Here is a 55,210-nt window from a genome sequence, read left to right on the forward strand (position 1 = left end):
GGGCGGCGAGCCGCCCGGCTCTCGGGCGGCGCGGGCCGTTCTGGACCGGATCTGAACCTTGGGCGCCTTTCTGGCCTTCGGGACGCTCTTCATGACCGTCCTTCTGACCTCGCTCGGCAACCTGGCCGTGGCCATCGGCATGAGCCTGGGCCCCGACCGGCGGGCCGTGGTGGCTTCCTACACGCTGTCGCTGCTGCTGGTGCTGGGCCTGTCGCTCGTGCTGGGGATCGGGGCCGACCGGGTGCTGGCCTCGGAAGGCTGGCTGGGCTGGCCGGTGCTGGTCTTTGGCCTGGTCGACCTGGCCCGGATGCTGCGTGGGCGGGAGACGGGCGGCGAGGAACGCCATGTCTCGCTGGCCTCGACGATGGTGCTGTTCTGTGCGCTGTCGGTCGACACGCTGGCCGTGCTGACGCCGTTCTTCGCCGAGGAACATTCCGACCTGCGGCTGCCGGCCGTTCTGGGCGGGCTGACGGCCATTGCCCTCACCGCGCTGGCGCTGGATGTGCTGGCCCTGCGCCTGCGGCCCTGGCTGCAGGATCAGCGCTGGCTGGATTTCTCCGGGCCGGTGGCGATGATCCTGGCCGGGCTCTACATCCTTCTCGACACGCCGACCGACGCGATCTGAGCGCTCAGCCCTTCCAGATCCAGCCACCGCCAAAGATGCGGCTGCCCCCGGTTTCGTAGAACACGCAGGCCTGGCCCGGGCTGACGCCATCCTCGGGCGACAGCAGCTCGACCTCGGCCGTGGTGTCGGTCAGCGGGCGCAGGATGGCTTCGCGCGGGGGGCGGGTCGAGCGGACCTTGACCGACACATGCCATTCCTCGCGCGAGGTGAAGGGCGCGTTGCCCAGCCAGTTGATCTCGCGCACGGGGACGACGCGGGTGGCCAGCAGGTCGCGCGGGCCGACAACGACCTGGCGCGCGTCGACATCCAGCCGGACCACGTAAAGCGGTTCGGTCAGCCCGCCGATGCCCAGGCCGCGGCGCTGGCCGATGGTGTAATGGATGACCCCGGTGTGCTGGCCCAGCACCCGGCCGTCGACATGCACGATCTGGCCCGGTTCCGCCGCGCCGGGGCGCAGTTTCTCGATGACCGAGGCATAATCGCCGTTGGGCACGAAACAGATGTCCTGGCTGTCGGGCTTGTCGGCCACGCTCAGCCCGTATTCGGCGGCCATCGTGCGGGTGGCATCCTTGGACGGCAGGTGGCCCAGGGGGAATCGCAGAAAGTCGAGCTGTTCCGGCGTGGTCGAGAACAGAAAGTAGGATTGGTCGCGGGTGGCATCTTCGGCGCAATGCAGTTCGGGGCCGTCGGGGCCCATCTTGCGCTGGATGTAATGGCCGGTGGCCATGCAATCGGCATCGAGGTCGCGCGCGGTTTCCAGCAGGTCCTTGAACTTGACCCGTTCATTGCAGCGGATGCACGGCACGGGGGTGGCCCCGGCCAGGTAGCTGTCGGCGAATTCGTCGATCACCGCATCCTTGAAGATGTTTTCATAATCAAGGACATAGTGGGGAAAGCCGCGCTCTTCGGCGACCCGCCGGGCATCATGGATGTCGATGCCCGCACAGCAGGCGCCCTTCTTGGCCAGGGCCGCGCCATGGTCGTAAAGCTGCAGCGTCACGCCCACCACGTCATAGCCCTGGTCGGCCAGGTAGGCCGCCACGACCGAGCTGTCCACGCCGCCGGACATGGCCACGACCACGCGGGTGTCGGCGGGGGCCTTGGCAAAGCCCAATGAATTCGTCTGAGGCGTGTCGAGAGCCATGGATGCCGTCCTGTGAGGGGGGTGAATGCGGTGAATATAGGAAAATCCGACACACTCGCAAGGCACGCCTTCACGGCACGTTAAGTCCGTTCACGGAAAGTCCCTGCATGGACACGCGAAGGTAAAGACCATGTTTCTCAAGAAAGTCGACGGCCCCCGGGCCGTGACCTTGCCGGATGGCACGATCATGACACGGGCGGATCTTCCGCCGGAGAACACCACGCGTTGGGTGGCGTCGCGCAAGGCGGCGGTTGTCCGGGGGGTCCTCTACGGACTGATTTCGCAAAAGGACGCATTGGACAGATATGCATTGTCGGAAGAGGAATTCCTCTCCTGGGTCAGTGCGGTCGCAAACCACGGGGAAGAGGCGCTGAAAGCCACGGCCCTGAAAAAGTATAGACAACCTTAAGTTGTTTTGCGACAATGTTGACAATGGTAACGTGCGATTAACCTTTATTGGTCAGTCTTCCATGCGACAGAAACAGAACCCTTGCGGAGACCCATGATGCGTGTGCTCTTGGTTGAAGACGATCCAACAACTTCGAAAAGCATCGAGCTGATGCTGACCCATGCCAACCTGAACGTCTATGCGACGGACCTGGGGGAGGAAGGGATCGACCTGGCCAAGCTTTACGATTACGACCTGATCCTGCTGGATTTGAACCTGCCCGACATGAACGGCCACGAGGTGTTGCGCCAGCTGCGCATGTCGCGGATCGACACGCCGATCCTGATCCTGTCGGGCGAGGACGATACCGAGAACAAGATCAAGGGTTTCGGCTTTGGCGCCGACGATTACCTGACCAAGCCGTTCCACCGCGAGGAACTGGTCGCGCGCATCCATGCGATCATCCGGCGGTCGAAGGGTCATTCGCAATCTGTCATCCGCACCGGCAAGATTTCTGTCAATCTCGATGCCAAGACGGTCGAGGCCGATGGCCAGCCGGTTCACCTGACCGGCAAGGAATACCAGATGTTGGAATTGCTGAGCCTGCGCAAGGGCACGACCCTGACGAAAGAGATGTTCCTCAATCATCTGTACGGCGGAATGGACGAGCCGGAATTGAAGATCATCGATGTCTTCATCTGCAAATTGCGCAAGAAGCTCAGCCGCGCGACGGAAGGCGAGAACTATATCGAGACAGTCTGGGGCCGCGGCTACGTGCTGCGCGACCCGCAGGAGGACCCGCTGAACGGTCCGCAGATCGCCATCGGCGCCTGACGCCAGCTGCCCGGCGGCAGCAATCGGCCGCACAAGCCGTCACGTGAGGCCGCCGGACATCTGGACCCCGGAAGGAGGGCGCACTAAACCTTGTGCCGATCCTAGACCGGGGGCGCTGGTATGAACGATGGGGTAACGGTCGACACGCTGACCGAAGCTGAGGCAAGGGCCGAACTGGCGCGGCTGGCCGCGATATTGAACCGGGCCAACACGGCCTATCACCAGGACGACGCGCCCGAGATCGCGGATGCGGAATATGATGCGCTGAAGATCCGCAATGCGGACATCGAGGCGCGGTTTCCCGGGCTGAAGCGCGATGACAGCCCGTCCGACCAGGTCGGCGCAGCGCCGGCCGAAGGCTTTGCCAAGATCGCGCACAGCGTTCGGATGATGTCGCTGGCCAATGCCTTTGCCGATGACGACATTGCCGATTTCGACACGTCGATCCGCAAGTATCTGGGCCTCGGGGCGGAGGCGCCGCTGGCCTATACGGCCGAGCCCAAGATCGACGGGCTGTCGCTGTCACTGCGCTATGAACGGGGCAAACTGGTCCAGGCCGCGACACGGGGTGACGGCGAGGTTGGCGAGAACGTCACCGCAAATGCCCGCACCATCGACGATATTCCCGTCGCGCTGACCGACGCGCCCGAGGTGCTCGAAGTGCGCGGCGAGGTCTACATGTCGCACGAGGATTTCGCGGCGCTGAACGCCCGCCAGGCCGAGGCCGGGCAAAAGACCTTTGCCAACCCGCGCAATGCAGCCGCCGGTTCGTTGCGCCAGCTGGATGCGGCGATCACCCGGGCCCGACCGCTGCGGTTCTTTGCCTATGCCTGGGGGGAGCTGTCCGCGCCGCTGGCAGATACGCAATCCGGTGCCATCGACCGCCTGCAAGCCCTTGGGTTTTCGACCAATCCCCTGACGCGTCGCTGTGACGGGCCGGCCGAGATGCTGGCCCATTACCGGGCGATCGAGGAACAGCGTGCCACGCTTGGCTATGATATCGACGGCGTGGTCTACAAGGTCGATGACTTGGCCTTGCAATCCCGGCTCGGGTTCCGCTCCACCACGCCCCGCTGGGCGATTGCCCACAAGTTCCCGGCCGAGCTGGCCTGGACCTGGCTCGAAGCCATCGACATCCAGGTCGGCCGGACCGGTGCGCTGAGCCCGGTGGCCCGGCTGACGCCGGTGACCGTCGGCGGGGTGGTCGTGTCCAACGCCACGCTGCACAACGAAGACTACATTGCCGGCCGCGACGCGTCGGGCAACGAGATCCGCGGTGGCAAGGATATCCGCGCCGGCGACTGGGTGCAGGTCTATCGCGCGGGGGATGTCATTCCGAAGGTCGCCGATGTCGACCTGTCGCGCCGCCTGGCCGAGGCGGTGCCTTACGTCTTCCCCGAATGTTGCCCGATCTGCGGCAGCCCGGCGGTCCGCGAGGAAGGTGATGCCATCCGCCGTTGCACCGGGGGGCTGATATGTGCCGCTCAAGCCGTTGAAAAACTGAAGCATTTCGTGTCGCGCCAGGCGTTTGACATCGAAGGCCTTGGCGCCAGGCAGGTCGAGGCCTTTTACGGCGACGACCAATTGCCAGTGAAGGAACCGGCTGACATCTTCACCCTGCAGAGCCGCGACAAGGCCAACCTGACCAAGCTGGCCAACCGCGATGGCTGGGGTGAGACAAGTGCGAAGAACCTGTTTCAGGCTATTGAAGAAAAAAGGGAAATTCCCCTCGCGCGGTTGATCTTCGGCCTTGGTATCCGTCATGTCGGCGAAGTGGCGGCTCAGGACCTGGCCCGGCATTTCCTGACGTGGGAGTCCATGGCCCAGGCGCTGGATATTGCGCGGCCGGCGGCGCTGGCCCATCGCGCGGCCGACAAGGCCGCCGAGGCCGAGCGCGCCACGGCCGCCGCCGAAGGGCGCCGCGCCAAGCTGGCGGAGGCCCGGTCGCGCGCCGAGGCCGACTGTGATGTTCCGACCGAGGCGACCGAGGTCTGGGCCGACCTGATCGGCGCCGACGGCATCGGCCCGACCATGGCCCTGTCGCTGTCCGACGCCTTTGCCAACCCCGACGAACGCGCCGCGATGGATCGCCTGCTGGACCACCTCACGCCCATCGCGCCCGAGACCCGCGACGCCGGCAGCCCGGTCGCGGGCAAGACGGTTGTCTTCACCGGCACCCTGGAAAAGATGACCCGCGCCGAGGCCAAGGCCCGCGCCGAGGCGCTTGGCGCCAAGGTCACCGGATCGGTCAGCGCCAAGACCGACATCCTGGTCGCGGGCCCGGGCGCCGGTTCAAAGGCCAAGAAAGCGGCCGACCTGGGCATTCAGACGCTGGACGAAGACGGCTGGCTGGCCCTGATCGGCGCGTCATGACCGGCCGGCCAGAGCCGCTCTTCCCGCTGTTCGCCGAGCTGGAAACGCTGGACGGGGTCGGGCCGAAAATCGCCAAGCACCTCGGCCAGATGCGGATCGAACGGCCGCGTGATCTGTTGTTTACCTTGCCATACAACCTGGTCGACCGGCGCCGGCGCGCGTCGATCAAGGATGCCGAACTGCCCATGGTGCTGACGGTGCAGGTCACCGTCGGCGCGCATCGGCCCTCGCGCAGCCGCGGCGGGGCCTATCGCATCCATGTCAGCGATGCCGAAACGGAATTCCAGCTGGTGTTCTTTCATGCCCGCGCCGAATATCTCAAGCGCATCCTGCCCGAAGGCGCGGTGCGCCTGGTGTCGGGCAAGGTCGAACTGTTCGACGGCATGGCGCAGATGGTGCATCCCGATCATGCCGTCGCGCTCGATGAGGCCAGCGACATCCCCGAGACAGAGCCGGTCTATCCGTTGACGGCCGGCGTCACGCAAAAGGTGATGTTTCGGGCGACCCGTTCCGTGCTGGCCCGGGTGCCGAGCCTGCCGGAATGGATCGATGCGGGCCAGAAATCCACGGCTGGCTGGCCCGATTGGGAGGTCGCGGCCCGCACATCCCATGCGCCGGAACACCCGGCCGACCTGGCGTTGGAAGCCCCGGCGCGCCAGCGGCTGGCCTATGACGAGTTGATGGCGCATCAATTGACCCTTGCCCTGGCGCGGCAGCGCGATCGCCGGCGCAAGGGATTGATTACCCAAGGAAACGGCGCACTTCAGGCGCGTGTTCTGGCCGCTTTGCCCTACAGCCCGACAAGTGCCCAGGCGCGCGCGGTCGAGGAAATCGCCGCCGACATGGCCCGCCCGCAGCGGATGAACCGGTTGCTGCAGGGGGACGTGGGTGCGGGCAAGACGCTGGTGGCCTTCATGGCGCTGCTGGTCGCGGTCGAGGCCGGCGGCCAGGGTGTGTTGATGGCGCCGACGGAAATCCTTGCGCGCCAACATCTTGAAGGGTTGCAGCCCCTGGCCGAAAGCGCCGGTGTCCGGCTGGAGATCCTGACCGGCCGCGACAAGGGCGCAGATCGGCGCGCCAAGCTCGACGCGCTGGCCTCGGGCGAGATTGCCATTCTTGTGGGCACCCATGCGGTGTTCCAGGCCGATGTGGCCTTTGCCGATTTGCGGCTGGCCATCGTCGACGAACAGCACCGGTTCGGCGTGCGCCAGCGGCTGGAACTGTCCAAAAAAGGACAGGCGGCGGATGTTCTGGTGATGACCGCCACCCCGATCCCGCGCTCGCTGGCCCTGGCCCAATATGGCGACATGGAGGTCAGCCTGCTGGACGAAAAACCGCCGGGGCGCAAACCGGTGCGCACGGCGGTCATCGGCGACAGTCGGATGGAAGAGGTCATCGACCATCTGCGCCGGGCCATCGCGGAAGGCCGGCAATGTTATTGGGTCTGCCCGCTGGTCGAGGAAAGCGAGGTCATGGACCTCACCGCCGCCGAGGAACGGTTCAAGCTGCTGCGCGCGGCGCTTGGCGAAGGCGTCGTCGGGCTGGTTCACGGTCAGATGCCTCCGGCGGACAAGGACGCCGCCATGGCCGATTTCCAGGCCGGGCAGACGCAGGTTCTGGTTGCGACCACGGTGATCGAGGTCGGGGTGAACGTGCCCAACGCCACGATCATGGTCATCGAGCGGGCCGAGACATTCGGCCTGGCGCAATTGCACCAGCTGCGCGGCCGCGTGGGCCGGGGCGAGGCGGCTTCGACCTGCCTGCTGATGTACCGCGCTCCATTGAACGAGGCCGGGCGCAAGCGGCTCGAAGTCCTGCGCGAATCCGAGGACGGGTTTCGCATTGCCGAGACCGATCTGCAGATGCGCGGCGCCGGTGACCTGATCGGGACCGCGCAATCGGGCCTGCCGGTCTTTCAGGTGGCTGATATCGAACGGCAGGCCGGGCTGATGGCCGTGGCCCAATCCGATGCGCGCAAGCTGTTGGCCGAAGATCCGACGCTGGAAACACCCCGGGGCAAGGCCGCGCGGCTGTTGCTTTGGCTGATGCGGCAGGACGAGGCCATCCGCCTGATCACCGTCGGGTGACCGCGCCCGGGCGACTCGCGCCAATGGGTCGCATGCATACCCCTACGTCACTTTTTCCGCGCCCTGCGGCGGCGGCGTGTTCTCGTTCAACTCATTGATTTCCCTTTCAAGTTCCGCCGAGGACATCCCGCATGTTCCAACGGTGTTCCTATATGTTCTCCGATGTTCTCATTTAGTTCTTGCTTTGCGCCACCCAATATGAGAACAAAGGGTCAACAAAACCTTAACCAGCACCTCACAGGGACCACCGACATGCTCAAGGATCTCAAGGACACGCTTCTGCGCTCTCATGCCACGCTGGCCCAGGATGTGGCCGGATTGTCGGCCCTGGTGGTAATCCTGCTTGTCGGTCTGCACCTGCCGCTGATCGCCTGACCAGAACCGTTTCTGCCTGCGAGCTCGTGCCGGCGCCCATCCGCATCCTGTCCCAAACCGATGCCGAGGGTGACTTGCCTGTCGACCCTCTCAGGGCGTGCCTCTGTCCCTGACCGGCGCCACCCGCATGAGACCCGCACACTTGACCGCCGCCATCCCGCCCGGATGAGCGGCGGTTTTTTCATTTCTGATCAATGGGGTAGGGCGCAGATCCGTCAGGCGCAATTGGCCTGTTCGGCCTGTTCCATCGCCTCGGCCGTGGCCTCCAGCGTCAGCAGGATCGAGGCATGGCGGTTCTTGTAATCGCGTGCGGGCAGCAGGACATCCAGCCCGTCAAAGGGCGCCTCGGGCGCGGGGCCTTCGGATTTCAGCATGGCCTTGAGCTGGTCACGCGCGGTTTCGATCTGCTCGCGGGTACAGCCGATCGCCGCGTCGCCGACAACCGAGGCGGCGGCCTGGCCCAGGGCACAGGCCTTCACGTCCTGGGCGAACTCGGCGATCTTGCCGTCCGCGACCCGCAGATCGACCGTCACGGTCGACCCGCACAACGGCGAGCGGCGCTTGACGCTGGCATCCGGCGCATCGAGACGCCCCAGGTGCGGGATCTCGGCGGCCAGATCCAGGATCCGCGCGGAATAAAGCTTGATCAGGTCCGTATCGCCAGACATGGCTTCCCCTCTGGTAGCGTTCCCCATAGATAGGGCGCGCCTCCCATGCAACACAAGGGTCTTGCCATGAGCTTCTCCGCCGCCTCGCTGGTCTATAACGACGCCGGGCTGATCCCCGCCATTGCCCAGGACGCGACCAGCGGCGAGGTCCTGATGATGGCCTGGATGAACGCCGAAGCCGTCGAAAAGACGTTGCAGACCGGGCGGGTGACCTATTGGTCGCGCTCGCGCCAGTCGTTCTGGATCAAGGGCGAAAGTTCGGGCCACGTGCAGGAACTTGTTGATTTCAGGGTGGATTGTGATCGCGATTGCCTGCTGGTGCTGGTCAACCAGACCGGGCCGGCCTGCCACACGAACCGGCGCAGCTGTTTCTATACCTCCGTGAAGGACGGTGCGGAAATCGAGCTGATGGCGCCGATGACCGACATCTGAGAACGCTCTGTTAACCGGCGAGGGCTACAGTCCGACCATCCGGCGGATGTCTTCGGGTGTCAGACCTTCGTCGCGGTATCTTGAAATCGCCCTGGCGTCATCGCGCTTGGCCAGGCGTTTGCCGGCGTCGTCGCGGATCAGCCGGTGGTGGTGATAGCTGGGCACGGGCAGGCCCAGCAGCATCTGCAGGGCAACATGCAGGGCGGTGGCCTCGAAGAGGTCAGCGCCCCGGATGACATGGGTGACGCTCTGTGCGGCATCATCGACAACCACCGACAGGTGGTACGATCCGGCCATGTCGCGCCGGGCCAGGATCGGGTCGCCGATGCTGCGTGTCAGGGCCATCGGGTCTATGTCATGGGTGCCTGCATGCTCGGGCCCGGTTTCGACAAAGCGCGGCGCGGGCAGGCGGTCGGCTGCGCGACGCATGTTCAGGCGGATGACATCTGACGGTCCACGCTCGGCCATGGGCCTGTGGCGACAGGTGCCGGAATAGATGCGCCCGTCGGGGCCGAATTGCGGCACGCCTTCCTGCGGCGCCCCAGCTGCGGCCTCGATATCGGCCCGCCGACAGCGGCAGGGATAGGTCAGCCCCATGTCGCCCAGCCGCTCCAGCGCCGCGTCATAGGCTGGCCCCCGGTCTGACTGCCGCATGACCGGCTCGGGCCAGTCCAGGCCCAGCCAGCGCAGGTCGTCGTGGATCCGTGTTTCCCATTCCGGGCGCGCGCGCGAGCGGTCGATATCCTCGATGCGCAGCAAGAATACACCGCCCGCAGCCCGGGCCATGTCATGGGCCAGACAGGCGGAATAGGCATGGCCCAGGTGCAGAGGCCCGGTGGGCGACGGGGCAAATCGTGTGGTGAACATGGCTGCTCATCGCATGGGCCAGGAGATTCGTGTAGGGCGGGGTTTACCCCGCCGCGCCAGCTCTCAAGGCTCGCGCCGCACCTTGGCCTGGTGGATCATCAACCAGGCCAGGATGATGAACATCGGATGGGTCAGCCCGCCCGACAGGATGATCGCCGGCACCCAGATGATCAGGACGATGATGCCGGTGATCACCCAACCCGACAGCAGGATCGCCAGCGGCGGAAGGAGGATGGCAAGAAGATAAAGCAAGAGGTGTCCTCGTTACGGGTCGTGATGGTCGGCCTGCACCGGCCGGGTCCTGCCGCGCCCGGGCCGAAATGATCCGGCACCGGCCGTTGAAATACCGGCCTCCGTGCAGCGCCCGGCCGGCAACACGTCAGGCGTGTGTCTCTTGAAACGACAACCAGCGCGCCCAGTCAAGCTTGGCCCGGTCGGTATAGGCCTTGTACCGATCCTTGCGCCCGCGCCGCCCGCCGCGCAGCCCTTCGACCGGCGGAAACAGGCCGAAGTTCACGTTCATCGGCTGGAACGTCTTGGCCTCGGCCCCGCCGGTGATGTGGGTGATCAACGCACCCGAGGCCGTGGTCGGTGGCGGTGGCGGCAGCGATCCGCCGTGCAGCTCGGCCGCGGCCATGCGCCCGGCCAGCAACCCCATCGCCGCGCTTTCGACATAACCTTCGACCCCGGTGACCTGGCCGGCAAACCGGATGTTCGGCCGCGACCGCAGCCGCATCTGGTCGTCCAGCAAGGTCGGGCTGTTCAGGAAGGTATTGCGGTGAATACCCCCCAGCCGGGCGAAACTGGCGTTTTCCAGCCCCGGGATCATGCGGAACACGTCGGTCTGGGCGCCATATTTCATCTTGGTCTGAAAGCCCACGATGTTGAACAGCGTGCCCAGCTTGTTGTCGCGGCGCAGCTGCACGATGGCATGGGCCTTGACGTCGGGCTGATGCGGATTGGTCAGGCCCACGGGCTTCATCGGCCCGTGGCGCAGGGTCTCGCGACCGCGTTCGGCCATCACCTCGATCGGCAGGCAACCGTCGAAATAGCCGGCCGTCTCACCGTCGTGGAACTCGGTCTTGTCGGCCGTAAGCAGCGCGTCGATGAAAGCCTCATAGGTTTCACGATCCATCGGGCAATTCAGGTAAGCCGTGCGCTCTTCCTCGGTCTCGCCCTTGTCATAGCGCGATTGCATCCAGGCTTTCGACATGTCGATGCTCTCGGCATAGACGATCGGCGCGATGGCATCGAAAAAGGCCAGCGCATCGGCCCCGGTCTCGGTCGCAATGGCCTGGCCCAGGGTGGGCGAGGTCAGAGGGCCGGTGGCAAAAATCCAATGGCCCTGGTCGGGCAGTTCGGACACTTCTTCATAAGACACATCGACATTGTCGAGCGCGGTCAGCCGGGCGGTAACCGTCTCGGCAAAGGGATCGCGATCGACCGCCAGCGCGCCACCGGCAGGCAGCCGATGGGTATCTGCGGTGGACATGATCAGCCCGCCACCCTCGCGCATTTCCCAGTGCAACAGGCCGACGGCGTTCTGTTCGTCATCATCCGAGCGGAAGGAATTGGAACAGACCATCTCGCCCAGGTGCCCGGTGCGATGGGCAAAGGTTTCAACCTTGGGCCGCATTTCGTGCAGGACCACGCGAATGCCCTGGTGCGCGGCCTGCCAGGCCGCCTCGGAACCGGCCATGCCGCCGCCGACGATATGAAGGATCTCTGTCATGGACGGCATGTAGAATGCGCCGCGCGCCTTTGCAACGTGCGCCGCGACGCCAGGCTAACATGCCAATCGCAAACAGGACGTTAACGTGGAAGAGGAGGGTCCGGGTCGCCGTGGCAGTGCTGTCGACCGGGAGAGAGTCCGGCTGGAGGGACATTGGGGCCACGGCGACCCCGAGACAGTACCGGGTGCCCCAGGCGCCCTTGGCCATCTTTTGCCATAAACTTGCCAGATTCGACAGCGCCGAAATGGAAACAATCCATTTCCGGCTGGGTCATTGTGATGTCATTGCTGCCAGTCGGGCGGACGTTTCTCGATGAAGGCCGCGATGCCTTCGGCCGTGTCCTTCAACAGCATGTTCTCGGCCATCACCTGTCCAGTATAGGCATAGGCCTCATCCAGGGGCATAAGCGCCTGTTTGTAAAAGGCTTCCTTGCCAATTGACACGGCTGCACCCAGCTTGGCCGCCAGGGTTTCAGCCAGGGCCCGGGTGGCATCGTCCAGCCCGTCGACCGGCGCCACGCGGTTGATCAGCCCCAGGCGCTCGGCCTCGGCAGCTTCGACAAACCCGCCGGTGGTCAGCATTTCGAAAGCTTTCTTGGGTGTAATGTTACGCGACAGGGCAACCATGGGAGTCGAACAGAACAGCCCGATGTTGACGCCATTGACCCCGAACCGCGTGCCCTCGGCCGCAACGGCCAGGTCGCATGTCGCAACCAGCTGGCAGCCAGCGGCCGTGGCGATGCCATGCACCTGGGCGATGACCGGCTGGGGCAGGGCGCGGATCGATTGCATCATCCGCGCGCACCGGTCGAACAGGTCCTGGAAATAGGCCCGCCCGCCATCCTCGGCCTGGCGTCCGGCCTGCATCTGTTTCAGGTCATGCCCGGCGCAAAAGGCCTTGCCCGCGCCCGACAGGACCACAACGCGGATCGATCGGTCGGCCTTCAGGTCGTCCAGCGTGGCCTGCAAGGCGTCCAGCATCTCCTCGCTCAGCGCATTCAGCCGCTCGGGCGCGTTCATCCGCAGATATGCGATGGCCCCGGCGTCACGGCGTTCCAGAATTGTCATGCTCACCCTCCCGTGCGATGCCTGCACCCTAAGGCCAAGCGAGGGAGAGGAAAAGCATGGGGCTTGCATTGGACCGCGAGGCGCTTGGCGCCTACCTGGACGAGGTGTTTCCGCAGGTGCGCGGGCAGTTTTCGGTGGATGAGCTAGCGCCGATGGATATCACCATGCGCCTGCATGTCGGCGACGGCCACCTTAGGCCGGGCGGTACGGTGTCGGGCCCGTCGATGTTCGCCCTGGCCGATGTCACGGTCTACGCGCTGGTCCTGTCGATGGTCGGCCGGCGCGCGCTGGCCGTGACGACCAATTGTTCGATTGACTTCATGCGCAAGCCGGCTTCGGGCTGCGATCTGCTGGCCCGGGGGCGGTTGCTGAAACTCGGCCGGGTGCTGGCCGTGGGTGACGTGCTGATGATGTCCGAAGGCAGCACCACGCCCGTCGCCCGGGCCAGCCTGACGTATTCCATTCCGCCCGACGGCTCGGCCGCAGCGCGCGCCGGCTAGATCAGCTCGCGGAATTCCGGCGGAAGGGTAAAGGCCTGCTCGGGCCGTTTGCCGTCCACAGTGCGGATGCCATAGGCTGCGGGTTTCTCGTTGCGGCGGACCAGCTCGACCTTTCCGTCGATGATATCAGCGGGCCGGGCCTGTCCCAGGTGCGGATTGCGGCGCAGGCGGGCGACGAAATCGCTGTAGACGTCGTCGGCATCCTTCCAATGCTGCTGGTTCTTGGTGTCCGGGTGCTGTTCGCGCACGGCGTCCAGATCAGCGGTCAAGGCTTTGTAACGGCTATCATAATCGACGATGTACTTCAGGTGGAACTGGACCAGGTTCGGGTCCAGCAGCATGTCGGCCTCCTGGTTGGGGCCATATCGCACGGTGCCGTGAAAGCCGTGGATATAAGAGGTGCGCTTGTAGGTCACCATCGGTTTGCACATGTGCGGTGCAAAGACCACATCGTGGTTGATGCGCAGCGGATGCGACAGCGGGGCTTCGGCATCGTCCTTCGGTGCTTCGGGGTCAAATACCTCGGCGGGCACGACGTTCAGCCCGATCGGCGCGCGGGCCATCGTCGGGTCCTGCGCGCGTAGGTAATCGGCAAAACTCATGTCGACGGCCGGGTCGAGGGCGATGAATTCGTCGACATCGGTGAAAACCACGGCGTGATAGGCCGACAGGAAGGCGTCGACCATGTTGGTCACCATCTTGGTGCGCAGCAGCGAGAATGTCTTGTCGAAGGCGCGCGGCAGGACGATGTGGTTCAGCCCCTGGCAGATTTCGCGGTGAACGGGATTGTCGCCGTGGCTGATGACGCAAAGATGCTCGTGGCCGACCAGCCGCCCGTAATGTTCGACCCAGAGTTTCAGCAGCCTCTCGGAGCCGTAAACCATTGTCATGGCCGCGATCTTGTCGGTTTTCATGCCGTTCCCTCGTTCCAGGCGTCGAATCCTGTTCGGGTATATGCGAGGGTGGAAAGCGGGGCAACGTGGCCCGATCCGGCCGGCCGGGCATTGCGTAAAGCGCGGTTGGCGCGTCGGATTACACGTGCGCCGCGACGCATTCGGCAGGGCACGTGGTCCATGGTCGATGTTTGCCGGTGACCCCGGTGATGCGATTTTGAACGATGCACAGTCTGGCCCGGGTGAGCGACGTCATGGTTGGCTTGGGTGAACGGTGCGCTTTTGGGCCCAGGCCTTTGGCGGCAGGCGCCTGGACAACCGGGCGATGACAACCGGGCGATGGCTCGCCCGGTCGATCTCGGGTCAGGGCAGCAGCCTGCGGACGTAGCCGGGCAGGGCAAAGGCCGCCTTGTGGACCTCGGGCGTATAATAATCGGTCTGCAGCCCCGCCTGGATAAAGCGGGTCTCCAGAACGGCCAGGTCGACGGCGCGGGCGTCGCCGTCGGTGGCCCAGCCAAAGGCCATCGGTCCGCCCGCATAGGTCGGAACGGTGGCCAGATAGCAGCCCCAATCGGCAAAGAGCGCCTTGAAGGCGCGCAGCGTGTTGGTCAGCTCTTCTCCTTGCTGGAAGGGCACGCCGTTTTGGGTGACAAGGATGCCGCCGGGAGCCAAGGCCTGTTGCGCGTGACCATAGAAGGTATCCGTGAACAAAACCTCACCGGGACCGATGGGATCGGTGCTGTCGACGATGATCACGTCGAACGTGCCGCCGGGCGCCTTCATGAAATCCGCACCATCGGCAATGACCAGGTTCAGGCGGGGATCGTCAAAGGCGCCCTGGCTGAGCATGGGCAGATAAGTCTTTGAAAACTCAACCACACCGGCGTCGATTTCCACCATGGTCACATGTTCGACGGACGCGTGCCGCAAAACCTCGCGGGCCATGCCGCCATCACCACCGCCGATGATCAGCACGCGCTTGGCGGCGCCATGCGCCAGGATCGGCACATGGGTCAGCATCTCGTGGTAGATGAAATTATCGCCTTCGGTCGTCTGCACGACGTCATCCAGCGTCAGGACACGGCCGAAGCGATTGTTCTGAAACACTTTCAGTCGCTGATGCTCGGTCTCGCTGTCATACAGCAACTCGTCGATCGAAAGCGCCTGGGCATATTCGGGATAGAGCGTTTCCTTCATCCACTCGGTCATGCCGCGACCTCCGGTGCCTCGACGAGGCCTTCGCCGCGCCGCAGCTCCTTGACCCGCACATCCGCGGTGCCGAAGGCCGCTTTCAGCACATCGACGGCCTTCCAGGGCTGGGCATCGCCGCACATGAAGACGTCGAAGGCGCCATAGCCAATTTCGGGCCAGGTGTGGACCGAGATATGGCTTTCGGCCAGCACGGCCACGCCGCTCACGCCCTGGGGGCTGAACTTGTGCGTATGAATGTGCAGCAGCGTCGCGCCACATGTATCGACACAATCGCGGAAGGCCTGCTGGATGCGATCTTCGTCGTCCAGCCCGTGGCCATCGACCACTTCGATGATCAGATGAGTTCCGGCAAAGACCGCGCCGTCACGCCGGATGAAGTGATCCTCGCGGTCACTGTCCAGCGGGCTGAGCGGTGTTTGCAGGCCGGCATCATTCGCCGGCACGGCAATGTCGCCGTCAAAGACGACATTCGAATCAATGGTTTGCATGCAAGCGGTCACACCGCGTGCGGTATCTTCCTCATGGGCGCCTGTCTCCAGACCGATCCCCAGTTGGAAGAGGTTGGCGTCCTTCATGGCGCTCCCCTTCGTTCCAGCAGATAACAATCCGGCGGTCCCTTAGCGCCCCCCCTTGCGGGGTTGGGATCGGTTCCGCAACGAGGGCGGACCTAGGGCCTGTCTCCGACTCGATCAAGGATTTTTTCGCTGCACCGGCAAAAAAGCGCGTTGGCGTTGGCGGGCGGATGTCAGGCGTGTTGGGTGGGCTTGCTACAATGTTGGATAGGGGGGCATTGTATCGTTTGTTCGGGTGGCCCGTGGTACAATTGTGCAGGGATCATGGTGTAAACGCGGAGTTGGCCCATCGCGTCGATCCGCGGGTTCAGGGCGCAAGAGGTCGCATGAAACAAAAAAGGCCGGGCAATGCCCGGCCAGGAAGAGGTCCTGTAAAATCAGTGGCCTCGGGGAGATGTGTTCAGGCCATCCAGAAGGGCCGGCGGGCTTCCTTCTGGGCCTCGCTCCGGGTCACGCCAATATCGGCGAGCATGTGATCCTCGAGCCGCGCCAGGTCGTTTCGGGTGCGTTTTCGGGTATCCCAGAGCGTAATGACCGCAGCCACCTTCACAGCGAACAGAGCGGTCAGCGGCAGGCGAGGGGCTGCGGCGAGCGGCGACAAGGTCCGTGTGGTCAGGGTGCGTGTCATTGGAACATCCTTTCGATTGTATTGACACAAAGGGTCATTATTCGGTACATTATCTTGATACGCTCGCAGATGTACCAAAGCCAGAGAAACATTGTGATGGATACAATTTGGTCGGCTCCTCTGAAAAACGTCAAAGGGCCGAAATACGAACTGGTCGCGGAAAAGATCCGGAAACGCATCGCGTCGGGTGTCCTGGTGCCGGGCGCCAAGCTGCCGCCGGTGCGCGAGCTGGCCTATCGGCTGGGCATCACGCCGGGCACCGTGGCCCGGGCCTATGGGGTACTGACCGATGAGGGGCTGTTGCAGGGCGAGGTGGGCCGGGGCACATTCGTGGCACATCCGCCGCCCGAGCCTGACCCGGAATACATCGCCGCCGGGCCGCTGGAGGTTGACGTCATCGCCCATGGCACCGGCCTGTTCGACAATGATGACGTCAATCTCTTTTCGCCGCATCTGCCCAGTGTCGGCCAGGCCCGGCTGATCCGCGAATTGCTGGCCCGCGTGGCCGAAGACCCGCCTTCGGGCCTGATGCATTACCCCAGCCGTGCCAATTCGCGCCCGGCGCGCGAGGCCGTGGCCCGCTGGCTGGCCGATGCGCCGATCGGAACAGTGGGGGCCGATGACATCGTGCTGACCAATGGCGGCCAGAACGGCATTTCGCTGGTGCTGCAGGCCACGTTGCGCGGGCGGCGGCCGGCGATCCTGGTCGAAGACCTGTCCTATCCGGGCTTCCGTCGGGCGGCCGAACTGCTGCGCGCCGATGTCATCCCCGTGGCCATGGATGGCGAAGGGCTGATCCCCGAAGCGGTGGAAGCCGCGGCCCGGGGCTGTGACGCGCAGGTGCTGTGTACCTCGCCGGAAATCCACAATCCGACATTGATCACCACGCCGCTGCATCGCCGCAAGGCGCTGGCCGAGGTGGCGCGCAAGCTGGACCTGCAGATCCTGGAAGACGATTGTTACCAGATGCGCCGGGCGGTCACGCCGTCCTATCGCGTACTGGCGCCGGAACGCGCGTGGTATGTCGCCTCGCTGTCCAAGAGCCTGACCCCCGCCTTGCGCGTGGGGTTCGGCGTGGCCCCCGAAGGCGCGGCCGCCGCTCTGCGCCGGGCGGCGGAACACGGGTTCTTTGGCCTGGCCACGCCGATGACCGACCTGACCGAGATGCTGCTGAGCGACCCGCGCGTGCAGGGCCTGGCCGATCACGTGGCCGGAGTTGTCGGCCGCTACGTGCAAAGCGCGGTCAACATCCTGGGCCGCTACGATCTGAAATGGCGGGAAGAAGCCGCGTTTCTCTGGCTGGAACTGCCGCAGGGCTGGCGGGCCGGAGCCTTTTGCCGGGCCGCCGAGGCGCGCGGCGTGCAACTGCGCTCGGCCGAGGATTTCGCCCCGCGCAACGCCAACACGCCCCATGCGGTGCGCTTTGCCGTCAATGCCGGCATCCCGCTGACCCGGTTCGAAGACGCGTTGCACCGCCTGCGCGACCTGCTGGACAACCCGCCGGAGCGGATCGAGGTGTAGAAATGTGGGGTATATAGATACCTAAATTGCAAGCCATTGTTTTGGAGTGATTAAATCTGGTTTGTGCGTATTGACGGGCGACGCGCTTGTCTTGTACATCGCCCCATCCAATATCGGACCGGCCCGCAAGGTGCCGGTCTTTCCAATCAAAACCAGGGCTGACCTGTTATGAAAACCTTTTCTGCAAAACACGCAGACATCGACAAGAAATGGATCCTGATCGACGCCGAGGGCGTGGTTCTGGGCCGTCTTGCCTCGATCGTCGCGATGCGCCTGCGCGGCAAGCACAAGGCGACCTTCACCCCGCACATGGACATGGGCGACAATGTCATCGTCATCAACGCCGACAAGGTGCAGATGACCGGCAAGAAGCGTGAAGAACACTTCTACTGGCACACCGGCCACCCCGGCGGGATCAAGAGCCGCACCAAGCAGCAGATCCTCGAAGGGGCCCACCCCGAGCGCGTGGTCTTCCAGGCCGTGAAACGCATGCTGCCGGGCAATCGCCTGTCCCGCCAGCAGATGACCAACCTGCGCATCTATGCCGGCGCCGAGCATCCCCACGAGGCGCAAAGCCCCGAAGTGCTCGACGTCAAGGCGATGAACAAGAAGAACACCCGGAGCTGAGACGGATGGCTGAGGAAATCAAATCGCTCGAAGGCCTCGAAGCGGCCGTGACCGAGACCGGCGCCGTTGCTGCTGCCGAAGAAGAAATCAACCGCGAACCCGTGCGTGACAGCCTGGGCCGCTCCTATGCCACCGGCAAGCGGAAGGACGCCGTCGCACGCGTCTGGATCAAGCCGGGTTCGGGCAAGGTGACCGTGAACGGCAAGGAAATCCAGGTGTACTTCGGTCGCCCGGTGCTGCAGATGATCCTGCGCCAGCCCTTCACCGTGGCCGGTGTCGAAGGCCAGTTCGATGTGATGGCAACCGTCAAGGGCGGTGGTCTGTCGGGCCAGGCCGGTGCGGTCAAGCACGGCATCTCGAAGGCGCTGCAGCTCTATGATCCGTCGCTGCGCCCCGCGCTGAAAGCCGCCGGCTTCCTGACGCGCGACAGCCGCGTCGTCGAACGGAAGAAATACGGCCGGGCCAAGGCTCGCAGGAGCTTCCAGTTCTCGAAGCGCTGATCCTGTCGGATTGGACAAGAATTTGGGGGTCGCCTTTGGGCGGCCCCTTTGCTTTTGCACCCATGCCGCTGGCCCTTGGCGGCCGGTCGGGCTATGTGGGCGGCAAGGAAACGGGCGGCAGGCAGGGGCAGCGCCATGGGCAGCAATCTGGTCGAGCGGGTGAAACGGCTGATGGCCCCCTGGCCGGAGGTGCGGCCCGACACGTTCATCCTGTGGGAACCCTGTTCCAAAAGCCATGGCGAGATCGTGCCGGGCTATGCGCGTTACCTGCGCGACCTGGGCTTCGACGTGCTGGTGCTGATGACCCCGGCGCGGCTGGACGAAGGGCTGTTCGCGCGGTTCGATCCCACGGGCATCCGCCATGGCGGGCTGAGCCAGCGCCAGATCCGGCGGTTCGTGCAGCGGCCCGAGATCCGGCAGGCGGCCGGCATCCTGGTGACCACGGCCGGCAAGCTGCCCGACGGGCCCGACGGGGCGGTCGACCTGGCCCGGGTGTTCGGCCAGACACGGCCCGATCGCGTGCTTCTGGTCGAGCATGACGCCCGGCCGCGCATCGATTGCGGCGCCTGGGACCCGCAAACGATCACCCTGCGCACACTCGATTACAAGGGCGCCCGGTCGGTCGTGGTCAACCCGCATGATTTCGGCACGGTCCGCCACGGGCCGCGCAATGGCGACCGGACGGTCTTTGTCATGGTCGGCGCGCTGCGGGCCAAGCGGGGCAATGCGCCGCTGGTCTACCAGACGGCCGAAAGGCTGATCGCCGGCGGGCGGCGCAATTTCGAGATACGGGTCATTGGCAAGCCCGGGCGCGATCCGGTGCCCGACGCCCTGCGCGACCATGTCGTGCCCTTGGGCCGGCTGCCATTTGACCGGCTCTACGACGAGGTCGAGGCGGCCGATTTCCTGCTGACCTCGTTCCAGGCCGACAATCCCGACCATGATTTCTATCGCACCGGCGGCACGTCGGGCGCGTTCCAGCTGGCCTATGGTTTTGCCAAGCCGATCCTGTTGCAAGAGGCCTTTGCCCGGCTGACCCGGTTCAACGCGACCAATGCGCTGGTCTATGGCGATGACGATGGGCTGATGGGGGCCATGGCCCGGGCCACCGACATGGATGCCGGGACCTATGCCGCGCTGCAGGCGGGGATGGAGGCCACGGCCACGGCGATCTATGAAAGCTCGCTGGTCAACCTGAGAGGGCTGGCCTGTGACGGATGACCGCCGCGAGATGCAGGAGGGCAGGGTGAAGAGCCCCGAGGAACAGACTGAAATTCCAGTCATTTTCTGTTTTGATGATCGTATCCTTCTGGGCGCCGGGGTCAGCATGCTGTCGATGCTTGATGCCGCCGCGCCGGGCACGACCTATGACATCCATATCTTTCACCCGGGGTTCGGCCCGGCAATCCGCGGCGGGTTTGACAGCCTGGTTGCCGGCACGCGCCACAAGATCGCCTATCACGAGATCGCGCCCGAACGGTTCGAAGGCGTGCCGAAGAACAAGGGCAGCTGGACCGAGATCGTCTATTACCGGCTGCTGGCGCCCGAGGTGCTCGACGGGCTGGACAAGGCGATCTATTCCGATGTCGACGTGTTCTTTACCCGCGACATGGGCGCGGCCTTTGCCACCGACCTGGCATGCGATGGCGGCGCCGATTGGGCGGGCGTGGCGGCCGAGGGCAATGGGCCGCAAAACGTGACGCATCGGCATTTCCCGGAAAACCCAAAGGATACCATATATTTCTCGGGTTTCATGGTGATGAACCTTGAACGCATGCGCCAGCGCGGGGCGGTGGGGCGCTATTTCGACGTGATCGAGGAGATGGGCGATCGGCTGAAGTTCTTCGACCTGGACATTCTCAACATCGCGACCGACCGCATCCGCCGGCTGCCCTTTGATTACGTCGTGCTGGAAGACGTCTACGAGACCGAGGACATCACCGCCTCGCGCGATTGGGCCTACCTGCAATCGGTCTATACGCTGGCCGACCTGGAGGCCGCGCGGGAGGATCCGGCGATCCTGCATTACGCCGGGCGGCGGGGCAAACCCTGGCAACGGCGGGTGGTGCCGGCCTATTACCGGGCGGTGGTGGCGCGGCTGCCCCGGGTGTTGCGGCGGACGACCTTTCGCGACTGGCGCAAGCGCTGGATCGGGGCCAAGGGCCGGCGGCGTTATCCCTGGCGCTCGGCGCTCTAGGGCGGGCGTGGCTCCCCCGGGCGGACGCGGCGCGTCCCCCCGGTGTCGCGGTTTTCAGGTGTCGCGGGTGTCAGGCGTCGGGGGGGATCAGGCCGAGCCCGCGCAGGTAGATGCCGATGCCGGTTTCCAGAAGATCCTCGGGCGGAAAGGGCGATTGCGCGCCCGGACCGCGGGCATAAAGCTCGACCACGCCATGGCTCATCGCCCAGATATGGGCCGAGAACATCGACGGTGGGGGCCGGCGTTCGGGCGGGATATGTTGCGACAGATCGGCCGCGGCCTGTTCCAGAACGGCCCGTGCCCGGGCCGCCGCAGCGGCCAGGCCCGGCACGCGGTTGGCCGAAATACCGCTTTCGAACATGGCGATGTAATGGCCCGGATACTTGCGCGCAAAGGCCAGGTAGGCCCGGCCGGTCGCCTCGAAGGCGGCCAGGGCCGAAGGCTGGCCGGTGTCATAGGCATATTGGATCACGTCGGCGAAAATCTCGTAGCCCTGCCGGGCCACCTCGGCGATCAGGTCCTCGCGGCCTTCGAAATGGCGGTAGACGGCGGCCGGCGTGACCCCGGCTTCCTTGGCGGCCTGGCTCAGCGTGAACCCGGTGGGGCCCTTTTCCTCGATCAGGCCAAGCGCGGCCTCGACCAGCGCCTGGCGCAGGTTGCCGTGGTGATAGCCGCGTTTCTTAGGCATCCCAGATGTCCGGGCCCCCGCAGATGGCCGGATCGGGCGGGCCGAGGGCCTTGGCGTCCTTGCCGTCGTAATCCAGCGCGGCCAGCACGTGGCGGATGGCCGCCAGCCGGGCGCGGCGCTTGTCGTCGCTGCGCACCACGGTCCAGGGCGAGCGGCTGTCATGCGACCGGGTCAGGGTTTCGAGGATGGCGGCCGAATATTCATCCCATTTGCCCAGCCCCTCGACATCGATCTGGCTGAGTTTCCAGTGTTTCAGCGGGTCCTGTTCGCGGGCCAGGAACCGGCGCAGCTGTTCGGCCCGGCCGACATTGAGCCAGAGCTTGAACAGCCGGATGCCATCCCCGACCAGGGCCTGTTCAAAGGGCATCACCTGGCGGAAGAACCGTTCGCGCTCCTCTTCGCCGCAAAAGCCGAAGACATGTTCGACCACGCCGCGATTGTACCAGGACCGGTCAAAGAACACGATCTCGCCGGCCGAGGGCAAGTGGCTGATATAGCGCTGGAAATACCATTGCGACGCCTCGGCATCCGAGGGTTTCGACAACGCCACGACCCGGGCGCCGCGCGGGTTGAGGTTCTCGCGGAAGCGCTTGATCGTGCCGCCCTTGCCGGCGGCGTCGCGGCCTTCGAAGAGGATGGCAATGCGCTGGCCCGTGGCCTTGGCCCAGGCCTGCATCTTGACCAATTCGACCTGCAGCGCGTCATGGGCGGCGTCATAGGCTTTGGCATCGAGGCGGGCGTCGTAGGGATAGCCCGGATCGATGATGTCCTTGGATTTCGCCCCCTTGATCCGTTCGCGGATCTCGTCGGGGGCGGAGGCGGCGTAAAAGGCGCTGATGGCACCGTCGAAGGGCAAGGCCATGGGGCGGATCCTCGGGCTGGTCGTTGACCCTATATGGAATGTTAATCGGGTTTACGCAAATCCGCGCGCAGGGCGGCGCGGTCGATGGCGGCGATGGTGGCGGCGGGATCGGCATGATGGACCATGTGGCCGATCCCGGGCAGCAGGGTCAGCCGGGCGCCGTCGATCTGTCCGGGCAGCGGGCGGGCGTGCAGGTCGGGCGAAACGGTGGTGTCGGCCTGGCCATGCAGGATTTCGACGGGCACGGCAATGCGGTCATAGGCCGGCACCAGCGCGGTGATCTGGTCGAGCAGGCCGGCGCGCTGGCGGGCGGTGGCGCGCAGGGACGCGCGGCGCAGGGTCAGGCCCGGCGCCACGGCACGGGCATAGCCCGGCGGCGGATCCTGGGGCGCGAAGATGCCGGCGATGGTGCGGCTGACGTAATCCTCGGAGACAAAGGCCGTCATCAGCGGCACGACCACGGCCTTGCCCAGCGGGTGGGACGTGATGGCATAAAGCCGGGGCAGGTCGCGCGGCCAGGGGTTGGACGGCGCGGCCACGGTCACCAGCGCGGACAGTCGGTCGGGCAGGTGGGCCGCCCAGGCCAAGGCCACCGCCCCGCCATAGGATTGCCCCATGACGATCGGCCGCTCGGCGCCCAGCAACCGCGCGGCCCCGGCCAGGATGCGCGCCTGGTCGACGATGGTGGCGCCGGTTTCGGGCGCGGTGGAATAGCCCATGCCCGGCCGGTCAAAGACAATGACCCGATAGCGACTGGCCAGCCGTGGCGCCAGGTCCAGCGTCATGTCGCGGGTGTTGCCCCCGGTGCCATGGATCAGCACGACATCCGGCCCCTGGCCCATGACAACCGCGTGGACCTGCTGGCCTTCGACCTGCAGCAAACGGCCTTCGGGCGGCCAGGTCGCCTCGGCCCGGGCTTCGTTGCGCGCGGCCCGCCACAGCACCAGGGCCGTGGCCAGCAATAGGACGATCACCAGCGCGATCAGCCCGAGGCCCAGGGCCTTTGCCATCATTCCTCCGCTCAGATGCGCAGGTCGACCGAACTGACGCCGATCTGCGAAATGTCGTATGGCGTGGTCAGATAGATCTCGGACAGCCAGTTTCCATAGAGCAGGTGGGCATGGCTGCGCCAGCGGTTGAGCGGCGGGCGGGTCGGGTCGTCGTCGGGGTAATAGTTGCGCGGCACGTTGATCGGCTCGCCGGCGGCAACATCGCGGTCATATTCCTGTTTCAGCGTGTCGCTGTCATATTCCAGGTGGTTGAAGATATAGAGCGCGCGCCGGCCCGGGTCCTGCACCAGGCAGGGCCCGACCTCGTCCGAGCCCAGGAGCGTGATCAGCCCTTCGCCCCGGTCGATCTCGTCCTGGCGCATCTCGGTCCAGCGGCTGACCGGCACGACGAAATCATCGGCAAAGCCGCGCAGGTAGGGCGAGGCCGGGGCCAGGTTCTGGTGGCGGAAACAGCCAAAGGCCTTGGCATCCAGCATGTGCTTGTCGATGCCGTGGAAGTGCCGGATCATCGCCATGGCGCCCCAGCAGACCCCGAAGGTCGAATGCACATGGGTCTGGGTCCAGTCGAAGATCCGCGCGAGTTCGTCCCAATAGGTCACGTCCTCGTAATCGAGATGCTCGATCGGCGCGCCGGTGATGATCATGCCGTCGAACTTCTCGCCGCTGGCCTCGACCTCGGCGAAATCGGTGTAAAAGCTGTCCATGTGCTCGGCCGAGACATTGCGCGACAGATGGTCGGTCATCTTCATCAGCGTCAGCTCGACCTGCAACGGCGTCGCGCCCAGCAGCCGCGAGAACTGCGTCTCGGTCTGGATCTTCTTGGGCATCAGGTTGAGCAGGCCGATGCGCATCGGCCGGATGTCCTGCTGCGCCGCCCGGTCCTCCGGCATGACCATCACGCCCTCGCTCTGCAGGATGCGATAGGCGGGCAGGTCGGAGGGCAGTTTGATGGGCATCGGGCAGGGTCCTTGGACGTTTGCGGAAGTCCGGCTTATCCCTCGCGTGCGCGCTTCTCAAGGGCGTCGGCGATCAACTCTGTGAATTCGGCCTCGGTGCCCACGTCGCGCACGTCGTCGGCCGAGACGGTCACACCCCAACGGGCCATGGCCCGATAGCGCGGCTGGCGATGGGCGAGGGCCTGGGCATAGGTCCAGCGGATGAAGGTATCGGGATCGACCCGGCCGGCGGGCAGGCCGGTTTCGGCCAGATAGCTGTCCCACATGCGGGCCAGAAATTGCGGCTGATAGGCCATGGGCTTGGGCGCCCGGTCGAACCGGCGCACCAGCTCTTCGGTATGGGCGTCCGAACCTTCGATCCAGATCATCAGGCAATGCTGGGCCAGTTCGCTCAGCAGCGGATCGTCGGGGTTGTCGGGATCGGCCCATTCGCAGATCGACCCGCCGGTGTCGCAGATGAAATGCGGATAGCCATACAGCCGCTCGGCCCGTTCGATGAAATAACCGGTATCCATCAGGGCCTTGATCTCGGCCTGTTCGAACTGGTCCTGGCGGCGGCGGTATTCGTCGATCTCGACCCCGCCCTTGTCGGGGTCGCCGGGCTTGCCCAGGTAGGCCGACACGGGCTGGAGGTTCTGAAAGGTGATGTTGGATCCGATATAGATCGAATCCGTCAGCAGCAGCTCGCGCAGGAACGGCACCTTCATCGCCTCGGCCTTGGCGTTGTCGGCGATGTATTCGCCCATGTAGCGCGTGCCGATGCGGTAATCGATGGAATAGTGGAACCAGCTGCCCTGGTCGCGCAGCATCTGCGACAGGTAGGTCTTGCCCAGCCCGGACATGCCGAAGAAGAGGATCCGCTTGCGGTCGGCCGCCCGCCATGCCGCGGCACTGTCGTAGATCATCGAAGCCCTTCTTTGCCCTGCGTCTTTCCGTTCGGGCTTCCTTAATACGGCGCGGCCGCCGTGGAAACCGGTCAGTTGCGGCGAGGCGGAAAGACCTGTTGCAGGATGCCCGCCAGGATCAGGTAGACCGAGGTCAGCACCAGCCCCCAATGAGCCCAGCTCTGGGGATGGAAATCGACCCAGGCCGCCCAGCCGGCAAAAAAGGTCCAGGCCAGGGCCATTGGCAGCGACAGCGCCCGCCAGCGTCGGGTGCGCACGGGGTGGATGAATTTCAGCGGCAGGAACATGGCCAGCGCCAGCAGCACGACCAGCGTCAGGATGACCCAGAAATCGGGCTTGAGCGCAAACAGGACGATGACCAGCATGTTCCAGCAACCGGGGAATCCCTGGAAGGAATTATCATCTGTTTTCATACGCGTATCGGCGAAATACATGGCCGAGGCAAAGGTCACGACAATGATCGCCACCCAGCCCGTCCAGCCCGGCAGCAAGCCCGATTTGAACAGCGCGAAGGCCGGGATGAAGACATAGGTCAGGTAATCGATGATCAGGTCCAGCAGCACGCCGTCAAAGCGCGGGGCATTGGATTTCACATCGTACTTGCGCGCCAGCGGGCCGTCGATGCCGTCGACGGCAAAGGCCACGACCAGCCAAAGGAACATGATGGACCATTGCGACTGGACGGCGGCCAGCATGGCCAGCATGGCAAAGACCGCGCCGGTGGCGGTCAGCAGGTGGACGCAGAGCGCGCGCCTGCGCGGCGCTTCGGGATGATCGGCGATTGTCATTGAACCGTCATGCTCGATTCGGCCGGCAAGCGCAAATGCCAGTCGTTCACTCTGGCGCGTTCAACGCATCCGTCGCGCGACGCGGCCGGGTGGCGCGGGGCCACAGGCGGGGCCGGCGCCCGTTGATGACCAGCAGCCCCAGTGCCAGCAGGCCAAAGCCCGCAAACGAGGTCGGCTGCAACGTCTCGCCCAGGACCAGCGCGCCCAGCACGATGGCGATCGGCGGAATGATCAGCGTGACGATCAGCAGGTTGCCGGCTCCGACCATCGCCAGCACGCGGTAATAGAGCAGGTAGGCCGCCGCCGTGCCCAGGATCGAGGCATAGCCGATGGCGCCCCAGGTCCGCGGCTGCAGGTCGAACCGCGGCATGCCGTCGATCAGCAGCGTGGCGGGCAAGAGCAGCAGGCTGGCCCCGGTCAACATGCCCGCGGCGGCGACCTCGGGGCGCAGCCCGCCCAGCGTGCGCCGGGCCCAGGCCCCGGCCAGCGCATAGGACAGCGTGCCGGTCAGCACGGCCAGCTGGGCCAGCGAGCGGGGATCGAACCCGCGCAGCGCCTCGGGCCCGATGGCCAGCGCCACGCCGCCCAGTCCCAGCGCCACCCCGGCCAGCTTGCGCGCGCTCAGCCGTTCATCGGGAAAGACCAGCGCCGCGACCAGCACGCCAAACAGCGCCGTCGCCCCGTTCAGGATCGCCGTCAGCCCGCTCTCGATCGTCAGCTGGCCCCAGGCGAACAGCCCGAAAGGTATGATATTGTTGAGCAATCCCATGACCAGAAAGGCGCCCCAGGTGCCAAGATCACGCGGCACATGCAGCCTTTTGACCGCCACCCAGAGCCACAGCGCAAGGGCGGCCCAGAAGGTGCGATGCAACACGTTGGTCAGGACGGGGACTTCGTCCAGCGCCAGCCGGACAGCAAGGAACGTGGCCCCCCAGATCAGCGCCAGCAGGCCAAGTTCGGTCCAGGCGCGGGGGGTGAAAGAGATCTGGTCGCGTGTCATCATGCGCCCAGCTAGCCCGGGCCGCCGCTCGTGGGCGACCCGGTTGTTGCGCTATCGCCCGGGGACAGGATCCGGGCGATGGCAGGCGTCGGGCAGGATCAGAAGTTGTAGCCGATCTTGATGCCCGCGCCGATCGCGGTGTTGTTGTCAAAGGACGAGGTCGCGAAGGGCGTGCGCGACACGACGGTTTCCGCGTCGCCGATCCAGGCCAGGTTGACCCCGCCGGACACGCTGAACCGGTCGCGGGTGTATTTCACGCCGACCGTCACGCCGAACAGCCCGTCATGGGGGCCGAGGTTCGTCGTGTAGCCACCGACGGCCGGCTCATAAGTCAGCGCCACCGAGCCCGACCAGGTGTCGTTGAATTTCCGTCCCACACCAACGGTATAGGTGGTGTAATTGCCGTTGTAATAGACGATCGGCGTGCCCAGCAGGTTCTCGTAGACCGGCGGCGTGATCGTGAAATCGGCCCAGTTCACCCAGCGCACGCCACCAAACAGCAGCGTGTCGGCGGCGATGCCGGTCTGGAAATCAAAGTTGATCGCCTCGGGCGTCTCCAGCGAGGTCGGGCTGGTCGATGTGCCGGTCAGGGCGGTGTATTCGGTGACCTCGGTGTCATGTTTGACCTTCGAGAAATAGGTCAACGCCACGCGCAGGGCGATTTCCGGTTTCTCGTAGGCCGCGCCGACCAGGTAGCCAAAGGACGTGTCGGTCGGGCTGCTGGCGGTGTAGCCGGCGAAATAGGGGATCGCCACGTCGGCCGAAATGGCCTGGGCGCGCAGGCCGGCATGCACGCTGAACCCACCGTCGAACTTGTAGCGCAGGATACCTGTGATGGCGTTGCTTTCGAATTCCGCCGTCGAGCCGCCAAAGACATAGCCCGTGCCGGTCGGATAGCTGACATCCGCGCCATAGGGCTGGTCAAAGATCAGCGCCAGGCTGATGCGGTCGTTGATGTCGGTCTTGTAGGCCGCGCCGAAGCGCAGGTAATTTTCGGTCAGATTGCCCGAATCGGCGCCCAGTGCCGAGCCGGTGACATCCGGATAGACCGAGCCGAAGGACAATTCGGCATAAGACCCACTTTCGCCGCCGGTTTCGAACAGCGGGGCGATGCTTTGCCCGGACCGGTCGATCCCGCCGGCATGCGACATCGATGCGACAAGGCATCCCGCCGAAGCAAGTGTCAGATAACGCTGCATGATTTCCTCCCAATTGACGTAGAAGGATACTAGGTCACCCTTGGTTTAGGCAAGCATGACCACACGGAATAACAAAAATGACGTGCGGGAAGGACACACGCAACATTGTTGCGCCCCAGACGTCATGCCCCGGCGGTGGCGGCATCCCGGCGCTTGCGGTTTTCTGCCAGCAAATTGATGTAATTGCCCGCGAAAATGACGATGGCCCCGACAAAGACCCAGATATCCAAGGGTTCCTGGTACAGCAGCATGCCGACGATGGCGATGGTCGGCACCCGGGCAAAATCGATGGGGATGACAAAGGTGGCCGGGGCGATGGCCAGGGCGTTGGCAACGCAGAAATGCGCGAGCAGGCCGGCCAGCGCGACCAGGATGACCCAGGGCAGGGCGCGGGCGTCGGGCAGGGTGATGTCGAAATCGAACCCGGCGGCGATCAGGCCCAGGACCAGTTGCATCAGGGTCAGCCAGAACAGGATGCAGCCGATCGATGCCGTGCGCGTCAGGCGCTTGGTAAAGATCGTGGTAAAGGCAAAGCAGATCGCGGCCGATGCGGCGCAGAGCACGCCCAAGTTCAGCTGTTCGGCGCCCGGGCGCACGACGATCAGGATGCCGGCAAAGCCCAACGCCGCGGCCAGGCTGCGCACGGCGGTCAGCCGTTCGCCTAGCAACAGCGGTGACAGCAGCAGAACCCAGATCGGCTGGGTGAATTCCAGCGCAAAGACCTGGGCCAGGGGAATCATGGTGATGGCGAAGAACCAGAGGTTCTGGCCGGTGAAATGAGCCGCGTTGCGGGCCAGGTGCAGGCCCAGACGGTCGGTCGTGACCGAAGCCCATTTGCCGGTGACGGTCAGCACCGCGGCGACGATCATCAGGCCGAACAGCGAGCGGTACATCATCAGCTCGAACGTATCGAGCTGAACGCTGACTTCGCGCCCGGCCACCGCCATTGATGAAAACGACGCGATGGCGCCGATCATCCAGGCGGCCGCGCGCCCGGGTCTGTCTTCGCTCTGGTTCATCCGCTCCTCCGGCCCGGTCGGCCCGGATCCCTGCGCTACATCATCGGTCGGGGATCACTCCCACTCGATGGTGCCCGGAGGTTTGGAGGTGATGTCATAGGTCACGCGGTTGATGCCCTGCACCTCGTTGATGATCCGCGTGGCGGTTTCGCCCAGGAATTCATGGGTGAACGGATAATAGTCCGCCGTCATGCCATCGACCGAGGTCACCGCGCGCAAGGCGCAGGCGTAATCATAGGTGCGCCCGTCGCCCATCACGCCAACGGTGCGCACGGGCAGCAGCGCCGCAAAGGCCTGCCAGATTTCGTCGTAAAGGCCATGTTTGCGGATCTGGTCGATGTAAACCGCATCGGCCTTGCGCAGGATTTCCAGCTTGTCGCGGGTGATCTCGCCCGGGCAGCGGATGGCCAGGCCGGGCCCCGGGAAGGGATGGCGACCGATGAAATGGGCGGGCAGGCCCAGCTCGCGACCCAGCGCGCGGACCTCGTCCTTGAACAATTCGCGCAGCGGCTCGACCAGCTTCAACCCCATCTTCTCGGGCAGGCCGCCAACATTGTGGTGCGACTTGATCGTGACCGAGGGGCCGCCCGAAAAGGACACCGATTCGATGACATCGGGATAGAGCGTGCCCTGCGCCAGGAACGAGACATTGCCGATCTGATTCGCTTTTTGCTCGAAAACTTCGATGAAAAGCCGGCCGATTGTCTTCCGCTTTGTTTCCGGGTCGGAAACATTCTCCAGCGCGCCGATGAAGAGATCCTGCTCCTGGGCGTGGATCAGCTCCATGTTGTAATGGTCGCGGAACATGGTCACGACCTCGTCGGCCTCGCCCTGGCGCAGCAGGCCGTGATCGACGAAAACGCAGGTCAGCTGGTCGCCGATGGCCTCGTGGATCAGCACCGCCGCGACCGAGCTGTCGACCCCGCCGGACAGGGCGCAGATGACCTTGGCGTCGCCCACCTGGTCGCGGATCTTCTGCACCGCTTCCTCGCGATAGGCACCCATGGTCCAGTCGCCGGAAAAACCGGCCAGGCGGACGAAATTGGCGTAAAGCCCGGCGCCGCGCGGGGTGTGGTGCACCTCGGGGTGGAACTGCACGGCAAAGAAGTTGCGCGACAGGTCGGCGGTGACGGCAAAGGGCGCGTTGGGCGAGGTGCCAAAGACTTCGAAGCCCGGGGCGATGCGGCTGACATGGTCGCCGTGGCTCATCCAGACCTGTTCCGGACCTTCGTCGAACCAGCCTTCCAGGATTGACAGCGGCGCATCCGAGGGCGTGACGAAGGCACGGCCGAATTCGGCGGTGCCATGACCGCGCTCGACCAGGCCGCCCAGCATCTGCATCATCACCTGCTGGCCATAACAGATGCCAAGGACCGGAACACCGAGGCCAAAGACCTCTTCCGGCGGGCGCGGCGAACCGGCGTCGATGACCGAGGCCGGGCCACCCGAAAGGATCACGGCCTTGGGCGCAAAGTCGGTCAGAAAGGCGGCATCCACGCTCTGAAACGGGTGGATCTCGCAATAGACATTCAGCTCGCGCAGGCGTCGCGCGATGAGCTGCGTGACCTGGCTGCCGAAGTCGATGATGAGAAGGCGGTCGTGGGAGATCTGGCTCATGGCCTGCCTTTAGGGCCATTGGCGCATCCGGGCAAGAGCACCGTTTCCTTTGCGCGCCCTTCGAAGCGATTTTCCCGCGGCATGCGCGACCAGCGGCGCCGGGCACAGGGGCGGAATGGCCTGCATGCGTCAATCGATCGGGGCCAGCAATTCGGGCGCGGTGACCAATTGGCGCACACCATGGCTGTGGGTTTCCTCGAAAATGTTCCCGCTCATCGCCCATTCATCCAGCGTCGTGATATCCAGCCGGGCGCAGCGCGGGCGCACCGACCAGGTGACCTGGAGCGGCGAACAGGTGTCTTCGCTGTAACTCGGCCCGGTGGTCGAACCGCGAAAGACCACCGGATTGCCGGTGCCGGTGGGCAGGGAACGCGGCTGGTGCAGGCCCGAGCGCATCGTGCCGCGATAGACAAAATCCATGAAATCCAGAGCGTTGGGGTCATTCACGACCAAGAACACCTGAGATTCGACACGCAGTTGCGGATTGGCGCAGCCTTCGGACAGGCATGCCCCCAGGCCGGGCCCGGGATCGACCGGGCACGTGGAATAGACCCAATGCACCTCGATCGTGTCGCCGGGCTGAACCCCATGAAACCCTCCCGATCGGGGCAATTCCACGCCATGCCCGCCGCTGGTCCGGGTGACATGGCCGGCATCTTGATCCGCGTCGTGGCCTGCATGGTCTGTGCCCGCATTGTCATCGCCGTGGGTCGCGGGCATCTCCTCGCCTGGGCGTGTCAGCTCGGCGACGGACAGGCGATTCGACCCGGTACATCGAAACCCGCCCGACTCACCCGGGCCGGCATAGACAGAAAATCCGGGCCCCATGTGTTCGGCATTTGTATGGGTATGGATGTTGCACAGGTTCATCTCGGCCGCCGGCGGGGCAAAATCGAAACGCACGCCGTTTCGGCCATAAGTGTTTGAAATATCGCGTGGTGTTTGCGGTCCGTAATCCTGGCACAGGGCCAGCGCGGCGCCGGCCATCAGCGACAGGCACAGGGCCAGGCCCGACAGGCGGGCCAGGGCGGATGTAAGCGACATCACGGGCGGTGACGGAAACCGGGGCATGTGGCGCGACCTCGTGTTCTTGCCTTGCCCGCGCAAGCTTGGGCCACCGGCGTTGACATCGCGTTAATCCCGCCATGACAGGATAGGATGTCGTTTTCGGTCCGGACATGACGCAATCGCATGGCGCGGCGCTTGCGGTTCTGGCTAGACAACCGACAGAAGGGCGCGGTGCGGTCAGGCCGCGGCCGGCAGAAGTGAGGTGTGGCATCATGGCGGATCAACCCAGGGCAACGGGGCGGCGCAGGGGCGGCGGCGGCGCGGCGCGGCGCGCGGAACGTACGGCCGTGCGCATCGAAACGGCCCGCTACATCGAGCGAAACATCCCCAATTTCGAGATCCTGACCGAAGAGGCGTTGGAGATCATCGAGGCCAATGCCGAAACGGTGCTGGCCGAGATCGGCGTCAATTTCGTCAACAATCCCGGGGCGCTGGAGCTGTGGCGCGACGCCGGGGCCGAGATTGTCGGCGAGCGCGTGCGCATCCCGCGCGGCCTCGCGCGCAAGCTCTGCGCCACCGCCCCGTCGTCTTTCACCCAGCACGCCCGAAATCCCGAGCGCAACGTGGTGATCGGCGGAAAATCCCTTGTCTGTGCACCGGTTTACGGCCCTCCCTTCGTGCGCGATGCCAAGGGCGGACGGCGTTACGCCACGATGGAAGATTTCCGCAATTTCGTGAAACTTGGCTATATGTCCAAGTGGTTGCACCATTCGGGGGGCACGGTCTGCGAGCCCACGGATGTGCCCGTCAACAAGCGCCATCTCGACATGCTGCTGGCGCATATGACCCTGTCGGACAAGCCGTTCATGGGCTCGGTGACCGAACCCAGCCGGGCGCAGGACAGCGTCGAGATGTGCGAGATTCTCTTCGGCAAGGATTTCGTGCAGCAGAACACGGTGATGACCTCGCTCATCAACATCAATTCGCCGCTGACGTTTGATGACGTGATGATGGGCGCGCTTGAGGTCTATGCCCGCAACAACCAGGCCTGCATCGTGTCGCCCTTCATCGTCGGCGGGGCGATGGCGCCGGTTTCCGTCGCCGGCACGCTGACCCAGGTTCTGGCCGAAGTGCTTGCCGGCATTGCCTATTCCCAGCTTGTTCGGCCCGGCGCGCCGGTGATCTTCGGGGCCTTTGTCACCTCGATCGACATGAATTCCGGGGCGCCCACCTTTGGCACGCCCGAGGCCAGCCAGATCCTCTACGGCGCCGGTCAGCTGGCGCGGCGGATGAAGCTGCCGTTCCGCTCGGGCGGCGCGCTTTGCGCGTCGAAACTGCCGGATGCCCAGGCCGCCTATGAAACCTCGAACACGCTGAACACGGCGCTGATGGGCGGCGTGAATTTCATGCTGCATGCCTGTGGCTGGCTCGAAGGCGGTCTGGTCAGTTCCTACGAGAAATTCGTGATGGATGCCGACCAGTTGGGCGTTCTGCACAAGATGGCCGAAGGCGTGCCCGTCGACGTCAATGCTCAGGCCATGGATGCCATTGCCGAGGTCGGGCCGGGCGGCCATTACTTGGGTTGCGCCCATACACAGGCCAATTTCCAGTCGGCGTTCTGGCGCAGCCAGGTGCTGGATTACAAACCGTTCGAGACCTGGGATGAGGAAGGCGCCCGCGATACCCAGGCGCTTGCGGCCGAGCGGGTGGCGAAGCTGCTGGAAACCTATCGTCAACCGGATCTGGATCCGGCGATTGCCCAGGCGCTGGACAGCTACGTCGCCGAGAAGAAGGCCTCGATGCCCGACGCCTTCATGTAAGTGAAGATTTCAGGGGCGAGGCGCGGGCGCGCCTCAGCCCAACTCGTCCAGAGCCACCGCGGCCTGGGCCGAGCGGATCAATTGGGCTTCGCCCATCATCGCGATCAGCACGTCGATGTGGCACACCAGCGAATAGGCCGTGTCGCCTTCGCGGCGCTGGCTGTCCAGCTCGCTTTCGATATCCATCAACCGCATCAGCGCCGGCGCCGGGCGCGGCAGGCTGCCATATCCCAGCAGCCGTTGCAGATGCCGGTCGCGCCGGTAATCGGCCGCGCCGCAGCGTGCGGCACGAACCAGAAGCCGGGGGCGGCGAAGGGCGGTCACCATGCTGAGTAGGTCTTGCATGTCTGGTCTCCTGAGTGTCGGCCGACAGGCGGCCCTGTGGAAAAACCATACACAACTTAAGCGGGTGTTGCGCGAAGCGGCGACAGCCCGCGCGGTGGTTTCATTTCTGTTTATCGTTTAGATACAATGTTAAAGCTGCAGGGGTTCATTAACTTCCGCGTAAGAAATTCTCCTCAAGGTTGTAGATAACATTGAGGATAAGTTTGGGACAACTGATCGCATGGTTATGATGAACGGAACGCAGATGCGCGGCGAAGGCGCGGTAGTGCTGCCCGGTTGGGTGTCGTCCAGCGTGCGGCATTACCTGGCCCATACCGAGGCCGGCCAACCCATCCGTGACCTGGCCCGGCGCTGCGGCTGTCATGCCTCGACGGTGATGCGCCAGATCCGCAAGGTCGAACAACGCCGCGACGATCCGCTGATCGATGCGGCGCTTCAGGCGCTGGCCCTGGTCGCCCGGCCCGACCGGCGCAAGGGCGCGCCGCTGCCCGGGGTGGCCGATCCGGGGCGGCTGCACGACGAGGCGCGGCGGGTGCTGGGGCGGCTGTGTGAAAGCGGCGCGGTACTGGCGGTGGCCGATGACATGGAAAAGGCCGTCGTGGTGCGCGATGCCCATGCCGGATCGGGGATGCGTACGGCGGTGGTCGATCGCGAGATCGCCGGCGCGCTGGCGCTGAACGACTGGATCGCGGGTACGGGCAGCGGGCGGGTGCGGCGCTACATGATCACGGCGGCCGGCCGCGGGGCGCTGAACAAGCTGCTGGCCGAGAATGCCAATGCCGCGCGGTCTCATGCCGAACACGGATTTTCCGAGGCGCCCCAGGCCTTTGCCGGCCAGCGCATGGCCGATCCCGACGAGTTCGAGGGACGCAGCCGGCGGGTGCGCTATGGTGCCGTCGAAAGCCCGCTGGTGGCGCTGGCGCGGCGGCGCGACAAGGACGGCAAGCCGTTTCTCGCCGATGATCTGGTGCGCGCGGGCGAACGGCTGCGCGAGGATTTCGAGCTGGCGCAGGTTGGCCCGCAGGTGACACAGGATTGGGACAGTTTCCTGGTCGGCGGCATCGACGTGCCGCAGGCCGGACCGGTCACGGGCAATGGTCCGGGCGCCGCGCTGGCGCGGGTCCAGGGCGCGCTGGCCGAGCTGGGACCGGGGCTGAGCGACGTGGCGCTGCGCTGCTGCTGCATGCTGGAAGGCCTTGAAACGGCTGAGAAACGCATGGGCTGGTCGGCGCGGTCGGGCAAGATCGTGCTGCGGATCGCCCTGCAACGGCTCAAGCGCTATTATCAGGGGCCGAGCACGCGCGATTACCTGATCGGCTGATCGGCGCGCGTCAACGGTTTCGCAAGGAGTTTCGGGCAAAAGGAATTTACCGCGCGGGGATGCATGGCGGGCATGCAGCTCTGGCGGTACAACGTCAGGGCGTTTATGATAGGTCTGATCGCCACACAGGCGGAGGAGACAGACCCGTGCGAGACCTCAAGATTCCCGGCCAGCGCCATCCCGAGAAGGCGCATCGCCCGGACAATGCCCAGCCCCGCAAACCGGCCTGGATCCGGGTCAAGGCGCCGGTCGGGCAGGGGTATCGCGAGACGGCCAAGATCATGCGCGAGCACCGTCTGACCACGGTCTGCGAAGAAGCCGGCTGTCCCAATGTGGGCGAATGCTGGAACCAGGGTCACGCGACCATGATGATCATGGGCGAAATCTGTACGCGCGGTTGCACCTTTTGCAACGTGGCCACCGGCCGGCCGGATGCGCTGGACGTGTTCGAACCGGGCCGCGTGGCCCATGCCGTCGAAAAGCTGGGGCTGAACCACGTGGTCATCACCTCGGTCGACCGTGACGACCTCGAAGACGGTGGGGCCGAGCATTTCGCCCAGACCATCCGCGCCGTGCGCCACCGCGCCCCGGCCACCACGATCGAGATCCTCACCCCTGATTTCCTCAAATGCGCGCCCTCGGTTCTGGAAACCGTGGTCGAAGCGCGGCCCGACGTGTTCAACCACAATCTCGAAACCGTGCCCGGGCTTTACCCGTCGGTGCGGCCCGGCGCGCGGTATTTTCATTCGCTGCGGCTGCTGCAACGGGTGAAAGAGATGGATCCGACGATCTTTACCAAGTCGGGCATCATGGTGGGCCTGGGCGAAGATCGCCCGTCGGTGCTGCAGGTCATGGATGACATGCGCGCGGCCGATGTCGATTTCCTGACCATCGGCCAATACCTGCAACCGACGCCCAAGCACCACGTGGTCGACCGTTTCGTCACGCCCGAGGAATTTGCCGCCTACGAGAAATCGGCCTTTGGCAAGGGTTTCCTGATGGTGTCCGCCACGCCGCTGACCCGGTCGTCCTATCACGCCGGCGACGATTTCGCCCGCCTGCGCGAGGCCCGGCAGCGCAAGCTGGGACTGGGGTAAACTGCCCCTGATGCAAGGCTGACACTCGGCGCCGTTGCGCCTTGGCGCGCGGCTTGCTACCGCTTATGCCGTGTTAGAGTTCAGCCTTGCGGTTCTTTTCCTTGTGATCACCCCCGGTCCGGGCGTCCTGTCGACGGCCGGGGTCGGCGCGGGTTATGGCTATCGCCCGGGGCTGGCCTATGTCGGTGGCCTTTTCGTCGGCAACAACGTGGTGGCCGGGCTGGTCATCTCGGGCGTCGCGGCCATTGCCCTTGCGCTGCCCTGGCTGCGCGGCGTTCTGCTTTTTGCGTCAACGGGTTACCTGTTGTACCTGGCGGGCAAGATCGCCTTTGCCGGGGCCGAGATCGGGTTCATTCATGCCGACCGTGCGCCGGGGTTCTGGAACGGGCTGGCGCTGCAACCGATCAACCCCAAGGCCTATGTTGTGTCGACGACGCTGTTCTCGGGCTTTGCCTTCCTGCCTCAGGCGCCGGCCAGTGAAATCGCGATCAAGCTGGCGATCTTCAACATCCTGTGGATTCCGATCCACCTGGCCTGGCTTTGGGCCGGGGTCACCCTGCGCCGGCTGGAGCTGCGCCCCGGGGTTCAGCGCGGCATCAACCTGGCCATGGCCGGGGCCATGCTGATCGTCGTGTCACTGGCCGTCATGTCCCAGCTGTGACGCGGCCCGCCGAGGCGCTCAGGGCAGCGCCTTGAGATAGGCCGCAATCGCCGCGCGATCCTCTGCGGGCAACTGGCTCATGTTGTTGACAACGCTTGCCATTTCGCCGCCGGCGCTATCGTAATCCGGGGTGAACCCGCTTTCCAGGTAATAGGCGATGTCCTCGGCCGACCAATCCAGTTCCGCCGGAGCGATGCCCGGAATGCGCCCGTCGCCCGACGGGTTGGGCGCTCCGGTCAGCCAGGCCGCGCGGTTCATGCCCCCGGTCAGATCGCGCGGCGTGTGGCATTCGCCGCAATGCCCCAGCGCCTCGACCAGGTAGCGCCCGCGGTCCAGCTGGCCGGTCGGCGCCTCGGCCATGACCCAATCGCTCTTGAGATTGACCAGTTTCCACAGCGCCAGCCCGCGCCGCAGCGTAAAGGGAAAACCCAGCTCGTGATCCGGCGCGACGCTGTCGGAGCTCGGCAACGTGTCCAGATAGGCCTTGAGGTCGACCACGTCCTGCGCCGTCATGTGCGTGTAGGTCGTGTAGGGGAAGGCCGGGTAATAATGCCGGCCGTCGGGCGACGTGCCCTTGATCAGCGCATTGGCCAGGTCCTGCGCCGTCCAGCCGCCGATGCCGGCCTCGGACGGGGTGATGTTGGGCGCAACGAAAGTGCCGAAGGGGCTTTGAATGCGGTACCCGCCGGCCAGGATCGGCGGATCCTGCGGCTCGGCCGCGGGATCGACATGGCAGGATGCGCACCCCCCGGCGTGAAAGACCAACGCGCCATTGGCCCGGTCGGGGCTTAGCCCCTGGGTCAGCGCGGCGTCGACATGTTGGGGGCGGGTGACAAACAGGCCGATGCCCGCGAGGATGGCCAGGATAATGGCCAGGCGAAGAAAGGTCAGCATGTTCAATCCCTTGTTGGCTTCAATGGCTCTAGGGTCTGACATTTACCCCATGTCGTTCCATCCTGTCTGCCCGGGCCCAATCGGGCCACAGGCCGGATCTGTCCAGGCCCCAGACCGCCAGCGCGGCCAACACAACCGCCGCGGCCAGCTTGACCCGGCGCCAGGACGGCGGGTTCTGGACCCACCGCCGCATGCGCAACAGGTGGATCGGGTTCATTCCGTGAACCGCACTGCGCCGATGAAGGGCAGGTTGCGGTTGCGTTGGGCAAAGTCGATTCCGTAACCCACGACAAATTCATCGGGAATCTCGAAACCGATCCAGTCGGATTTGAAATCCACCTCGCGGCGCGACGGCTTGTCCAGCAGGGCGATGGATTTCAGCCGCGCCGGCTCGCGGCTGCGCAGCAGGGTTATCACGTTGTTCAGCGTGTGGCCGGTGTCGACGATATCCTCGACGACCAGCACGTCGCGGCCTTCGATCTGGCCGCGCAAGTCCTTGATAATGCGCACTTCGCGGCTCGATTCCATCGCATCGCCATAAGACGAGACCTCCATGAAATCAACTTCGACCGCCAGGTCGAGATCGCGCACGAGATCGGCGATGAAGATGAACGACCCGCGCAACAGCCCCACGACAACCAGTTTCTCTGTTCCGGCGAAGCTTGTCTCGATGTCCTTGGCCAGCGCCTCGATCCGCGCCGCAATGGCCTTGGCCGAGATCAGTTCGTCAATCACGTAAGCCTTGTCGGTCATCTGGCCCCCTTGATCTTTCAGTCCGAGCATACGACACCACGCGCCACTGTCACCCGCGAACTCTGCCGACCTGCGACAAACGAGCCCGTTAAAGATGCCGAAACATTCGGAAACCCGGACGCTGCCATACACGGCGCAGCAAATGTACGACCTTGTGGCCGACGTCGAGTCCTATCCGCAATTTTTGCCCTGGTGTGCGGCCGCCCGCATCCGCTCGCGCCGGCCCGAAGGCGCTGCCGAGGTCATGGAGGCCGACCTGGTGATCAGCTTCAAGGTCTTCCGCGAGCGGTTCGGCAGCCGGGTCACGCTGTTCCCCGAAGATTGGCGAATCGACACCGAATATCTCGACGGGCCGTTCAAATACATGAAATCCAACTGGAGTTTCGCCGAGGCCGAGGGTGGCTGCGACGTGTCCTTCTTTGTCGATTTCGAATTCCGCAACGCGGTGCTGCAAAAGCTGATCGGCGTGGTGTTCAACGAGGCCATGCTGCGCATCGTGCGGGCCTTTGAACGCCGGGCGGCCGAGCTTTACGGATAGGCGCCGGGCGTCAGGGCGCCACCCAGCAGGGCCAGGGCGTGATCGCGGGCGGCCAAGCGCACCTTGTCGCGCCCCGGGGCGCCGAATTCGACGGTTTCCACACGCAGCGGCCGGCCGGTCATGGCCAGGCCGAAACAGACCCGGCCTTCGGGCTTGAACTCGGACCCGCCGGGGCCGGCAATGCCGGTGATCGACACGGCCAGCGCCGCGCCCGACCGGTCCAGCGCGCCCTGGGCCATCTCGGCGGCGACCGCTTCGGACACCGCGCCATGGGCGGCCAGCGTTTCGGCCCGCACGCCCAGCATTTCCTGCTTGGCGGCGTTGGAATAGGTGACAAAACCCCGCTCGACCACGTCCGACGAGCCCGGCACATCGGTCAGCGCGGCGGCCACCATGCCGCCGGTGCAGCTTTCGGCGGTGGCGATCATCACCCCCGCCGCGCGGGCGGCCTGCAGGATCTCGGTCACATCCATCGGCTCATCCTCCCATCAGGAATCCATGGGCCACGCCGGCCAGCAGCAGCGTGCCCAGCCCGGCCAGCAGCCCGGCGATCAGGTCGTCGAGCATCACGCCCGAGGCCCCGCCGCTGCGATCGGCCCAGCCCACGGGGCCGGGTTTCCAGATGTCGAACAGGCGGAACAGCACAAAGGCCGACACCCAGCCCGGCCAGAGCACGGTGATCTCGATCCCATGCAGCCAGGCGGGCAGGGAAATCGCCCAGATGGCCAGCCATTGCCCGGCCACCTCGTCGATGACGATTTCCGGCGGATCCTTGATCCGATCGGGGCCAACCATGACGCCTGCCGCCCAATAACCCGACGCGCCGGCGAGCAGGGTGGCCAGGGCCAGCAGTGGAAACCCGCCCGAGACATGCAGCGCCCAGGCCAGCGGCAGGGCGGCGGCCGAGGCCCAGGTGCCCGGTGCGGGCTTGAGATAGCCCAGCCCGCCGACGGTGGCGATCAGACGTGCCCAGAACCTCATGTCTTCACCAGCGTCGCGGTGGCCAGCGCCGCGATCCCTTCGCCGCGCCCGGTAAAGCCCAGCCGTTCCGAGGTGGTGGCCTTGACCGACACGCGGTCAGGGTCGAGGCCCATGATCCGGGCCATCTCGGCGCGCATGGCCGGGGCATGGGGCCCGATCTTGGGGTATTCGCAGATCAGCGTGCAATCGGCATGGGTGATGACAAAGCCCATGTCCGCGGCCAGTTCGACCGCATGGCGCAGGAAGATATGGCTTTCGGCGCCTTTCCAGCGCGGGTCGGACGGCGGGAAATGCTGGCCGATGTCCCCCCGGGCCAGCGCGCCATAGATCGCATCCGTCACGGCATGCATGCCCACATCGGCATCGGAATGGCCCTGCAGCCCCCGGTCATGGGGAATCGTCACGCCGCACAGCGTCACGTGATCCCCGGGGCCAAAGCGGTGAACGTCAAAGCCGTTGCCCGTGCGTATGTCCATCTGGTCTCCTGGTGCGTGGTCAGGTTCGAGCCCGGCCGCAGCCTGCTCCGGTGCGCCACCCAGCAGGATCTGCTCGGCCCGCGCGAAATCGGCGGGATGGGTGACCTTGAGATTGCGCTCTTCGCCCGGCACGATCGAAACGTCCAGACCTGCCGCACGGGCAACTTGGACATCGTCGGCGGCCTCGGCGGGGTGGGTCCGGTGGGCCTGCAGGATGGCGTCAAAGCGAAAGCCCTGCGGGGTCTGGGCGCGAAACAACCCGGTGCGGTCGCGGGTGCCGGTCACCCGGCCAGCGTCGCCCGTCCAGAGCGCATCGGTCACCGCAAGGGCCGGAGCGGCGCCGGGCGCATTGGCCAGCGCATCATCCACGGCAGCGATCAGCGCGGCGCTGATGCAGGGCCGGGCGGCGTCATGGATCAGCACGCGGTCGGGCGCATCGTCGGCCAGGGCCATCAATCCGGCGCCCACCGAGCCCGACCGGGTGCCCGCGCCGGTGACCACCATGTGGCCGGCTTGGCGAAACCCATCGGCCCGGTCGACATCATCGGGATGCACCACGATACAGATACGATCGATCCGCCCACAACCGGCAAAAGCGTCCACCACATGGTCAATCACCCTCTGGCCGGCCAGGGGGCGCCATTGCTTGGGCAATCCGCCGCCGGCACGGGTGCCGCGCCCGGCGGCCACGATCAGCGCGGCAGTTGTCGTCACGTCAGTCTTCCCGTTTCAGCCGTGCGCACTCATAGGCCCAGCCGCCCTGTGACGCAATCTTCACATGAATATGCTTAAATATGAGGCATTGGACCGAAAGCGGGCATCTGGGGTGCTGTGAAACATTGAGCGTTTCCCGCAATCTCTGTAGCAAGATCAAACGTGCACAAGGTTTAATCAAGTGACCGTAAACATCGCAGGCAAACCCTTATCACCGCCGGTCTTTCTGGCGCCCATGGCGGGAATCACCGACCGGCCGTTCCGCGACCTCGTCGCGCGGTTCGGCGCGGGCCTCGTCGTCAGCGAGATGGTGGCCAGCCAGGAGATGGTCCAGGCCAAGGCCGCCATGCGCGAACGGGCCGAACTGGGCATGCAGGTGGCCAATACCGCCGTGCAGATCGCCGGGCGCGAGGCGCATTGGATGGCCGAGGCGGCCCGCTGGCTGGAAGGCCAGGGCGCGGCGATGATCGACATCAACATGGGCTGCCCGGCCAAGCGGGTGACCAACGGTTACTCGGGCTCGGCCCTGCTGAAGACCCCCGATCACGCCCTGCGGCTGATCGAGGCGGTGGTCGGCGCGGTGTCTGTGCCGGTTACGCTGAAAACCCGGCTGGGCTGGGACGACACGCTGCGCAATGCCGCGGGCGTCGCCGCCCGGGCCGAGGCCGCGGGCGTGCAGATGATCACCATTCACGGCCGGACGCGCTGCCAGTTCTACAAGGGCAGCGCCGATTGGGCGGCGATCGCCGAGGTGGTCGATGCGGTGACGGTTCCGGTGATCGCCAATGGCGACATTGTCGATGCCGACAGCGCGGCCCGGGCCCTTGCGGCATCGGGCGCGGCGGGTGTGATGATCGGTCGGGGGGCGCAGGGCCGCCCGTGGCTGCTGGCCCAGGTTGCACAGGCTCTTTACGGGGCAAAGGCCCCCGATATCCCTGAAGGATCGGCACTTTTGGACATGGTTTCAGAACATTACGAAGCGATGCTGGATTTCTACGGCGCCGAGCTGGGCCTGCGCGTGGCGCGCAAGCACCTTGGCTGGTACATGGATGAGGCGGGCACCGACGCACCCCGGCGGCGGTCGGTCCTGACCGCAAAGGCCCCGGCGCAGGTGCTGCGCCTGCTGGGCGATGCGCTGGATCCGGCGGGGCAGGTGGCGGCATGATCCGCGACGAAGAACTCTGGGCCTCGCTGCCGTTGCCGAGCTTCCTGATCGATCCCGATGACCGGATTGCCGATATCAACTCGGCCGCCGAAGGCTTTCTGAACGCCTCGGCCAAGGCCGTGACAGGTACGCCGGTCTGGGACCAGGTGATGATCGACGCGCCCATCGAAGAGGCCTTTGACCGCGCCCGCCAGAACGGCACGCCGCTTTTCGTCAACGACATCGACGTCGGTTCGGGCAACAAGGCGCCGCTGCAATGCGCGCTGCAGATCGCGCCGCTGGTCGGTCGGCCGGGCTACATGCTGCTGCTGATCTCGCCGCGCGAGCTGGCCGGGCGGATGACCCAGAGCCATTCGGTGAAATCTGCGGCCAAGTCCGCCATCGGCATGGCCGAGATGCTGGCGCACGAGATCAAGAACCCGCTGGCCGGGATCACCGGCGCGGCGCAGCTGCTCAGCATGAATCTCACGCCGGAAGACCTTGAATTGACGGATCTTATCGTCACCGAAAGCCGGCGTATCGTGAAGCTTCTGGAGCAGGTCGAGCAATTCGGCAACCTGACCGAACCCGATTTCCGGCCCGTCAACATCCACGACGTGCTGGACCGCGCACGACGCTCGGCGCTGCTGGGCTTTGGCGCGCACATGAAGATCATCGAGGATTACGACCCCTCGCTGCCCATGGCCTATGGCGACCCCGACCAGCTGCTGCAGGTCGTGCTGAACCTGCTGAAAAACGCCAGCGAGGCGGCCGATCCCAAGGGCGGCACGATCCGCATCCACAGCTATTTCGAACATTCCTTCCGCCTGCGCCGGTCCGACGGCACGGGGCAATCGCTGCCCCTGCAGGTGGAAATCATCGACGACGGCCCCGGCCTGCCCGACAAGATCAAGGCCGACATTTTCGACCCCTTCGTGTCGGGGCGCGAAAACGGCACGGGGCTTGGCCTCGCGCTGGTGTCGAAGATCATCTCGGATCACGACGGCTGGATCTCGGTCACTTCGGTGCCCGGCAAGACCGTCTTCCGCTTGTCCTTGCCCCGTGTGCCGCGCGAATTGCGCGACCAGCAGAACTAGGAGTATTGCCCCATGGACGGCACCGTCCTTGTCGCCGATGACGACCGCACGATCCGCACCGTGCTGACCCAGGCCCTGACGCGGGCCGGCTGCAAGGTCCACGCGACCTCGTCGCTGACCACGCTGATGCGCTGGGTCGGCGAGGGCAAGGGCGACGTGGTCATTTCCGACGTGGTCATGCCGGATGGCAACGGCCTGGAAATGCTGCCGAAAATCGCCCAGGACCGGCCCGGGCTGCCGGTCATCGTGATCTCGGCGCAGAACACGATCATGACGGCGATCCAGGCCGCCGAGGCCGAGGCCTATGATTACCTGCCCAAGCCCTTCGATCTGCCGGACCTGATGAAACGGACGGCCCGCGCGCTGGAGCTGAAGCGTCGCGCCCCGGCCGAGCCGCGGCCCGACCATGTCGAACGGCCTGACGAGCTGCCGCTGGTTGGCCGGACCCAGGTGATGCAATCGCTCTACCGGCTGGTGGCGCGGGTGATGAACACCGATCTGCCGGTGTTGATCTGCGGCGAAAGCGGAACGGGCAAGTCGTTGATCGCGCGGGCTATTCACGATTTTTCCGACCGGCGCACCATGCCCTTTGTGACCGTGACGGGCGCCGATCTGCGCGACCTGGAAGGGCCGGCGCGGGTGCTGGCGCGGGTCAAGGGCGGCACGCTGCTGATCGATGAGATCGGCGATGTCGAGGACGAGATCCAGGCCCGCATCGTGCGCATGATGGATGCGCCGGGCGATCACGCGCCGCGCTTCATGGCCACGTCCCAGCATGATCTGTCGGGCGCGATGGATGCCGGCAAGATGCGGCAGGACCTGTATTATCGCCTGTCGGGCGCCACGATCCACGTGCCGGCCGTGCGCGAACGGGTCGATGACATCCCGCTCTTGGCCGATCATTTCCTGGCCCGGGCCGAACGCGAAGGTGCGCCCAAGCGCGTGCTGTCGGAAGAGGCGCAGGAGCTGTTCCGGGCCTATTCCTGGCCGGGCAACGTGCGCCAGCTGGAAAATGCCGTGCGCCGCCTGGTCCTGACGTCGCGCGCCGAAGAGATCGCCCGGTCTGAGGTCGAGGTCGTCCTGGGCGCCCAGCCCGAGATGGAACCGGCCATGGGCGGCAGCAACACCGAAAAGCTGTCGGCCGCAGTGGCCCGCCACCTGCGGCGGTATTTCGACCTGCACGGCAATCTTTTGCCGCCGCCCGGCCTGTATTCGCGCATCCTGCGCGAGGTCGAGCTGCCCTTGATCGAGATCGCATTGGACGCAACCGGCGGAAATCAGGCGAAATGTGCCGATCTGCTGGGGATCAATCGAAATACCCTGCGTAAGAAGATCACGGATCTGGATATTCAGGTGACACGGCGCCGCAAACTGATGTAAAACCGTCACAGATCGTGGCGGTCCGGTCCCACAACCGGAGATAGACCACGAGATTTGGCGGTCGCCGCGTTGCGCGGCACATCAATTCGTGGGGGCAGTGGGTGGCAAGCGGGTCACACAGAACTCTGGCGACGCTCAGCCGATGGCGGCGAGCGCGGCGGATGCAGAATGTCGCCACGCTCGGGCTCGTGGTTCTGGGGCCGGTGTTGGCCTTTGCGACGTATCTTGTGCTGGGTCCGATGGATCAGGGCGCGTCGTCGCCCTCGCTGCGGGCGATTCTGCTGGCCGACCTGGTCTATATCATCGTCGTTGCGGCGCTGGTGCTGGGGCAGGTGGGTCGGCTGGTTGCGGCGCGGCGGGCCCGGTCGGCCGGATCGCGGCTGCACCTGCGGCTGACGGCGGCCTTTGCCCTGATCGCGCTGATTCCCACCGTGACCGTGGCGGTCTTTGCCGGTCTGACGGTCAACATCGGTCTCGAAGGATGGTTTTCCGATCGTGTCCGCCAGGTGGTGGGCAGTTCGCTGGCCGCCGCCCAGGCCTATGAGGCCGAACACCGCGAGGACCTGGCGCAGGACGCCATGGCCCTGGCCGATTTCCTCAACCGCGCGCGCCGCTCGACGGCCTTCATGACCGATGGCGAGCTGCGGGCGGTGCTGTCCAACGGCCAATCGCAAATCCAGCGTGGATTGCGTGAGGCCTATGTCATTGATGGATCTAGTGAAATTCGGGCGCGTGGTGAGCGGTCCTACCTGTTCAATTTCGAAACTCCGTCCAGCGATCAATTCATCGAGGCCGGTGAAAACGGCATGGCGATCATCGAGGATTGGGACAACAACGAATTCCGCGCGCTGATCCCGCTGGCGGCCTTTGTCGACCGGTTCCTCTATATCAGCCGCGATGTGGACGGCGACATCCTCAGCCTGCTGGACGAGACGCAGGAAACGGTCCGGCTGTACCAACAGCTGGAAAACGAACGCGGCCGGGTGCTGTTCGAATTCGGGCTGATCTACCTTGGCTTTGCGCTGATCCTGATCCTGGCCGCGATCTGGGCCGGGCTGTGGTTTGCCGAACGGCTGTCGCGGCCCGTCGGCCGGCTGACCGGCGCGGCCCAGCGGGTCGGGGCCGGGGATCTGGATGTGCAGGTGCCGGAGGACCGTGGCGACGACGAGATTTCCATGCTGGGGCGCTATTTCAACCAGATGACGCGCCAGTTGAAGGCGCAGCGCCAGACGCTTCTGGATAACACGCGCCAGATCGAGGAACGGCGGCGGATGTTCGATTCGGTGCTCAGCTCGGTGACATCCGGTGTGGTCGGGTTGGACCCGGCGGGGAGGGTGACCTTCGTGAACCGCTCGGCCGAACGGCTGCTGGATTGGTCCGGCGACGAGCAATCGCTCGCGCTGGCCGTGGCTGTGCCGGAATTCGGCCCACTTTTCGAGGAGTTGCGGCAGGGACCCAAAGAGGTCACCCAGGACGAAATCAAGGTCGTCCGCCAGAACGGGCAGGAAAACCTGCTGGTGCGCATGGCCACAAGGCGGGCCGGGGATGGCGGGCTCGAAGGCTACGTGGTGGCCTTTGATGACGTGACTGACCTGGTGTCCGCACAGCGGATGGCGGCCTGGGGGGATGTGGCCCGGCGGATCGCGCATGAGATCAAGAACCCGTTGACGCCGATCCAGCTGTCTGCGGAACGGATCAAGCGCAAGTTTTCGCCCATCGTCGGCGATCAGTCGGAACGACTGGATGCGATGACCGATGTGATCGTGCGCCAGACCAACGATCTGCGTCGCATTGTCGATGAATTTTCCAAGTTTGCGCGCATGCCCGAGCCTGACCGGCAATCTGCCGATCTGACGCGGCTGGTGCGCGACGTGGTGATGCTCCAGCAGAACGGGCAGCCCGACGTGGTGATCCGCGACGATCTGCCGGACATGCCGCTGATGGCTGAATTCGATGCGACGATGATATCCCAGGCCCTGACAAACCTGATCAAGAATGCCGGGGAAGCGATTGAAAGCTATCAGAAAACTGGCGCCGATGTTAAGCCCGAGATCCGGGTGGGCCTGCGGGCCGATGGGCCCTTTGCCCGGCTGACGATTGCCGATAATGGGATCGGCCTGCCCGAGGATCGGGCGCGGCTCTTCGAGCCTTACGTGACAACCCGCGACGAGGGCACGGGCCTGGGCCTGCCCATCGTCAAGAAGATCATTGAAGACCATGGCGGCGCATTGGGTCTTCAGGACGCCCCGTCCTTTGACGGGTCGGACCATGTCGGCGCCATGGCGGTGATCCGGTTGCCTTTGGGCACTGGGATTGCCGCGGACGAGGACAAAGCCCCACAGGCAAAAGAGGCGACTTTAGATGAGTGATATTCTGATCGTAGACGACGAGCGCGACATCCGGGAACTGGTGTCGGACATTCTCGAAGACGAAGGTTACACGACGCGCAAGGCGGGCACGTCGGACGAGGCGATGGCCCAGATCAATGCCGAGGCGCCTGCGCTGCTGATCCTCGATATCTGGTTGAAGGACAGCCGGATGGACGGGATCGACATCCTGAAATCGGTGAAACGCGATAACCCCGACGTGCCGGTTGTCATCATTTCGGGTCATGGCAACATCGAGATCGCCGTGGCAGCGATCAAGCAGGGGGCTTACGATTTCATCGAAAAGCCCTTTAACATCGATCAGTTGCTGGTGGTCATCCGTCGCGCGATGGAGGCTTCGCGGCTGCGGCGCGAAAATGCCTCGCTGAAGCGGCGCGAAGTGACGAGCGCCGAGATGATCGGCAAGTCTGCGGCCTTCCGCGGGTTGGTCAGCCAACTGGACAAGGTGACCAAGTCGAACGGCCGCGTGATGCTGACCGGGCCGGCAGGCAGCGGCAAAGAAATCGCGGCGCGGTATATTCACGCCAATTCCAACCGTGCAAATGCCCCGTTCGTGTCGGTGAATTGTGCTTCGATTGCGCCGGAACGGATGGAAGAGGTGCTCTTTGGCCGGGAATCGGCCGAACGCGGGGTAGAGCCGGGCCTGCTGGAAGAGGGCCACGGCGGTGTGGTTTATTTCGACGAAGTGGCCGACATGCCGACCGGCACCCAGTCCAAGATCTTGCGGGTTCTGGTTGATCAGCAATTCCAACGGGTTGGTGGGACGGACAAGGTGCGGGTGGATCTGCGGGTCATTTCCTCGACCAACAGGGACCTCGAAGCGGAAATCGCGGCGGGCTCGTTCCGGCAGGAATTGTTCCACCGTTTGAATGTCGTGCCGATTGCCGTGCCCTCGCTGGAAGAGCGGCGTGAGGATATTCCGGTCCTGGCCGATCATTTCATCTCGTCCTGCAACCAGGCCCAGGGTTTGCCACTGCGGGAATTGACGGAAGAGGCTGTGGCCCTGATGCAGACGATGATCTGGCCGGGCAATGTGCGGCAATTGAAGAACCTTGTTGAACGGGTGCTGATCCTTGGCGAAGGCACGGGTCCGATCGAGGCGCGCGAATTGCCGACCGAGGCGGAAAAAGGCTCGGATGAAGGGCGTCTGGTGATGTCTGGCGCGCTGGCCGCTCTGCCGCTGCGCGAGGCGCGCGAGGCTTTCGAGCGGGAATACCTGCTGACCCAGATCAACCGGTTTGGTGGCAATATTTCCCGGACAGCGGCTTTTGTCGGCATGGAGCGCAGTGCGCTGCATCGCAAGCTGAAGTCGCTGGGCGTGGTCACGACGAACAAGGCGGGTGCGCGAGTGGCCCATGTGGACGAGGCGCAGGAAGCGGCGGAGTAATCCGCCGCATTTATGGGCCAACAGATCAACCGGCCATGCGCATGTCTTCGCCCATTCCGAAGGTGGCTGTTGCCTGGCCCGAGACGCGGAAGCGGTTGATCAGGTTGAGCAATTCTTCGGTATCGCTGGCCAGGGCCTGCGTGCAGGCCGTGGTTTCCTCGGCCATGGCCGCGTTTTGCTGAGTAGTGGCATCCATGTCGTTCATGGCTGAGGTCAGGGAGCGCAGTGTGGTGTCCTGTTCCGATGCGCTCTGGGCGATGGAGGACACGATGTCGCTGGCGCCCTTGATCTGTTCGAAAATGCGCTTCAGAGCCTCGCCGGTATCGCCCACCAGCCGCACGCCGTTTTCAACCTGAGCCGAAGAGCCGGCGATCTGATCCTTGACGTCCTTGGCCGCCGCGCTGGATCGTTGAGCCAGTTCCCTGACCTCTTGGGCGACCACGGCAAACCCTTTGCCGCTTTCGCCGGCCCGGGCGGCTTCGACCCCGGCATTGAGCGCCAGGAGGTTGGTTTGGAAGGCAATATCTTCGATAACGCCGATGATGTTGCCGATCTGGGCCGAAGATTGTTCGATGCCGCTCATCGCCAGGATGGCTTCGTTCACGATGGCATCCGATGTTTCCGTTTCTTGCGAGACCGAGACAACCCGCGAGGCGGCGTCGCGCGCGCCTTCGGCAGTCTGGCGCACGGCTTCGGACAATTCTTCCAGGGCGGCGGATGTTTCTTCGAGGTTGGCCGCCTGGCGTTCGGTGCGTTGTGACAGGTCCATCGACGCGCGGCGGATATCGTCCTTGGAGGCCGCGATGTCCGAACCCTTGATCGTCACCTGTCCCATGGCCTGTTCCAGCTTGCCGATGGCGGTGTTGAAATGTTCGCGCAGGGCAGCATCCTGGTCGCCGAGATCGTCGCAGCGCACGGTCAGGTCGCCATCGGCCACGGCTTCGAGTGCGGTTCGGATCGTGGCCACGACATGGGCCTGGCGTTCACCTTCGGCCTGCTGGCGCGCCTGGTTCTGCTGGCGCTCGGCATCCAGCGCGGCGCGGTCCTGGGCCTGTTCCCGTTCCAACGCCAGGCGTTTCCGGACTTTGTTTTGCAATTCAAAGGTCGATTTTGCCATGCGCCCGGCTTCGTTGGTGCCGGTGGTGTAAGGAATGAAGGCGTCGGTATCATCCTGCGCCACGGCATCGAGCGCGGCGCGCACCCGTTTGAGCGGCCGGGTGATGGTGCGGCCGAAAATGATGGCCAGCAGGGCTATCAGCCCGATCGTCGCACCGCCGATCATGGTCATGCGCCGAAGTTCCGCCGCGATCATCGTTTCGATGTCTTCGACATAAGCCCCGGTGCCGGCCACGGCCCCCCAGGGTTCGAACAGCGCGGTATAGCTGACCTTGTCGAAGAGCAGGTCGGGATCCTGGCCGGGCAGGGCCCATTTGTAATAGGTCAGCCCGCCCCCGGCGAGGGCGATGTCGATGAATTCACGGACGAAAAGCCGACCCGTTTCATCCGCCAGCCCGGATTGATCGGTGCCGACCAGGGCCGTGCTGGGATGCACCAAGAAGATCCCGTCGGCATCCGATACGAAGATATAGCCGTGGGGCTCATACCGCATGGCGCCGACGGCGGCAAAGGCCCGGGCCATGGCGTCGTCGCGGGTCAGCGTGCCGTCAAGCTCCATCTGGTGGTAATGCGCCATGATCGCGATGGCGCTTTCGACCTGGGTCTGCAGCATTTCATGGCGCGTATCATAAGCGCTGTCGTGCAGGCGGCCGACCATGAGGTGGCACATCCAGCCGACCATGACCGCCATGGCGATAATCAATGCGGTAAGCTTGTGCGCGATGGTCAGATGCTTCATGCCGGTGATTGCGCCCCCTGCTGCGCCAGTTGAATTGAACAGGACAGGCCGTGACACCGGACATCCGGGCACAACCCCGTTCAACATGGGGGGCAATCCTTAACAGGCCCGAAACGCGCCCGGGCCTGCTTGGCATCATTTGCCTAGAATTCGAACTTTCACCGCGCGCCTAGCGCAGCTCGACGATCTGGAAACTGCCGTCGGAATTGCGCACGGCGCAGGAGTCCGGGGTCAGGACCGGCAGGCGTTCGGTGCGGCCGGGCGGCACGCTGATTCCCACGGGGCACATCGGGATGCGCACGGGCGCATAGCCTTTTTCACCCATGCATTGCTCGGTCACCTTCCGGCGCAACGGTTCGTTCACATCTATCGTATAGACGTAGCTGTCAGCCCAATACGGGTTTCCGTAGAAGCAGCCTCCGCCGCCGCAATAGGACAGGCTGGGGTAGAAGAAGGCCGGGCTGGACCGGATCTGGTTGTTCGGAGGCACTTCCTGAGCCGCTGTGACCTGGCAATTGGTGGTGTCCGTTTCCAGCCGCGCAACCTCTACGCCGGGTTTGTAATAGGTCGCGAGCGGCGCACAGGCGCCGGCGACCAGAAGAAGGGAAAGGGGCAGGATCGGTTTCATGATGAGAGAATGTCCCATGTCGCGGCCCGTGACAATTGAATTGACCCCTATCCGCCTCTCTGCCATGCAGAAACTTCCGGTCATCTCAAGTCGGATCGCCTGGGAGAACTCTGATGAAGGTCATCATTTGCGGCGCGGGCCAAGTGGGCTGGCAGATTGCGCGGCATCTCTCGGGCGAGCTGAACGATGTCACCGTGGTCGACAGCAACCCCGAACTGGTCCGCCGCGCCACCGAAACGCTGGATGTGCGGGGCATTGCGGGATTCGCGTCCTATCCGGACGTGCTGGACAATGCGGGCGCGCGCGACGCCGACATGATCATCGCCGCGACCTATTCGGACGAGGTCAACATGGTCATCTGCCAGGTGGCCCATTCGGTCTTTTCCATCAACCGCAAGATCGCCCGGCTGCGCGCGCAGAGCTACCTGAACGCGATCTATTCCGATCTCTACCGCCGCGACCACCTGCCGATCGACGTGGTCATCAGCCCCGAACGCGAAGTGGCCAAGGCCGCGCTGAAACGGCTGCGGGCGCCGGCGACCTTCGACATCGAAACCTTCATGGACGGCCGCGCCCAGCTGCTGGGCATACAGATCGACGAAGGCTGCCCGGTGGTGAACACGCCGCTGCGCCAGCTGACCGACCTGTTTTCGACGCTGCGGGCGGTGGTTGTCGGCATTCGCCGCGAGGGCACGCTGTTTGCGCCGGAACCGGGCGACCAGATCTTTGCCGGCGACGCGGTCTATGTCTTTTCCCACCGTGAGGACGTGCCTCGGACGCTGGAAGTCATGGGCAAGACCCAGACCAAGCAGGACCGCGTGGTCATCGTTGGCGGCGGCAATGTCGGGCTGACAGTCGCCCGCGCGCTTGAGGAAAAGGGCGAGGGGCGCATCCGGGCGCGTGTGATCGAACGCGACAGGGGCAGGGCGGAGATCGCCGCCGAAGCGCTGGAACGCACAATCGTGCTGCATGGCGACGGGCTGGATGCGGCGCTGTTGCACGAGGCCGGGGTGGCCCAGGCCGATGCGGTGATCTCGCTCACCGATGACGACAAGACCAACATGCTGGCCGCCGTGCGCGCCAAGGCCGAAGGCGCCAAGATGTCCATCGCTCTGGTCAACGATCCGACGTTGTCGCCGCTGATGGAGCCGCTCGGGATCGACGCCTATATCAACCCGCGCGCCACCACCGTCAGCTCGATCCTGCGCCATGTCCGCCATGGCCGGGTGCGCGCGGTCTATTCGATCGGCGATGCCGAGGCCGAGGTCATCGAGGCCGAGGTCATGAGCACCTCACCCATGGCCGGCCAGCGCCTGCGCGACATCGATTTCCCCGAAGGTGCCCTGGTCGGTGCGGTGATGAAGGGCGACAAGGTGCTGCGGCCGGCCGGCGCGCTGCGGATCGACGAAGGTGACGTGGTGGCGATCTTTGCCATGGCCGCCGACGTGCCCGAGATCGAGCGGCTGATGCAGGTCTCGATCGATTTCTTCTGACATGAGCCGCGCCCGCGCCAGAAACAGATCCCGCAACGGCCCCGGCCGACTGACCCTGTTTCTGCTGTTGCTGGCCATTTCGGCCGCGGCCATGTATCCGCCCGCGCTGCTGGCCACGATGCAGGATGACGACCTGGCCGCGCGGTCGTTCCTTTATGCTGGAACGCTGGGCCTGATCCTGGTTGCGCTGATCGCCCTGGCCCGGGGCCGCGTGCGCCCCGACCGCGAGGAAATGCGCCAGCTGCTGGCCATCTTCGGGGCCTTTGCCTTCCTGCCGCTCTACCTGGCCCTGCCGTTCTACGAAACGCTGCAGACCACCAGTTTCATCAATGCCTACCTCGACATGGTCAGCGCCGTGACCACCACGGGCATCGACCTTTTCGACGATCCGCGCCGGCTGAGCGACGCCCTGCACCTGTGGCGGGCCGAGGTCGCCTGGCTGGGCGGGCTGCTGATGTGGGTGGCCGCTGGGGCGATCCTGGCGCCGATGAGCTTGGGCGGGTTCGAAGTGACCGCCCGGGGCGAGCCCGGCCGCGCCGATCCCGGCACGCTGATGATGACCCGGGCCGATCCGGCGAAACGGCTGCGCCGGGTGGGCGCGATGCTGGTGCCGATCTATGCCGGGCTGACCGGCGCGCTGATGATGATCCTGCTGGCCGCGGGCGAACGGCCCCTGGTCGCGCTGTGCCATGCCATGTCGGTCATGGCCACGTCGGGCCTGTCGCCCGTCGGCGGGCTGGACGGCAGCGCCGCGGGCCGGGTGGGCGAGGTGGCCATGTTCGGCTTCATGATCTTCGCCCTCAGCCGCATCACCTTTTCCGACGACACCCTGTCGGGCGGGCGCACGCGCAACCTGCTGACCGACCCGGAATTCCGCGTCGCGGTCCTGCTGATCTTCGGCGTGCCCGTCGTGCTCTTTGCCCGCCACTGGTTCGGCGCCTATGACATCGACATGGTCGGCCACCCGGGCGAGGCCGCGCGGGCCCTGTGGGGCGGGGCCTTTACCGTCATGTCCTACCTGACGACCACCGGATTCGTCAGCACCGACTGGACCATGTCCGAAAGCTGGTCCGGGCTGAGCGCCTCGGGCATCATCCTGATGGGCCTGGCCATGATGGGCGGCGGCGTGGCCACGACGGCCGGCGGGGTCAAGCTGTTGCGTGTCTATGCGCTTTATCTCAACGGCCTGCGCGAGATGGAACGCCTGGTCTACCCGTCGTCGGTCACCAGCGCCGGGCGCGGGCAACGCCGGTTGCAGAGCAACGGGGCCTTCATCGCCTGGGTCTTCTTCATGCTCTTTGCCGTGTCGCTGACGGTGGTGACGCTGGTGCTGGGCCTCTTCGGGATCGAATTCGAGGAATCCATCGTCCTGGCCATTGCCACCCTGTCGACGACCGGTCCGCTGATCGAACATGCGGCCGACGAGGTCATCCCGATCTTGACCTTTTCGACCGGCGCAAAAGCCGTGTTATGCGCCGCAATGGTGCTCGGCCGGCTGGAGACCCTGGCCATCATCGCCCTGCTGACGCCCGATTTGTGGCGCAAGTGACGCAACCCATGGGGTTGCGAACATCCCGAGGCCCGATTTGGGGTGGAAGTTCCCCGATCACGCAGACATACTCCGGTCCAAGCGCAGTATGTAGGGTGCAGCGCATATAAATAACACAAGAACAAGGGCGAGTATTTCCCAACATGGCTTCCGACAGACAGAATCTGCAGGATGCATTCCTCAATCATGTCCGAAAGACAAAGGTTCCGGTTACCATCTTTCTGATCAATGGGGTGAAACTGCAGGGTGTGATTACCTGGTTTGACAACTTCTGCGTGCTGCTGCGCCGGGATGGACAATCGCAGCTGGTCTACAAGCACGCGATTTCGACCATCATGCCGGCCCAGCCGATCAACCTATACGAGGGCGAAGACGCCTCTTGATGGAGCATGAGC

General features: G+C 64.9%; 57 protein-coding genes (2 of these 57 cut by a window edge). 28 read left to right on the forward strand and 29 right to left on the reverse strand.

Annotated elements, in window-relative coordinates; genetic code table 11:
* Positions 1-55, forward strand: partial view of a lipid-A-disaccharide synthase gene (gene lpxB, locus ACK3BB_RS13390; protein ID WP_428925144.1) — the 3' portion only. The gene continues 1,097 nt to the left of window position 1, outside the view; the window shows 55 of its 1,152 coding nt (coding positions 1,098-1,152); its start codon lies beyond the left edge, outside the window; the stop codon is at positions 53-55.
* Between the two features lie 36 nt (positions 56-91).
* Positions 92-625, forward strand: a complete 534-nt coding sequence (locus ACK3BB_RS13395) for a hypothetical protein (RefSeq protein ID WP_428925145.1) — start codon at positions 92-94, stop codon at positions 623-625.
* 4 nt (positions 626-629) lie between these two features.
* Here the strand turns inward: ACK3BB_RS13395 and mnmA are convergent, their stop codons facing one another.
* The gene (gene mnmA / locus ACK3BB_RS13400; RefSeq protein WP_428925146.1) at positions 630-1,769 is read right to left on the reverse strand and encodes a tRNA 2-thiouridine(34) synthase MnmA; all 1,140 of its coding nucleotides are present in this window, start codon (positions 1,767-1,769) and stop codon (positions 630-632) included.
* A 130-nt stretch (positions 1,770-1,899) separates the two neighbouring features.
* Between mnmA and ACK3BB_RS13405 the strand changes: the two genes are divergently transcribed.
* The 5 genes from ACK3BB_RS13405 to ACK3BB_RS13425 all read left to right on the forward strand — a co-directional run bounded on the left by ACK3BB_RS13405 (position 1,900) and on the right by ACK3BB_RS13425 (position 7,826).
* Positions 1,900-2,178: a DUF1153 domain-containing protein gene (locus tag ACK3BB_RS13405; RefSeq protein WP_428925147.1), complete on the forward strand. Its 279-nt coding sequence runs from the start codon at positions 1,900-1,902 to the stop codon at positions 2,176-2,178.
* Positions 2,179-2,274: 96 nt separating this feature from the next.
* Complete coding sequence (ctrA, locus tag ACK3BB_RS13410; RefSeq protein WP_428925148.1) at positions 2,275-2,991, forward strand: response regulator transcription factor CtrA; 717 nt, start codon at positions 2,275-2,277, stop codon at positions 2,989-2,991.
* A gap of 120 nt (positions 2,992-3,111) precedes the next feature.
* Positions 3,112-5,364, forward strand: coding sequence for an NAD-dependent DNA ligase LigA (ligA, locus tag ACK3BB_RS13415; protein ID WP_428925149.1), 2,253 nt, complete (start codon positions 3,112-3,114; stop codon positions 5,362-5,364).
* Positions 5,361-7,451 carry an ATP-dependent DNA helicase RecG gene (recG, locus tag ACK3BB_RS13420; RefSeq protein ID WP_428925150.1) on the forward strand — a complete coding sequence of 697 codons (2,091 nt, stop codon included), beginning with the start codon at positions 5,361-5,363 and terminating at the stop codon, positions 7,449-7,451. Before ligA ends, recG begins: the two co-directional genes overlap by 4 nt.
* A 252-nt stretch (positions 7,452-7,703) precedes the next feature.
* Positions 7,704-7,826, forward strand: coding sequence for a hypothetical protein (locus tag ACK3BB_RS13425; protein ID WP_428925151.1), 123 nt, complete (start codon positions 7,704-7,706; stop codon positions 7,824-7,826).
* 215 nt (positions 7,827-8,041) lie between these two features.
* On the opposite strand, the gene ACK3BB_RS13430 is transcribed toward ACK3BB_RS13425, so the two are convergent.
* Entirely contained in the window at positions 8,042-8,494 is a 453-nt protein-coding gene (locus tag ACK3BB_RS13430) for an iron-sulfur cluster assembly scaffold protein (RefSeq protein WP_428925152.1), read from the reverse strand.
* Positions 8,495-8,560: 66 nt separating this feature from the next.
* On the opposite strand from ACK3BB_RS13430, the gene hisI reads away from it, so the two are divergent.
* A complete protein-coding gene (gene hisI / locus ACK3BB_RS13435; RefSeq protein ID WP_428925153.1) occupies positions 8,561-8,926 on the forward strand; it encodes a phosphoribosyl-AMP cyclohydrolase in 366 nt (121 codons plus the stop codon).
* Between the two features lie 24 nt (positions 8,927-8,950).
* Here the strand turns inward: hisI and gluQRS are convergent, their stop codons facing one another.
* The 4 genes from gluQRS to ACK3BB_RS13455 all read right to left on the reverse strand — a co-directional run bounded on the left by gluQRS (position 8,951) and on the right by ACK3BB_RS13455 (position 12,593).
* On the reverse strand, positions 8,951-9,793 hold the full coding sequence (gluQRS, locus tag ACK3BB_RS13440; protein WP_428925154.1) for a tRNA glutamyl-Q(34) synthetase GluQRS: 843 nt from the start codon (positions 9,791-9,793) through the stop codon (positions 8,951-8,953).
* 63 nt (positions 9,794-9,856) lie between these two features.
* Positions 9,857-10,045, reverse strand: a complete 189-nt coding sequence (locus tag ACK3BB_RS13445; protein ID WP_428925155.1) for a hypothetical protein — start codon at positions 10,043-10,045, stop codon at positions 9,857-9,859.
* A gap of 127 nt (positions 10,046-10,172) precedes the next feature.
* Positions 10,173-11,525, reverse strand: a complete 1,353-nt coding sequence (gene trmFO, locus ACK3BB_RS13450) for a methylenetetrahydrofolate--tRNA-(uracil(54)-C(5))-methyltransferase (FADH(2)-oxidizing) TrmFO (protein WP_428925156.1) — start codon at positions 11,523-11,525, stop codon at positions 10,173-10,175.
* A 282-nt stretch (positions 11,526-11,807) separates the two neighbouring features.
* A complete protein-coding gene (locus ACK3BB_RS13455; protein WP_428925157.1) occupies positions 11,808-12,593 on the reverse strand; it encodes an enoyl-CoA hydratase in 786 nt (261 codons plus the stop codon).
* A 56-nt stretch (positions 12,594-12,649) separates the two neighbouring features.
* On the opposite strand from ACK3BB_RS13455, the gene ACK3BB_RS13460 reads away from it, so the two are divergent.
* Complete coding sequence (locus tag ACK3BB_RS13460) at positions 12,650-13,093, forward strand: PaaI family thioesterase (RefSeq protein WP_428925158.1); 444 nt, start codon at positions 12,650-12,652, stop codon at positions 13,091-13,093.
* Here ACK3BB_RS13460 and ACK3BB_RS13465 read toward each other — a convergent pair.
* From ACK3BB_RS13465 to ACK3BB_RS13480, 4 genes are all read right to left on the reverse strand, one after another.
* Positions 13,090-14,007 carry a glycosyltransferase family 2 protein gene (locus tag ACK3BB_RS13465; RefSeq protein WP_428925159.1) on the reverse strand — a complete coding sequence of 306 codons (918 nt, stop codon included), beginning with the start codon at positions 14,005-14,007 and terminating at the stop codon, positions 13,090-13,092. The two genes, ACK3BB_RS13460 and ACK3BB_RS13465, sit on opposite strands and share 4 nt — an antisense overlap.
* 342 nt (positions 14,008-14,349) lie before the next feature.
* A complete protein-coding gene (gene speE, locus ACK3BB_RS13470) occupies positions 14,350-15,195 on the reverse strand; it encodes a polyamine aminopropyltransferase (protein ID WP_428925160.1) in 846 nt (281 codons plus the stop codon).
* Positions 15,192-15,773, reverse strand: coding sequence for an adenosylmethionine decarboxylase (gene speD / locus ACK3BB_RS13475; protein WP_428925161.1), 582 nt, complete (start codon positions 15,771-15,773; stop codon positions 15,192-15,194). The genes speE and speD overlap by 4 nt, the downstream gene beginning before the upstream one ends.
* A 397-nt stretch (positions 15,774-16,170) precedes the next feature.
* Positions 16,171-16,398 carry a DUF1127 domain-containing protein gene (locus ACK3BB_RS13480; protein WP_428925162.1) on the reverse strand — a complete coding sequence of 76 codons (228 nt, stop codon included), beginning with the start codon at positions 16,396-16,398 and terminating at the stop codon, positions 16,171-16,173.
* 96 nt (positions 16,399-16,494) lie between these two features.
* Between ACK3BB_RS13480 and ACK3BB_RS13485 the strand changes: the two genes are divergently transcribed.
* From ACK3BB_RS13485 to ACK3BB_RS13505, 5 genes are all read left to right on the forward strand, one after another.
* Entirely contained in the window at positions 16,495-17,919 is a 1,425-nt protein-coding gene (locus ACK3BB_RS13485) for a PLP-dependent aminotransferase family protein (protein ID WP_428925163.1), read from the forward strand.
* A 168-nt stretch (positions 17,920-18,087) separates the two neighbouring features.
* Positions 18,088-18,546, forward strand: coding sequence for a 50S ribosomal protein L13 (gene rplM, locus ACK3BB_RS13490; protein ID WP_428925164.1), 459 nt, complete (start codon positions 18,088-18,090; stop codon positions 18,544-18,546).
* Positions 18,547-18,551: 5 nt separating this feature from the next.
* The gene (rpsI, locus tag ACK3BB_RS13495) at positions 18,552-19,046 is read left to right on the forward strand and encodes a 30S ribosomal protein S9 (RefSeq protein WP_428925165.1); all 495 of its coding nucleotides are present in this window, start codon (positions 18,552-18,554) and stop codon (positions 19,044-19,046) included.
* A 135-nt stretch (positions 19,047-19,181) separates the two neighbouring features.
* Positions 19,182-20,267, forward strand: coding sequence for a hypothetical protein (locus ACK3BB_RS13500; protein ID WP_428925166.1), 1,086 nt, complete (start codon positions 19,182-19,184; stop codon positions 20,265-20,267).
* 10 nt (positions 20,268-20,277) lie between these two features.
* Positions 20,278-21,243 (forward strand): glycosyltransferase family 8 protein, encoded by a 966-nt coding sequence (locus ACK3BB_RS13505; protein WP_428928737.1) that lies wholly within the window; start codon positions 20,278-20,280, stop codon positions 21,241-21,243.
* A 70-nt stretch (positions 21,244-21,313) separates the two neighbouring features.
* Here ACK3BB_RS13505 and ACK3BB_RS13510 read toward each other — a convergent pair whose 3' ends face one another.
* The 11 genes from ACK3BB_RS13510 to ACK3BB_RS13560 form a co-directional block, all read right to left on the reverse strand.
* Entirely contained in the window at positions 21,314-21,931 is a 618-nt protein-coding gene (locus ACK3BB_RS13510) for a TetR/AcrR family transcriptional regulator (RefSeq protein WP_428925167.1), read from the reverse strand.
* Positions 21,924-22,793: a polyphosphate kinase 2 gene (ppk2, locus tag ACK3BB_RS13515; RefSeq protein ID WP_428925168.1), complete on the reverse strand. Its 870-nt coding sequence runs from the start codon at positions 22,791-22,793 to the stop codon at positions 21,924-21,926. The genes ACK3BB_RS13510 and ppk2 overlap by 8 nt, the downstream gene beginning before the upstream one ends.
* A 41-nt stretch (positions 22,794-22,834) precedes the next feature.
* Positions 22,835-23,803, reverse strand: coding sequence for an alpha/beta fold hydrolase (locus ACK3BB_RS13520; protein WP_428925169.1), 969 nt, complete (start codon positions 23,801-23,803; stop codon positions 22,835-22,837).
* 11 nt (positions 23,804-23,814) lie between these two features.
* Complete coding sequence (gene metA / locus ACK3BB_RS13525; protein WP_428925170.1) at positions 23,815-24,759, reverse strand: homoserine O-acetyltransferase MetA; 945 nt, start codon at positions 24,757-24,759, stop codon at positions 23,815-23,817.
* A 35-nt stretch (positions 24,760-24,794) separates the two neighbouring features.
* Positions 24,795-25,664, reverse strand: coding sequence for an ATPase (locus ACK3BB_RS13530; RefSeq protein WP_428925171.1), 870 nt, complete (start codon positions 25,662-25,664; stop codon positions 24,795-24,797).
* Between the two features lie 71 nt (positions 25,665-25,735).
* Complete coding sequence (locus ACK3BB_RS13535) at positions 25,736-26,452, reverse strand: CDP-alcohol phosphatidyltransferase family protein (protein ID WP_428925172.1); 717 nt, start codon at positions 26,450-26,452, stop codon at positions 25,736-25,738.
* Positions 26,453-26,498: 46 nt separating this feature from the next.
* On the reverse strand, positions 26,499-27,455 hold the full coding sequence (locus tag ACK3BB_RS13540) for a DMT family transporter (protein WP_428925173.1): 957 nt from the start codon (positions 27,453-27,455) through the stop codon (positions 26,499-26,501).
* Positions 27,456-27,550: 95 nt separating this feature from the next.
* Positions 27,551-28,651 (reverse strand): OmpP1/FadL family transporter, encoded by a 1,101-nt coding sequence (locus ACK3BB_RS13545; protein ID WP_428925174.1) that lies wholly within the window; start codon positions 28,649-28,651, stop codon positions 27,551-27,553.
* Between the two features lie 122 nt (positions 28,652-28,773).
* Positions 28,774-29,670 carry a DMT family transporter gene (locus ACK3BB_RS13550; RefSeq protein WP_428925175.1) on the reverse strand — a complete coding sequence of 299 codons (897 nt, stop codon included), beginning with the start codon at positions 29,668-29,670 and terminating at the stop codon, positions 28,774-28,776.
* A 54-nt stretch (positions 29,671-29,724) separates the two neighbouring features.
* On the reverse strand, positions 29,725-31,287 hold the full coding sequence (gene guaA, locus ACK3BB_RS13555) for a glutamine-hydrolyzing GMP synthase (RefSeq protein WP_428925176.1): 1,563 nt from the start codon (positions 31,285-31,287) through the stop codon (positions 29,725-29,727).
* A 129-nt stretch (positions 31,288-31,416) separates the two neighbouring features.
* Complete coding sequence (locus ACK3BB_RS13560) at positions 31,417-32,274, reverse strand: delta-class carbonic anhydrase (protein WP_428925177.1); 858 nt, start codon at positions 32,272-32,274, stop codon at positions 31,417-31,419.
* A gap of 293 nt (positions 32,275-32,567) precedes the next feature.
* Between ACK3BB_RS13560 and ACK3BB_RS13565 the strand changes: the two genes are divergently transcribed.
* Entirely contained in the window at positions 32,568-34,115 is a 1,548-nt protein-coding gene (locus ACK3BB_RS13565; RefSeq protein ID WP_428925178.1) for a trimethylamine methyltransferase family protein, read from the forward strand.
* A 33-nt stretch (positions 34,116-34,148) separates the two neighbouring features.
* On the opposite strand, the gene ACK3BB_RS13570 is transcribed toward ACK3BB_RS13565, so the two are convergent.
* Entirely contained in the window at positions 34,149-34,460 is a 312-nt protein-coding gene (locus tag ACK3BB_RS13570; RefSeq protein ID WP_428925179.1) for a DUF6477 family protein, read from the reverse strand.
* Positions 34,461-34,680: 220 nt separating this feature from the next.
* Between ACK3BB_RS13570 and ACK3BB_RS13575 the strand changes: the two genes are divergently transcribed.
* The 3 genes from ACK3BB_RS13575 to ACK3BB_RS13585 all read left to right on the forward strand — a co-directional run bounded on the left by ACK3BB_RS13575 (position 34,681) and on the right by ACK3BB_RS13585 (position 37,539).
* A complete protein-coding gene (locus tag ACK3BB_RS13575) occupies positions 34,681-35,781 on the forward strand; it encodes a DUF6456 domain-containing protein (protein WP_428925180.1) in 1,101 nt (366 codons plus the stop codon).
* A gap of 146 nt (positions 35,782-35,927) precedes the next feature.
* Positions 35,928-36,878, forward strand: coding sequence for a lipoyl synthase (gene lipA, locus ACK3BB_RS13580; protein ID WP_428925181.1), 951 nt, complete (start codon positions 35,928-35,930; stop codon positions 36,876-36,878).
* Between the two features lie 103 nt (positions 36,879-36,981).
* Complete coding sequence (locus ACK3BB_RS13585) at positions 36,982-37,539, forward strand: LysE family translocator (protein ID WP_428925182.1); 558 nt, start codon at positions 36,982-36,984, stop codon at positions 37,537-37,539.
* Positions 37,540-37,557: 18 nt separating this feature from the next.
* Here ACK3BB_RS13585 and ACK3BB_RS13590 read toward each other — a convergent pair whose 3' ends face one another.
* Positions 37,558-38,433, reverse strand: a complete 876-nt coding sequence (locus ACK3BB_RS13590) for a c-type cytochrome (RefSeq protein ID WP_428925183.1) — start codon at positions 38,431-38,433, stop codon at positions 37,558-37,560.
* Positions 38,434-38,646: 213 nt separating this feature from the next.
* Positions 38,647-39,186, reverse strand: coding sequence for a hypoxanthine phosphoribosyltransferase (gene hpt / locus ACK3BB_RS13595; protein ID WP_428925184.1), 540 nt, complete (start codon positions 39,184-39,186; stop codon positions 38,647-38,649).
* Positions 39,187-39,280: 94 nt separating this feature from the next.
* Between hpt and ACK3BB_RS13600 the strand changes: the two genes are divergently transcribed.
* Entirely contained in the window at positions 39,281-39,724 is a 444-nt protein-coding gene (locus ACK3BB_RS13600) for a type II toxin-antitoxin system RatA family toxin (protein ID WP_428925185.1), read from the forward strand.
* Here the strand turns inward: ACK3BB_RS13600 and ACK3BB_RS13605 are convergent.
* From ACK3BB_RS13605 to ACK3BB_RS13615, 3 genes are read right to left on the reverse strand one after another with little or no spacing between them, the layout of a single operon-like run.
* Entirely contained in the window at positions 39,715-40,197 is a 483-nt protein-coding gene (locus ACK3BB_RS13605; RefSeq protein ID WP_428925186.1) for a CinA family protein, read from the reverse strand. The two genes, ACK3BB_RS13600 and ACK3BB_RS13605, sit on opposite strands and share 10 nt — an antisense overlap.
* A 4-nt stretch (positions 40,198-40,201) precedes the next feature.
* Positions 40,202-40,705, reverse strand: coding sequence for a phosphatidylglycerophosphatase A family protein (locus tag ACK3BB_RS13610; protein WP_428925187.1), 504 nt, complete (start codon positions 40,703-40,705; stop codon positions 40,202-40,204).
* On the reverse strand, positions 40,702-41,895 hold the full coding sequence (locus ACK3BB_RS13615) for a bifunctional 2-C-methyl-D-erythritol 4-phosphate cytidylyltransferase/2-C-methyl-D-erythritol 2,4-cyclodiphosphate synthase (protein ID WP_428925188.1): 1,194 nt from the start codon (positions 41,893-41,895) through the stop codon (positions 40,702-40,704). Before ACK3BB_RS13615 ends, ACK3BB_RS13610 begins: the two co-directional genes overlap by 4 nt.
* Positions 41,896-42,130: 235 nt before the next feature.
* Here ACK3BB_RS13615 and dusB point away from each other — a divergent pair, with 235 nt between their 5' ends.
* The 5 genes from dusB to ACK3BB_RS13640 all read left to right on the forward strand — a co-directional run bounded on the left by dusB (position 42,131) and on the right by ACK3BB_RS13640 (position 49,290).
* The gene (gene dusB, locus ACK3BB_RS13620) at positions 42,131-43,060 is read left to right on the forward strand and encodes a tRNA dihydrouridine synthase DusB (RefSeq protein ID WP_428925189.1); all 930 of its coding nucleotides are present in this window, start codon (positions 42,131-42,133) and stop codon (positions 43,058-43,060) included.
* Positions 43,057-44,136 (forward strand): two-component system sensor histidine kinase NtrB, encoded by a 1,080-nt coding sequence (locus ACK3BB_RS13625; protein ID WP_428925190.1) that lies wholly within the window; start codon positions 43,057-43,059, stop codon positions 44,134-44,136. The genes dusB and ACK3BB_RS13625 overlap by 4 nt, the downstream gene beginning before the upstream one ends.
* A 12-nt stretch (positions 44,137-44,148) precedes the next feature.
* On the forward strand, positions 44,149-45,516 hold the full coding sequence (locus ACK3BB_RS13630; RefSeq protein ID WP_428925191.1) for a response regulator: 1,368 nt from the start codon (positions 44,149-44,151) through the stop codon (positions 45,514-45,516).
* Between the two features lie 161 nt (positions 45,517-45,677).
* Positions 45,678-47,885: an ATP-binding protein gene (locus tag ACK3BB_RS13635; protein ID WP_428925192.1), complete on the forward strand. Its 2,208-nt coding sequence runs from the start codon at positions 45,678-45,680 to the stop codon at positions 47,883-47,885.
* Positions 47,878-49,290, forward strand: coding sequence for a sigma-54-dependent transcriptional regulator (locus ACK3BB_RS13640; protein WP_428925193.1), 1,413 nt, complete (start codon positions 47,878-47,880; stop codon positions 49,288-49,290). The genes ACK3BB_RS13635 and ACK3BB_RS13640 overlap by 8 nt, the downstream gene beginning before the upstream one ends.
* Positions 49,291-49,315: 25 nt before the next feature.
* On the opposite strand, the gene ACK3BB_RS13645 is transcribed toward ACK3BB_RS13640, so the two are convergent.
* Together ACK3BB_RS13645 and ACK3BB_RS13650 are read right to left on the reverse strand one after the other, a co-directional pair.
* A complete protein-coding gene (locus ACK3BB_RS13645; RefSeq protein WP_428925194.1) occupies positions 49,316-51,145 on the reverse strand; it encodes a methyl-accepting chemotaxis protein in 1,830 nt (609 codons plus the stop codon).
* A 169-nt stretch (positions 51,146-51,314) separates the two neighbouring features.
* Complete coding sequence (locus tag ACK3BB_RS13650; RefSeq protein WP_428925195.1) at positions 51,315-51,773, reverse strand: hypothetical protein; 459 nt, start codon at positions 51,771-51,773, stop codon at positions 51,315-51,317.
* A 113-nt stretch (positions 51,774-51,886) separates the two neighbouring features.
* Between ACK3BB_RS13650 and trkA the strand changes: the two genes are divergently transcribed.
* From trkA to hflX, 4 genes are all read left to right on the forward strand, one after another.
* Positions 51,887-53,266, forward strand: coding sequence for a Trk system potassium transporter TrkA (gene trkA, locus ACK3BB_RS13655; protein WP_428925196.1), 1,380 nt, complete (start codon positions 51,887-51,889; stop codon positions 53,264-53,266).
* A gap of 1 nt (position 53,267) precedes the next feature.
* Positions 53,268-54,815: a TrkH family potassium uptake protein gene (locus ACK3BB_RS13660; RefSeq protein WP_428925197.1), complete on the forward strand. Its 1,548-nt coding sequence runs from the start codon at positions 53,268-53,270 to the stop codon at positions 54,813-54,815.
* Positions 54,816-54,958: 143 nt separating this feature from the next.
* Complete coding sequence (gene hfq, locus ACK3BB_RS13665; protein WP_088648030.1) at positions 54,959-55,198, forward strand: RNA chaperone Hfq; 240 nt, start codon at positions 54,959-54,961, stop codon at positions 55,196-55,198.
* Positions 55,198-55,210, forward strand: partial view of a GTPase HflX gene (hflX, locus tag ACK3BB_RS13670; RefSeq protein WP_428925198.1) — the beginning only. The gene runs 1,259 nt beyond the window's last position; 13 of the gene's 1,272 nt are visible here — the first part of the coding sequence; the start codon lies at positions 55,198-55,200; its stop codon lies beyond the right edge, outside the window. The genes hfq and hflX overlap by 1 nt, the downstream gene beginning before the upstream one ends.

The sequence above is a fragment of the Marinibacterium sp. SX1 genome, from assembly GCF_050389775.1.
Classification (GTDB): Bacteria; Pseudomonadota; Alphaproteobacteria; order Rhodobacterales; family Rhodobacteraceae; genus Marinibacterium.

Coding starts and splice junctions, on each gene's coding strand:
- ACK3BB_RS13455 (WP_428925157.1), bottom strand. CDS start 12,593: ATGACAATTCTGGAACGCCGTGACGCCGGGGCCATCGCATATCTGCGG.
- ACK3BB_RS13520 (WP_428925169.1), bottom strand. CDS start 23,803: ATGGCAAAGGCCCTGGGCCTCGGGCTGATCGCGCTGGTGATCGTCCTA.
- metA (WP_428925170.1), bottom strand. CDS start 24,759: ATGCCCATCAAACTGCCCTCCGACCTGCCCGCCTATCGCATCCTGCAG.
- ACK3BB_RS13590 (WP_428925183.1), bottom strand. CDS start 38,433: ATGCTGACCTTTCTTCGCCTGGCCATTATCCTGGCCATCCTCGCGGGC.
- ACK3BB_RS13550 (WP_428925175.1), bottom strand. CDS start 29,670: ATGAACCAGAGCGAAGACAGACCCGGGCGCGCGGCCGCCTGGATGATC.
- ACK3BB_RS13635 (WP_428925192.1), top strand. CDS start 45,678: ATGCAGAATGTCGCCACGCTCGGGCTCGTGGTTCTGGGGCCGGTGTTG.
- ACK3BB_RS13425 (WP_428925151.1), top strand. CDS start 7,704: ATGCTCAAGGATCTCAAGGACACGCTTCTGCGCTCTCATGCCACGCTG.
- ACK3BB_RS13560 (WP_428925177.1), bottom strand. CDS start 32,274: ATGGCCGGCGCCGCGCTGGCCCTGTGCCAGGATTACGGACCGCAAACA.
- ppk2 (WP_428925168.1), bottom strand. CDS start 22,793: ATGGCCTTGCCCTTCGACGGTGCCATCAGCGCCTTTTACGCCGCCTCC.
- ACK3BB_RS13465 (WP_428925159.1), bottom strand. CDS start 14,007: ATGAAAACCGACAAGATCGCGGCCATGACAATGGTTTACGGCTCCGAG.
- ACK3BB_RS13565 (WP_428925178.1), top strand. CDS start 32,568: ATGGCGGATCAACCCAGGGCAACGGGGCGGCGCAGGGGCGGCGGCGGC.
- ACK3BB_RS13480 (WP_428925162.1), bottom strand. CDS start 16,398: ATGACACGCACCCTGACCACACGGACCTTGTCGCCGCTCGCCGCAGCC.
- ACK3BB_RS13660 (WP_428925197.1), top strand. CDS start 53,268: ATGAGCCGCGCCCGCGCCAGAAACAGATCCCGCAACGGCCCCGGCCGA.
- ACK3BB_RS13485 (WP_428925163.1), top strand. CDS start 16,495: ATGGATACAATTTGGTCGGCTCCTCTGAAAAACGTCAAAGGGCCGAAA.
- ctrA (WP_428925148.1), top strand. CDS start 2,275: ATGCGTGTGCTCTTGGTTGAAGACGATCCAACAACTTCGAAAAGCATC.
- ACK3BB_RS13605 (WP_428925186.1), bottom strand. CDS start 40,197: ATGGATGTGACCGAGATCCTGCAGGCCGCCCGCGCGGCGGGGGTGATG.
- guaA (WP_428925176.1), bottom strand. CDS start 31,287: ATGAGCCAGATCTCCCACGACCGCCTTCTCATCATCGACTTCGGCAGC.
- trkA (WP_428925196.1), top strand. CDS start 51,887: ATGAAGGTCATCATTTGCGGCGCGGGCCAAGTGGGCTGGCAGATTGCG.
- ACK3BB_RS13500 (WP_428925166.1), top strand. CDS start 19,182: ATGGGCAGCAATCTGGTCGAGCGGGTGAAACGGCTGATGGCCCCCTGG.
- ACK3BB_RS13405 (WP_428925147.1), top strand. CDS start 1,900: ATGTTTCTCAAGAAAGTCGACGGCCCCCGGGCCGTGACCTTGCCGGAT.
- hisI (WP_428925153.1), top strand. CDS start 8,561: ATGAGCTTCTCCGCCGCCTCGCTGGTCTATAACGACGCCGGGCTGATC.
- trmFO (WP_428925156.1), bottom strand. CDS start 11,525: ATGACAGAGATCCTTCATATCGTCGGCGGCGGCATGGCCGGTTCCGAG.
- ACK3BB_RS13430 (WP_428925152.1), bottom strand. CDS start 8,494: ATGTCTGGCGATACGGACCTGATCAAGCTTTATTCCGCGCGGATCCTG.
- speE (WP_428925160.1), bottom strand. CDS start 15,195: ATGACCGAGTGGATGAAGGAAACGCTCTATCCCGAATATGCCCAGGCG.
- ACK3BB_RS13460 (WP_428925158.1), top strand. CDS start 12,650: ATGGGGCTTGCATTGGACCGCGAGGCGCTTGGCGCCTACCTGGACGAG.
- ACK3BB_RS13630 (WP_428925191.1), top strand. CDS start 44,149: ATGGACGGCACCGTCCTTGTCGCCGATGACGACCGCACGATCCGCACC.
- ACK3BB_RS13395 (WP_428925145.1), top strand. CDS start 92: ATGACCGTCCTTCTGACCTCGCTCGGCAACCTGGCCGTGGCCATCGGC.
- ACK3BB_RS13505 (WP_428928737.1), top strand. CDS start 20,278: ATGCAGGAGGGCAGGGTGAAGAGCCCCGAGGAACAGACTGAAATTCCA.
- gluQRS (WP_428925154.1), bottom strand. CDS start 9,793: ATGTTCACCACACGATTTGCCCCGTCGCCCACCGGGCCTCTGCACCTG.
- ACK3BB_RS13545 (WP_428925174.1), bottom strand. CDS start 28,651: ATGCAGCGTTATCTGACACTTGCTTCGGCGGGATGCCTTGTCGCATCG.
- ACK3BB_RS13610 (WP_428925187.1), bottom strand. CDS start 40,705: ATGAGGTTCTGGGCACGTCTGATCGCCACCGTCGGCGGGCTGGGCTAT.
- speD (WP_428925161.1), bottom strand. CDS start 15,773: ATGAAGGACGCCAACCTCTTCCAACTGGGGATCGGTCTGGAGACAGGC.
- mnmA (WP_428925146.1), bottom strand. CDS start 1,769: ATGGCTCTCGACACGCCTCAGACGAATTCATTGGGCTTTGCCAAGGCC.
- ACK3BB_RS13640 (WP_428925193.1), top strand. CDS start 47,878: ATGAGTGATATTCTGATCGTAGACGACGAGCGCGACATCCGGGAACTG.
- ACK3BB_RS13570 (WP_428925179.1), bottom strand. CDS start 34,460: ATGCAAGACCTACTCAGCATGGTGACCGCCCTTCGCCGCCCCCGGCTT.
- ACK3BB_RS13540 (WP_428925173.1), bottom strand. CDS start 27,455: ATGATGACACGCGACCAGATCTCTTTCACCCCCCGCGCCTGGACCGAA.
- ACK3BB_RS13645 (WP_428925194.1), bottom strand. CDS start 51,145: ATGAAGCATCTGACCATCGCGCACAAGCTTACCGCATTGATTATCGCC.
- ACK3BB_RS13510 (WP_428925167.1), bottom strand. CDS start 21,931: ATGCCTAAGAAACGCGGCTATCACCACGGCAACCTGCGCCAGGCGCTG.
- hfq (WP_088648030.1), top strand. CDS start 54,959: ATGGCTTCCGACAGACAGAATCTGCAGGATGCATTCCTCAATCATGTC.
- ACK3BB_RS13625 (WP_428925190.1), top strand. CDS start 43,057: ATGATCCGCGACGAAGAACTCTGGGCCTCGCTGCCGTTGCCGAGCTTC.
- ACK3BB_RS13650 (WP_428925195.1), bottom strand. CDS start 51,773: ATGAAACCGATCCTGCCCCTTTCCCTTCTTCTGGTCGCCGGCGCCTGT.
- ACK3BB_RS13535 (WP_428925172.1), bottom strand. CDS start 26,452: ATGACAATCGCCGATCATCCCGAAGCGCCGCGCAGGCGCGCGCTCTGC.
- ligA (WP_428925149.1), top strand. CDS start 3,112: ATGAACGATGGGGTAACGGTCGACACGCTGACCGAAGCTGAGGCAAGG.
- rplM (WP_428925164.1), top strand. CDS start 18,088: ATGAAAACCTTTTCTGCAAAACACGCAGACATCGACAAGAAATGGATC.
- ACK3BB_RS13575 (WP_428925180.1), top strand. CDS start 34,681: ATGGTTATGATGAACGGAACGCAGATGCGCGGCGAAGGCGCGGTAGTG.
- ACK3BB_RS13530 (WP_428925171.1), bottom strand. CDS start 25,664: ATGATCTACGACAGTGCCGCGGCATGGCGGGCGGCCGACCGCAAGCGG.
- rpsI (WP_428925165.1), top strand. CDS start 18,552: ATGGCTGAGGAAATCAAATCGCTCGAAGGCCTCGAAGCGGCCGTGACC.
- hpt (WP_428925184.1), bottom strand. CDS start 39,186: ATGACCGACAAGGCTTACGTGATTGACGAACTGATCTCGGCCAAGGCC.
- dusB (WP_428925189.1), top strand. CDS start 42,131: ATGGCGGGAATCACCGACCGGCCGTTCCGCGACCTCGTCGCGCGGTTC.
- recG (WP_428925150.1), top strand. CDS start 5,361: ATGACCGGCCGGCCAGAGCCGCTCTTCCCGCTGTTCGCCGAGCTGGAA.
- ACK3BB_RS13600 (WP_428925185.1), top strand. CDS start 39,281: ATGCCGAAACATTCGGAAACCCGGACGCTGCCATACACGGCGCAGCAA.